We start from the raw sequence: 55,525 nt of genomic DNA, 5'->3' as shown, positions 1-55,525 counted from the left end.
TCGCGCTCCATCCGGAGGCTCTGGCCGTCCCGGATTCCGGGCGGGACCTCGACCGAGAGGGTCGCCTCGTTGCGGATCTGGCCGTCGCCGGTACACGTCGAACAGGTCTCGGAGTAGAGGGTCCCCTCACCCTCACACCGCCGACAGGTCTGGGTCTGCTGAACTCTTCCAAGAGGAGTCTGCTGGACCTGGGTGGTCTGGCCGCGACCCTCGCACTCCGGGCAGGTCTCGGCGTCGGCGCTGTCAGGGTGGCCCGAGCCACCACAGTCGGGACAGGTTTCGGGTCGCGCGACCGTGAACTGCTTTTCGACCCCTTCGTGGGCCTCTTCGAGTTCGATCGCGAGGTCGGTCCGGAGGTCGGGGCCCTGGCGCGGGCCGCTGCGTCCGCCGCCGCCGCCCGCACCGCCACCGAAGAACTGCTCGAAGATGTCGCCGAGACCGCCACCTCCGCCGCCCATGCCTCCCATCCCACCGGCACCGCCCATGCCACCCATGCCGCCCATCCCTCCCATGCCGCCAGCGCCACCCGCACCGCCGCCGTCGAACCCGCCGCGTTTCTCGGCCTGCTCGAAGCGTTCGTGACCCATCTGATCGTAGGCCTGGCGCTTCTGGTCGTCGGTCAGCACCTCCTTTGCCTGCTTTGCCTGCTTGAACTTCTCGTCGGCGTTCGGGTCGTCGGAGACGTCGGGATGGTACTTGGCAGCTTTCTTCCGGTAGGCCTGCTGGATCTCGTCGTCGCTCGCGTCACGGGAGACGCCGAGCACCGAATAGAAGTCCTCGCTCATTGGGTTGGGAACGGGTAATGGATTGAGACACTTGAAAAGAACGGGTTCGGCCGGTGGCACGGACCGGACGGTCGAGCCACCCGAACAGCTATTGCAAGCCGTGTGTTTATAATCACTCAATGAGCACGATTTCCGAACTCTCGATCGGGGCGTCCGCGTTCGCGCTCGGCGAGACTCTCGAAGCGATCCCCGAGGCGACGTTCGACATCGAACGTGTCGTCGCCCACGAGACCGAGCGCGTCATGCCGTTCGTGTGGGCGACCGCCCCCGATCGTGACGCGCTCGAAGCTGCCTTCACCGACGATTCCAGCGTGGCCAACGTCGAGCGCCTCTCGGATCTCGACGACGAGTGGCTCTACCGGATGGAGTGGGTCTCCCAGGTCCAGTTCGTGGTCCACGCCATCACCGAGGAGGGCGCGACGATCCTGAACGCACAGTCGGAGGCCGGGCGCTGGCAGCTCCGTGTCCTGTTTCCCGACCGTGACGCGCTCTCGCGAAGCTACACCTTCTGCAAGGACCACGACCTCGACATCGACATCGAGACGATCTACGAGATGGACAACGAGCGCCACGGCCGGTTCGGGCTAACCGACGACCAGTCCGCGACGTTGACCGCGGCGTTCGAGCACGGGTTCTACGAGGTACCTCGAGGAATCTCGGTCGCTGATCTCGCCGACGAACTCGATATCTCCCACCAGGCGCTCTCCGAGCGGTTCCGCCGTGCGCACGGCACACTCATCGAGAACTCCCTCGTCATCGGTCGCGAGCGCGAGGACGAGTCGCGGGCTGTGCCCGAGATGTAGTCGTCGATCCGTTTCGTCACCACCGAGCCGCGCCGGCGATCGATAGCCCCGAGAGACGACCGTTTTTTATAATCCGACGGATAACGGAGGAGACAATGACAGCCGAACAGTACGACGTCGTGGTCGTCGGAGCCGGGACCGCCGGCGCGTTCGCCGCCGCGACCGCCGCACGAGAGGGGGTCTCGACCGTGATCGTCGAGCGCAAATCCACGGACGATGTCGGCGACATCGCCTGCGGCGACGCGATCAAGGGGACCAGCACGTTCCCCGAAGTGATCGATCTCGACTATCTCCGCGAGGAGGCGTTCACCAACGACCACATCACGAAAGCCCGTTTCGAGAACCCACAGACCGACGAACACATCGACGTCCCGCTCCCGGGCAACGGCGCGGTCGTCGATCGGAAGCGCTACGGCGAGGTGATCATCGAGGAGACTCAACGCGCCGGCGCGGAGCTCCACTGCGACACCATTGTCAAGGACGTCATCCAGAAGAACGGCCGCGTGACCGGCGTCGAGACCGTCCACGAAGGCGACCCGACGACCTACGAGGCCGACGTGGTGATCGACGCCGCGGGCTCACTCTCCCTCCTCCAAGACAAAGTCGATTTCGAGGGAACGACGTTCGACACCAACGTCAACTACTCGCAGTTCTGTTCGGCCTACCGCGAGGTCGTCGAAGTCGACGAACCCGTCGACTGGGACGACTCGCTCGTGTTCAAACCCACCGAGGAGCTCGGCTATCTCTGGTACTTCCCCCGAACCAGCACCGAGATCAACGCCGGACTGGGATTCCAGATGAACAAATCGCCGATGGAGCTGGTCGAGGTGCTGAAAAACGACCTCCGACAGCGCCCGGAGTTCGAGAACGCGACGGTCAAGAGCAAGCTCGGGGCCGCCCTCCCCACCCGTCGGCCGTACGACTCGGCGGTCGCGCCGGGGTTCATGGCGGTCGGCGACGCCGCGGGTCACGTCAACCCCACCACCGGCGGCGGGATTCCAGGGGCGGCGAAGGCCGGCCACTGGGCCGCGAAGAAGGCCGTCGAGGCCGTCTCGTCGGGCGACGTGAGCGAACAGCAGCTCTGGGAGTACAACTACAAGGTGATGCGTGACTTCGGCAAGCGCTTCGCCGCGATGGACGTCTACAACATCTTCGGCGGCGCGAACGACGTCGACGACCTCGTGAGCATCCTGACTTCGATGCCGAGCCAGCAGATCATCGACGCACTCGGCAAGGAGGGCACCGCCTCGATGAGCCTCGGCCTCAAACTCAAGACGATCCTCAAGACCTACGGCCACTGGGAGACGCTCTACGATCTCTACAAGGCCCAGGGCAAGGCCGCCGAGGTCAAAGCGCTCTACGACGACTACCCCTCCTCGCCGACCGAGTTCGACACGTGGCAGGCAACCCGTGATTCGCTGATGGATGAGGTGTACGACCTCACTGGCGCGGATTCCAAGTACTAAGCACCGACTTTTTTACTTTGCTACGAGACGGCGAAGCCGTCTCGGCATGACGAGAGAGCTTCGCTCTCTCGAACCACGTCGGGTGTCCTCGCGCGCCTCCGGCGCGCTGCGGGCACCGCTCTCTGCTCGCGGACCGAAGGCCCGCTCGCACGGTACGAGGGACGCGGAGCGTCCCTCGCTACTCGCAAAAACCTCGACTAAAAACATCCGCTCACTCGCCTACGGCTCGTTCGCGGTAGGGCTGCTGGCGCTTCCCGCGACCGCTCCACACCGCAACCACACAGCACCGCCGAAGCCCTCGGCGCGCTCACTCCGTTCGCTACTCGCTCCCTGCGGTCGCTCACGCCTCGCCCTTCATCCGCCAGGTGCCGCACCGCAACCGCCACCGCCCCGCAACCGCCACCGCCCCGCAACCGCCACCGCCCCGCAACCGCCACCGCCGCCGCACCGCAGCACTCGCCGGCGACAAGCAGACACAAGTACCGCCCGAAGCTACCGGGCGCATGACCGACACGGACGACGCCGTCGAGGCGTTCCTGAGCCAGGCTGACTCGGTGATCGAGGACTACGAGAACGGCTACGTCGACCCCGACGCCGCCCTCTCGACGCTCGAACACCACATCGAGATACTGCGCGAGGAAACCGACTGACCCGACAGGAAACACGAACAGTTATCGGACTCGCCGCCGCGCGTCGAACTATGACGGACTTTTCTGACCGGGTGGATCGGATCGCGATCAGCGGCATCCGCGAGGTGTTCGAGGCGGCGGGCGGCGACGCGATCAATCTCGGAATCGGCCAGCCCGACTTCCCGACGCCCGAGCACGTCCGGGGGGCCGCGGTCGACGCCATCGAGAGCGGCGCGACCGACGGTTACACCTCGAACGCGGGGATCGACGGGCTCTGCGAGGCGATCAGCGAGAAACACGCCCGCGACAACGCCTTCGACGTCGGCCCGGATCAGGTGATCGCGACCGCGGGCGGGAGCGAGGCGCTCCACCTCGCGATGGAAGCCCACGTGAGCGCGGGTGAGGAGGTCATCTTCCCCGACCCCGGCTTCGTCGCCTACGACGCCCTCACGCATCTCGCTGGCGGAGTCCCGAACCCGATCGAACTCCGCGAGGACCTCACGATGAGTCCCGCGGCCGTGGAGGAGGCCATCACCGACGACACTGCAGCGTTCGTCGTCAACAGCCCCGCCAACCCCACTGGAGCAGTCCAGTCGGAGGAGGACATGCGGGAGTTCGCGCGGATCGCCGACGAACACGACGTGCTCTGTATTGCCGACGAGGTGTACGAGCACATCGTCTTCGACGGCAACCACTACTCGCCGATGGACTTCGCCGAGTCGGACAACGTCGTGGTGGTGAACGCCTGCTCGAAAGCGTACTCGATGACGGGCTGGCGGCTCGGCTGGGTCGCGGGCTCCGACCGCCGAATCGACCGAATGCTCCGGGTCCATCAGTACGTTCAGGCCTGTGCGAGCGCGCCCGCCCAGTACGCCGCCGAGGCCGCCCTTTCTGGCCCCCAAGACCGGGTTCACGAGATGGTCGACGCCTTCGAGGAGCGCCGCGACGTGCTGCTCGACGGCCTCGCCGACGCCGGTCTCGACACCCCGACCCCGCAGGGCGCGTTCTACGCCATGCCTGAGGCCCCCGATGGCTGGGTCGACGAGTGCCTCGATCGCGGCGTCGTCGTCGTGCCCGGCGAGGCGTTCGGCGACGGCGGCGACGGCTACGCCCGGATCTCCTACGCCGCCGGTATCGAGGACCTGAAGGACGCACTCGAAATCATGAACGACGCCGCGAGCGCGGTTCGCTGACGTCGCTGACGCCCCTCTGACGAGCGTCGCCGCCCACGAAATATCGTGATCGATGGTGGTCGATACACCACAATATATTCCTTCGTATTCGAGTTATCGTCCGTGTGATTGTTGGTCGAGCGGACCGAACGGCGACGGACCGGAGCGACCGAAACCGACTGCGGGCGGAACGTATCGATCGAACAGCAGTTGCCTGTGGCGGTGACCGATGGGCATAGCCGATCGGCTGGTGAACGCCGAGCGCGAGCACAGCAGCTTCGTCTACGTCATGGCGGGGATCGCCGCGCTCAACGGGTTGCTGTTCGGGTTCGACGTCGGCGTCATTTCGGGGGCGCTGCTGTACATCGACCAGACGTTCACGCTGTCGCCGTTTCTGGAGGGAGTCGTCACCAGCAGCGTTCTCGTGGGGGCGATGATCGGCGCGGCGACCGGGGGGACGTTGGCCGATCGGTTCGGCCGTCGCCGGCTGACGCTCGCGGGCGCGATCGTGTTCTTCGTCGGCTCGTTCGGGATGGCGCTGTCGCCGACGATCGAGTGGCTCATTGCCTGGCGAGTCATCGAGGGTGTCGCTGTCGGCGTCGCGTCGATCGTTGGCCCGCTGTTGATTTCCGAAACCGCTCCCTCCGACATCCGTGGCGCGCTCGGCTTTCTCCAGCAGTTGATGATCACGATCGGGATCTTGCTGGCGTACGTCGTCAACTACGCCTTCGCGCCCGAGTTCCTCGGGATCGTCGGCTGGCGCTGGATGCTGTGGTTCGGGGCGGTGCCGGCGGCGATACTCGCGGCCGGGACGTACTTCCTGCCCGAGAGCCCGCGCTGGCTCATCGAAAACGACCGGATCGACGAGGCGAGAGCTGTACTCTCCCGCGTCCGCGGCACCGACGATATCGACGAGGAAATCGAGCACATCCGCGACGTCAGCGAAACCGAGGCGGAAGGCGATCTCTCGGATCTGCTCGAACCGTGGGTTCGCCCGGCGCTCATCGTCGGCGTCGGCCTCGCGGTTATCCAGCAGGTGAGCGGGATCAACACCATCATCTACTACGCACCGACGATCCTCAGCAACATCGGGTTCGGCGACATCGCCTCGATCGTCGGCACTGTCGGCGTCGGAACGGTCAACGTCCTGTTGACTGTTGTCGCCATCCTCCTCGTGGATCGCGTGGGTCGGCGACCGCTGTTGCTCGTGGGCACTGGCGGGATGACGGTGATGCTCGGGATACTGGGACTCGGCTTCTTCCTGCCGGGGCTGTCGGGCGTCGTCGGCTACGTGACGCTTGGGAGCATGATCGGCTACGTCGGCTTCTATGCGATCAGTCTCGGGCCGGTGTTCTGGCTGCTCATCTCGGAGATCTACCCGCTTCGCATCCGCGGGACCGCGGAGGGTGTCGCCAGCGTCTTCAACTGGGGAGCGAACTTCCTCGTCGCGCTGACCTTCCTCCCGCTGATCAACCGGCTCGGCGAGGGGCCCTCGTTCTGGCTGCTCGGTGGGTTCTGCCTCCTCGCGTTCGTGTTCATCTACTCGCGCGTTCCCGAGACGATGGGTCGCTCGCTCGAAGACATCGAGGCAGACCTCCGCGAGAACGCGATGGTTGGTCCCGATCAGGAACGATCGCCCGACCCCGCGTCCAACGACTGATACGCCGACAGGAGCGCGCTTGTCAGGAATCGACGCGTGTTCGACCACGACCGCTGTGGCGTCGAAACGCCACACTCCGGCCGCACACCTATGTGATGGGGACCCGAACGTGGTTGTATGGCTATCGCACGCCACGAGCAGGGAACACGAGCCGATCTCGCCGCGCTCGCCTCGCAGGTCCACCCGGTTTTCATGCTCCCACCGCTCGCGGCGTCGTGGTTCGGCGCGGCACTCGCTCCCAGTATCTCGCCAGTCGCCAGTATCGTCCACATGACGGCGATGTTCTGTGCGGTCTACACCGCCCACGTCAAGGACGGCTACGTCGATTTCCACGTTCGAGGCGAGGACGACGACCACCCGCTCACGGTGGGGGGCTGTCGGCTGGGGCTCGCGCTCGCGACCGGCGGGTTCGCGGCGTGTCTCGGCTGGCTCTGGATCGTGATCGGGCCCGGTGCGGCGCTCGTCACGTTGCCAGCGTGGTTCGTCGGCTACCTTCACGCGCCCCAGCTCGACATGCATCCCGTGGGCGCGACCGCGGGCTACCCGGTCGGGATCGCGCTCTCGATCCTCGGTGGGTACTACGTGCAAGCGGGCGCGTTCTCGACGACGGCGCTCGCGTTTGCAGCCGTCTTCCTCGTGCTCCTCTCGGGGATCAAAGTCATCGACGACGCGAAGGACCGATCCTACGACCGTTCGATCGACAAACGGACCGTCGCCGTGGTGCTCGGCCGCGAGCGCGCGCGTCGTGTCGCCTACGGCCTCGTGGCGCTCGCGCTCGTGGGCGTGCTCGTGGGCGCAATCGCTGGCGTGTTTCCGCCGAGCACCGGCCTCGCAGTCGTCGCGTTCGCCGTCGTCGCCGCGACGACTCGGCGGCTCGAACCGCGGCGCGCGACCGAGGTGCTGATGCGCGGTTCCTACGTGTTCCTCGGACTCCTCTTTTTCGCCGTGTGGTTCCAGCCGCTCGTGTGACGCACGAACGGTTGGCGAACACCACGCTGCCCGGCCAGCCGATTGCGGTGGCGCGCGGCTGCGCGCCGTTTATCGGCGCGCGACTCGCGTGCGAGGGATGACTGAGCCGAACGGGGTGAGGCGAAGGAATCGGTTGGGGAGGGAGTGGCCCGCGGTTTTCATTTGTCTCGTGCGAGTGTGGACCACTCTGCGATCGCTTTCAGAACCAGCGCAGAGGACCGATCCGAACTATGCAACCACAACACCGAAAGACGCCCCCCACGAACCGGGCGTGGATGACCGACGATCGCTCCAACGACGGTTCGACGGCCGACACGCGGACGACCGACGGTGGCACGGATGAAGCGGCTGAGACGCCGATTGAGGCCGATGTGGTCGATGACGTTGCCGAAGCCGAAAACGTTCCCCGCGAAGGGCTCGTCGGTGCGCTCGTGGTTCTCAACGCCTCGCTGCTCGGGTCGCACTCGACCTACGAACGCGAGTACGAGTACGTGACCGTCGACGGCGTTCGCGGCTACGTCGTCGATGCGGGGGCGTGGGAGACCCTTCGCGAGGAACACGACCTCGACTCGCGGCTCGCGACGGCCGCACAGCACGCCCACACCGAACAGACCGAGCGACTGCTCGCGGCGGCTGACGACGACCGCGCTACCGACGACATCGATGCGGGGATCGTCGTCGGGATCGACACGGCCGAAGTGATGAACTGACGGGCCGGTTCGGCCCACGGACCGGGCATCGTCGCGTCACTTCGCGGTGCTCACGATCTTCACCACGTCGCCCTCCGCGAGTTCGTGGTCGTCGCCGATCTCCCGGTTCGAGCGTGCGTCCACGGCGTGGAGATACCCCTCGCCGATGTCCGAGTGGACTGCGAAGGCGAGGTCGCGCGGCGTCGATCCGCGGGGGACGAGGAAGGCGTCGGGGAGGGTGTTCCCTTGGCCGTCGGTCCACTTCGACTCGTTCTGGACCGGGTAAACAGTAATGTGATCGAGCAGGTCGTACACCGCCTCGTTCAGCGCGCGCTGGATGCCGGTCCCGCCGTACGCCTCGATGACGTCCTCGACGGTTTCGAGTCCCGCACGCTGGCTCGCCGAGAGGCCGTCGCCGACCGCGAACTCGCTATCGCCGGGATCGTAGTCGATCACGCCCGCCTCGGCCCCGCGCCGGAGCGCGCGTTCGCCGTCCGCGGTCGCCGGGATCGCGCGCTCGGCGGCCGCGGCCAGCGAATCGAGGTTGCCCTCGGGCGCGACATCGGCTTTGTTCGCCACGACGACGAGGGGTTTGGTTCGCGCTCGAATCTCGCGGGCGAGCGCGAGGCGGTCGTCGTCGGTCCACTCGCGCGGGTCGTCAGGATAGTCGAGCGCGCGTAGCGTCGCCGCGATCGCCGGCTCGTTCGCGCCCACACCCGAGAGCAGCTCCGCGAGGTGGTCGTCGATCGCGAAGCCGGGCGAGCGCGACCCGCGCTCGACGGTCTCCCAGTTGCGCGCCACGATCCCCGCGAGCCATCGCTCGATCTCGCTCGCGACGAAATCCACGTCTTCGACGGGATCGTGATCGCCGACTTCGACCGGCTCGCCCTCGGCGTTCGTCCCGCCGGAGGCGTCGACCACGTTCAAAATAACGTCGGCGGTCGTGAGTTCGTCGAGGAACTGGTTGCCCAGCCCCCGTCCCTCGTGTGCGCCCGGGACGAGCCCCGCGACATCCAGGAGCTCGACAGAGACGTACCGCTTGCCGTCGCGGCAGTGTTCGTTGCCGCAGCGCTCCTCGCGGTCGAGACAGGGGCAGTCGGTACGCACGTACGAGACCCCGCGATTCGCGTCGATCGTCGTGAAGGGGTAGTTGGCGACGTCGACCTCGGTCATGGTCGCCGCCTCGAAAAAGGTAGATTTGCCGGCGTTCGGCTTGCCGGCGAGCGCGAGCGAGAGCATGGCGCGCCTACTCGGGCGGTGTGAAACTGCCTTTCGGTTCTTCGGATGCCTCCGGATCGCTCGTTCCCGATCCCTCGGAATCGTCCGCCGCCGGTTCCGCGGACTCGCTCGCCTCGGGTTCGGCCTCCCGAATCACCGGCTCCGATGGCTCCTCGTCGGCCGCGTTCGCTTCACCGTGGTCTGTCGCCGCCGATTCGTCTTCGTTCGACGGTTCCGATTCCTCCTCGTCGGCGGTGCGTTCCGTGCTCGCTGTGGGAGCGTCGATCGGTTCGATCGCCTGGATCAGGTCAGTTCGGTCCGCGCCATCAGTCGGCTCGGCCGGTTCGTCGGGCTCGCTCGCCTCCACCTCGGCGTCCGCACCCGGTTCGGTCGACGGCGATCGGTCCTCGGCGGCTTCGGAGGCTCCGGTAGCCGTCTCGGTGTCCGATTCGGGAGCGATTGCGAGCGGGTTTTCTTCGCGGACGATGGTCATCTCGCCGCGAGCGCGCATCGCGCCCTCGACCACCGCACCTTCGTGGAGACGGAGCTGTTCGCACGCGATATCGCCGCGGATCCGGGCGTCGGCGGCGACCTCGACTGCGCCACCACGGGTCGTGACGTCGCCGTGGACCGTCGTTTCGCTCTCGACCACGATCGACTCGCGCGCCCGGAGGCTGCCGAACACTTCACTACGCTCGTCGACCGTGATCGACGCCGCACGGAGGTTGCCGTGGAGGCGACAGTCGGCCCCGACCTCCGCCGGAGTCGAGACCCGCCACGCGTCGTCGGTCACGTCGGCGTTGCGCGGGATCACGAGCGGCTCTGCTTCCTCTTCGTCGAACACCTCCGCGACCACGTCTTCGGCCATGTCCTCCTCGCCGATGTGGAGGAGATGGGTGAGATAGGTGAAGAGGAAGACGAGCGTCGGGACCGGGTTGCGAATCACGATCCAGCCGTTGGCGTCGAACCCCTCCTCGATCGTGACGTCGTCGCCGATGTCGAGATCGCCGGCGACCACGAGCTGGCCGTCGATGGTGACGCGCTCGCCGATGTAGGCGTCCGCGCCCGCGAGCACGTTCCCCCCGATCTCACACCAGGTGTCGAGACGACAGTCAGCCTCGGCCTCGACGTCACCGGCGATCGTGACGCGCTCGCCGGCGATCACGTTCCGGCCGCGGACGCCGAGTGCGATCTCGCTTTGTGCGCCGACGATGACGTCCGTCTCGGTCACGATGGCGTGTTCCTCGACGGTGGTGCCATCGGGGACGACGAGCGCGGCGAGCGGGTCCGAGCGGAGCGACACACCGACGGTTCGGTGGGGGTGCGTAATAAATCCAATCCGTCTGCCGGCCACGGCCGGCCACCGCCCGTCGGGACGAGCGATTTTTACCGGCGAGCGACGAACCTCGGTCATGACTGTTCTATCGTTCGACGATGAGGGTGTCGACGTGAGCTACGAGGGAACGGAGTTCCGGCTCGATCGCGCGCTCGTCGAGGACGCCGTCGACAAACCCTATCCCGAGATCACCGACCACGAAGTGCTCCAGATCGTCGAACCCGACCCGGCGCTGTCGGGGGAACCCCGACGCATCGACGACATCACCGCGTGAGCACCAACTGGCTCTACGTGTCGTTCGTTCGAGGGACGAACCCCCTCACAGCGAGGAGGCAGAGACGTCCTCCGACGATCGCGCTTCGAGCCGGTGGTCAGTCCTCGTCGTCGGTGGTCGAGAGCCCCTCGTCACCACGGTCGAGTGCGCGGGGAGCGTCGACGCGTGCGGAGTAGCCGTCGAACCAGCGGGCGATCCGCTCGATCCGGTCGACGACGTGGGCGGGTTCGCCCGAGCGCGACAGTTCGTGGCCCTCGCGCGGGTAGCGCACCAGCCGGGTGTCGACGCCGTTTTTCTTGAGGAAGAGGTAGAACATCTCGCCGTTGTTGACTGGAACCCGATAATCGTCCTCGGCGTGGATCAGAAGCGTCGGGGTGTCGACCGCATCGACGTGGGCGACGGGCGAGTGCTCCCAGAGGAACGCGGGCTCTTCCCACGGCGTGGTGTCGAAATCCCACTCGACCAGCTTGAACGCGTCCGTCGATCCGTAAAACGAGAGCAGGTCGTACACGCCGCGCTGAGCGACCGCGGCCCGGAATCGATCGGTGTGGCCCACGATCCAACCGGTCATGAACCCGCCGAACGAGCCGCCGGTGACGTAACACTCCTCGCCGTCGATGTCCGCGCGATCCGTGACCTGCTCCACACCGGCGAGAACGTCCGCCATCGTCACTGCCCCCCAGTCGCGCTCGATCGCGGCGGTGAACGCCTGTCCGTACCCCGTCGATCCTCGCGGGTTCGACCAGAACACGGCGTACCCGCGGGCGGCGAGCGTCTGGAACTCGTGCCACATCGTCCCCGCCGCCGTCCACATCGCGTGTGGCCCGCCGTGAATCTGGGTTATCAAGGGATACGGTTCGTCGGCGTCGGACGATCGGTCGGCCTTCTGGTCGGCGATATCGGGCGGTGTCAGCACCCACCCCTCGATCGTCGGCCCGTCGTCGGCCTTGAACCGGACCGGCTCGGGTTCGCCGATGGCGTGATCCGCGAGATACGCCTCGTTCACCCGCGTCAGCCGGGTCGTGTCCGATCCCTCGTGAACGAACACGTCGCCGGGGTGGTCCCATTCGCTCCGGACGAACGCGACCCGCCCACCGCCCGCCGTCACGCCCGTGACGTGACCGTCCGTGACGACCGTTTCGACGTCACCGCTGCCGTCGCCGTTCGCGCGGCGGACGGCGAACGCGCCCTCGTCGGGCGTGACGAAGTAGACGGACTCTGCCTCGCGGCCCCACGTGATCGTCGGCGTCTCGACCGTGCGATCGAGGTTCTCGGTGAGCGTCGCCGTCGTCTCGCTTGCGCGGTCGTACACCAGCAGGTCGGTCTGGCCCATTGCCCCCATTTCGGCCGGCGTGTGGGTGTAGGCGATCCGGTCGTCGTCGGTGACGGCGATGGTCGGCATCCACTCGTTGGTCTGGAACACCGTCTCGACCTCGTCCGTGGCGAGGTCGTGGGCCAACACGTCCACGATCGTGTTGTCGTCGGGATCGTCCGTTCGCTTCGCGGTGACGTAGAGCGTTTCGTCGCTCCACGCCGGCGAACCGTAGTCGTACTCCCCGTCGGTGACGCGTTCGACGTTCCCCTCGAGATCGGCGACGTAGACGTGACTCCGGGTCCCGTCGAAGTAGCGCTCGTCGGCCCGGTACACCAGTCGGTCGAGCACTTTCGGGTCCGGGACGGTGCGTTCGTCGCCGTGCAGGTCACGCTCCTCCTCGCGCTCGTCGACGGTCACCGACTGGACGAACGCGATCCGCTCGCCGTCGCGGTCCCACGAGAGGGCGGAAACGCTACCGGGGACGTCGGTCACCTGTCGGGCCTCGCCGCCGTCCACGGGGACGACCCAGAGCTGTGGCCGGTCGCTGTCGCCTCGTGTCGAGACGAACGCGAGGCGATCGCCCGACGGCGACCAGCGTGGTTCGGCGTCGACGCCGTCCGTGAGGGTGAACTGTCGCGGATCGCCTCCGCCGTCGGCGGGAACGACGTGGATCGTGGCCGCGACGGACTCCTCGTCCTTCGGTACCCGCCGAACGAACGCGACCCGTTCGCCGTCCGGCGAGAGTCGTGGCTCGCTCACTCGCACGATGTCGTGATGGTCGCTTCCCTCGATCGGCTCCATGTCCGCTTCTCGATAGCGACTCTCATGCACGTATCGATTGCCGTCGACCGCTCGACCGGGGCGGATCGCTTGCGACGGGGGGCCGCCCCGTTGCCGAGGTCGACGATAACCGAGCGGAGTCGGTCGGCTGACGGCAGCCCCTGAGCAACGCAGGAACAGGAACGGACAGCGAAACGATCCCCATCGTCGTTTCGCAATGCCGGTCGCCGGAAGAGTGTACTACGGGCGGGTCGATCCCCTCATATGGAGATCAACGGCGATCGACTCCGATCGGACATCGAGACCAACGCCGCGTTCGGCGCGATCGACGCCGAAACGGGCCGCGGACGGACCGTTCTCACCGGGACGCCGCCCAACCGTCGCGGGCGCGAGTACCTCGTCGACCGTCTCGAAGCGGCCGGCCTCGCGGTTTGGGTCGATGCTGTCGGCAACGTCGCCGGGCGGTGGGTTCCCGACGACGTAGCCCCCGACACGCCGGCGGTCGCGACGGGGAGCCACCTCGATTCGGTGCCGCGGGGTGGGATCTTCGACGGACCGCTCGGCGTCTACGCGGCGCTCGAAGCCGTTCGCGCGGTACAGGAGTCCGGTATCGAACCCGCTCGTCCGATCGAGGTCGTCTGCTTCACCGAGGAGGAAGGCCAGCGCTTCGCCGAGGGGCTGCTGGGATCGTCGGTCGCCGCCGGCGAGCGGTCGGTCGAGGCAGCACTGGGCCTTGCCGACGACGACGGCACCACCCTCGATGCGGCCCTGACAGAGATCGGGTTCCGTGGGGAGGGACGCCTCGACGCGCGGGAGTGGGACGCGTGGCTCGAACTCCACGTCGAGCAGAACGATCGGCTCGAAGCGGCGGGCGTTCCGGTCGGGATCGTCACCACCATCACCGGTATCACCCACTGCGAGGTGGTCGTCGAGGGCGAGGCCGACCACGCGGGCGCGACCTCGATGGCCGACCGCGACGACGCCCTCGCAGCGGCCAGCGAATTCGTCCTCGACGTCGAGTCGGCCGCCCGGGAAGCGACGACGGAGGACGACACCGCGGTCGGAACGGTGGGAGGCTTCACGGTCGAGCCGAACGCGACCAACGTCGTTCCCGGCCGAGTCGAGATGGGCCTCGACGTCCGGAGCACCGAGTACGCCACGATGAACGCGATCGTTGAACGTGCTCGGGCGAACCTCGACCGCATCACTCGCGACCGCGACGTTACGACGGAGTTCGAGCGCAGCTTCGATCTCCGCCCCACGCCGATGAGCGAACGGTATCGGGAGGCTACCCACGCAGGGTGCGAGAAGGCGGACATCGAGTCGCTGGCGATGCACTCCGGGGCTGCCCACGACACGATGCACGTCGCGTCCGTGACCGACGCCGGCCTCCTGTTCGCGCCCTCGCGGGATGGAGCCTCACACAGTCCGCGCGAGTGGACCGACTGGGCCGACTGCACGGCGGCGACCCGGGCACTCGCCGAAACCGTGGCCGCCCTCGCCACGTGAACCGCGATTCGAGCGCCGGTTTCGGTTCACCCCGATCGACTATCCCTCCCAGTCGGGATCGTCCCGCGGCGGGCTGAAGACGTCGAGGCCGATCGCCTGGTCCGTGCCGTGGTTCTCCGCACGGTGGGGTTCGTCGCCAGCGAGAACGTACGAGTCGCCCGCGCCGACGATACGCTCCTCGCCGTCGACGGTGAACGTCAGCTCCCCTTCGATCACGTAGCCGACCTGCTCGTGTGGGTGGCTGTGCTCCGGGACGACGGCCCCGGGATCGATCACGAACCGCTGGACGTTCGCCTTCTCGCCACCGGCCAGGCGCTGCAGGTGAGCGCCCTCGACCGCTTCGGTGCTTTCGATATCGGCCGCCGAACGGATCTCCATGGCGTTCTCACCGTAGCCAAGCAGATAAAAGCGCCACCCTCCCAGTAGTCGTTCATGAGGCCCCACGAACGATCACCTTCAGGTATCGCTAGCGGAACATACACCGAACGGAGCGACGGAATTACGATGGAAGGATAGGGCTGCCTGGGTCGGTCTCGGCACGGTCGCTGCGGGCCTCCACTCCTACCGAACCGAGAACCGCAGACCGACGATGACGGTGGCCATCACCGTTACCAGCCTGGTTCTCGTCATCGCTATCGGTGGGTTCGTGGAGACCTCGGACGGCTCGTTGATCGCGCGTGGCTCGGGGCTGCGATCTCTGCGGTCAACGTCGCGCTCGCGGTGACGAACCGGTTCCTGGAAGAGCAGCGCCGAACGAGACCCGTCGATCGCGCGTCCCGCGCGTGATCGAGATTCCGACGGCTGTGGGATTTAAGCCCCAGCAGGCACTCCATCGGATATGAACCAGTATCTCCCCGGTGGGGTCGACCATCCCTCGTGGCGGACCGTTCTCGGGACGTTCGTCGGCTACGGTGCCATCCTCCTCGTGATGACAGTCCTGCTGTTCGCCGTGCCGTATCTCGTCTTCACCGCGATCTAATGGGCTACATCCCCATGTCGGCAGCGGGATCGGGCACCGGAAGATCGTTCGGCGATGCCCCCAGAAGTTCGGCGGCGTGGTCGAGCGCCATGTCGAACCCGTAGTACCGTTCGAGTTCGTCGCTTTCGACTGTCGGTCGCACCTTGAGCATCGCGTATCCTTCGCGGTTCTGGGCGATCGCTGCAGTCTGCCCCTCGGACTCGAACGCGAGCACGCGCTCGGTCTCGGTTTCGGTGTAGCGGGCGGTGATACCGTTCGCCTCGGCGGTCCCGTCGGTCATCGATTCGTGTTCGTCGGGCCACAGCAAAAGCACGTGGGTCCCCGGTCGACGACCGCGGTTCACAAAGCGGTTATCCACGGTGCGATCGTGCGATCTCACGATGACCGTCATCGCACGAGGGGACGATCGTGGCTGACACCGACACGTCGAGGGAGCGAGCCGCGACGGACCGGGACTCGACGAACGAGACGACCCCGCGATCGACGCCTTCGAGCGAGAGAGGGGACGTCACGTTCACGCTCGCGGGCGTCCGTGAGGGGTTCGTCACCGGGTTCCCGGTCGCGACCGGCGTCGCGGGCTACGGCGTCGTCTTCGGCGTGCTCGCCGGCCGTGCCGGGCTGAGCGTCGCGGAGGCCGGGCTGATGAGCGCGACTGTGCTTGCGGGGGCCGCACAGCTCATCGCGGTCGAGCTCTGGGCAGATTCAGTCCCAGCGATCACCGTCGTCGCCACGGTCGGGATCGTCAACCTCCGGTATCTCCTGCTCGGGGCCGCGCTCCGGCCGTGGTTTCGCCACCTCTCGCCGCGTGCAGCCTACGGCAGCGTCTTCTTCACCGCCGACGAGAACTGGGCGCTCACGATCGCGACGCTCCGGGCGGGCAGCCGACGGGGTGCGTTCCTCCTCGGTAGCGGACTGATTCTCTGGGGACTGTGGATCGTCGCGACCGTCGTCGGCGTGACTGCTGGCGATCTCGTTGGCGACCCCGCACAGTACGGGCTCGACTTCGTCGTGATCGCGCTCTTCCTCACGCTCGCCGCCGGACTCTGGGAGGGTCGCGAGTCCGTCCGACCGTGGCTTGCTGCCGCTGGCGTCGCGCTCGCCACGAACGCCGTCCTTCCCGGCGAGTGGTACGTCATCGTCGGTGCGCTCGCCGGTGCTGGGATCGAGATGGTGACTCACGATGGGTAGCGCACTCGCACTCGATCCGGCAGTGCTCACCCTCGTCGCCGGGATGGCGCTCGTCACGTACGCCACCAAGGCCGGCGGGCTCTGGCTGGTGGGTCGCGTCGACCTCTCCGAACGGGCCGAAGCCGGACTCGACGTCCTTCCGGGTGCGGTCGTCGTCGCCTTCGTCGCGCCTGCGCTCGCCAAGGGCGGCGTTCCCGAGTGGATCGCCGCAGCCACCACTGTCGCGGTCGCCCGCAAAACCGGGAACCTGTTGCTGTCGCTCGCGGTCGGCGTCGGGACCGTGCTGGCGGTCAGGCAGGTCGTGTAGCGAGATCCCCAGCGGCGTTTCGGCCGTCAGTCGAGCAGTTGCTGGGCGATCGTGTTTCTGAGCACCTCGCTCGTGCCCTCGTAGATCTCGTTGAGCTTGGCGTCCCGGTAGAAGCGCTCGGCGGGGAAGTCCTTGGTGTAGCCGTAGCCGCCGTGGATCTGGATGCCCTCGTTCGCGACTTCTCTGCTGATCTCGCTGGCGTAGAGCTTCGCCTGGGAGGCTTCCTTTCTGTAGTCCTCGCCACGGATCTTCAGGTCGGCCGCCTGGTGCATCAACAGCCGGGCGGCCTGGAGCTTGGTGTCCATATCCGCGAGCTTGTGCTGGATGGTCTGGAAGTCGCTGATGGGCTGGTCGAACTGTTCGCGGTCCTGCGAATACTGGAGCGCCTCGTCGAGGGCGGCCTGGGCGATCCCCACCCCGCGGGCGGCGATCGTGATCCGACCGCCATTGAGGGTCTTGAGCGCGTGGACGAACCCGCGGCCTTCCTCGCCGAGTCGCCGTTCCTCGGGGATGCGCATTCCGTCGAAGCGCAGCTCCGCGGTCGGACAGCCCTTGTCGCCGAGCTTGTCCTCGGTCCCCTCGACGTGAAAGCCGTCGTCCTCGTCGGGACGGACGACGAACGAGGAGATCCCCTTGTTACCCGCGTCGGGATCGGTTTTCGCGAACAGGGTGACGGTGTCGGCGACCGAGCCATTGGAAATCCAGAGCTTGCCGCCGTCGACCACGTACTCGTCGCCGTCTTTCTCTGCCGTGGTCTCCATCGCGGGCACGTCGCTGCCCGCGCCCGCCTCCGAGAGCGCGAACGCGCCGATGTCTTCCCCTTCCGCGAGCGGCGTCAGGTACTCCTCTTTCTGGGATTCGGAACCGAACTCGTAGAGCATGTTGCCCGCGAGGCTGATGTGGGCGGCGACCACGGTACCGAGCCCGCCCGAACCCCGTGCGATCTCCGAGAGTCCGATCGCATAGGAGTGATAGTCGAGTCCCGCGCCGCCGTACTCCTCGGGGAACGGCATTCCCATGAGTCCCAGCTCCGCCATCTCGTCGACGAGATCGTGCGGGAACTCGTCCTCGTGGTCGATTTCGGCTGCACGGGGTTTGATCTCCTCGTCGACGAACTCCGCGACCATCTCCGCGATCTGTTTCTGCTCGGCCGACCGGCTGAAGTCCATGAACGTTCGTTCGGGCCGTGTTTCTTTACTGTTCCGCCACGGCCGCCGCTTCCCGAACAGTCGTTCGATCCACGGTATCGAGGCAAAACGGACCCACATACCGACCGCTTATCCGCCGTCGTCTCCTTGAGTCGGACACGCATGCTCTCGTTCCTCGACCGAATCCGGGAGGACGTCCGGACGGCGTTCACCAAGGACCCTGCGGCGAAGGACACGATCGAGGTGCTCCTCGCGTATCCGGGGCTCCACGCCATCTGGGCCTACCGGATCGCCAACGCGCTCTGGAAGCGCGACCACCGCCTCGCTGGACGACTCCTCTCCCATATCGCTCGCTTTCTCACCGGCGTCGAGATCCACCCAGGGGCCGAGATCGGCGATCGATTCTTCATCGATCACGGCGCGGGCATCGTGATCGGCGAGACAGCAGAGATCGGTGACGACGCCATGCTCTATCAGGGTGTGACTCTCGGTGGCGACTCGCTGGAGGACAAAAAGCGCCACCCGACCCTCGAAGACGGCGCGACCGTCGGCTCGAATGCGACGGTGTTGGGGCCCATCACCATCGGCGAGGGCGCGAGCGTCGGGGCCGGATCCGTCGTGTTGGAGTCGGTGCCGCCGAACTGCACCGTCGTCGGCAACCCCGCGAAGCTCGTCGGCGAGTGCCAAGAGGACGAATCGATCGAGCTCGGTAGCGGCTTTCCCGACTGAACGCGGCGACGATCGATCACCGGTCGTCCGTCAGGTGACGAGAGGACTACCGGGAGCGCGCCGGCGACCGATCGAGGGTCCCGGACGTGACGCCACCGGCGATCCAGCCTTCGACGGCGAACAGGCAGACCACGAACACGAGTAGTGGCACGAACAGCGTGGTCCCGGTGTAGAGCCACGGGAACCGCTCGATCCCGATCGTGTTGGCCGCGATCACGTCGTTGATCGCCCAGAACGTGCTGTCTGCGACGCGCGGCACGGCTCTGCTCATGCTCGCCCAGAGGACGGCCGCGAGCACGGCACCACCGAGTGCTCCTGCGAGACTGCCGGTACGTGCCCGCGCCCGCCAGCGACCGCCCGACCGGCGGCCGGCGACGTAGCCACAGCCGAACCCGGTAGCGAGCACCGCACCGATCGCGATCGGCCACACCGCTTCGGGCAACGCGACCGTAAGGCCGACCACGACCGCTGCGAGCACCACGCCGATGCCGGACGCGACCGCCGACCACTCGACCATGCGACGTGTAGCGTCGGCTCGCTTTTCAACTCGGCTATCGAATCTCTGCTACCGCAAAGAAAACCGCGTTGCGAATGACGACGACCGTTCAGTCTTCGAGTGCGTCGGCGATCCGTTCGAGCGTCCGGCGGACGTCGTGGACTTCGTCGCGGAGCTGGCGGAGTTCGCGGACCATCTCCTCGTTGCCGCCCTCCTCGCTGGGACCGCCAGGCCCCGCACCGGGACCGCCGCCCATCCCGCCCATGCCGCCGCCGGGACCGCCACCGCCGCCCATCATGCCGCCCATCATCTGGGCGAACGGGTTGCCGCCGCCACCCATGCCGCCGCCGGGACCGCCACCGCCGCCCATCATCTCCTCCATGCGCTCCTCGCGGCTCCGATCGTCGTCACCCTCGCGCTCGCCTTCCTCGGCGCGCTGCTCGCGGATCTCCTCGACGCGATCGCGGAAGGACTGCTCGTCCTCGCTCGCGTCGGGCTCGGTGTCCGTCTCCGTGGTGTCGACGCTTTCGTCGTCAGGTTCGTCGTTCGCCATGCGCCCGAGTTCGCCGGCCCGTCGGAAAAGCGTTCGGTGACCGGTCGCCCCCTCACTGAAACCCGGTGAGGCTGGCCTGGAGCGTCCGGTCGGTCGCGCCGGTCGTGAGTTCGTGGCCAACCAAACTCCGGAGATCGACTGCATAGGTCGTCCCGGCGTGATCGAGCACCAGCACACGACCCTTGACGCCACGCACGGTTCCGGTGAGAAGCGTCTCCGCGACTGGACGCTCGGCGAGATCGAGTTCGTCCTCGAAGGCGAACTCGTCGCGGACCTCGAACGTCGAAAGCAGTTCGTCCCAGGCCTCCACATCCACGATGTCGGCGAGTCCCCGAATTTTGGTCGGCACTCGCACCCGCTCGGTAACACCGTGGTCGTCGGCGATCGCAGTCTCGCGCTTGCGCGCGATCCGGCCGTCCGGGGCGATCTCGACGTGTGCGGCACGGTCGGCCCCCTGCTCGCGCAGCCTCGTGTCGAGTCGCTCTGATCGGGTGACGCCCACCTTGAACACCCGGGGTGCGAACGCCGCGAGGTAGATCGCGTGCTCGTCGTCGGAATCGCGGTTGTTCGCCACGGCCCACGGCACGGTGTGGAGTTCACAGTACGGCGCACGCTCGCGGTCGCACGCGATGTGCGTCTCGCCGTCGATCGTGCCTGCACAGTGACGCTCACCGAGCGTGTAGGTGAGTTTCGTCCCGGGGGCCAGCGCCTCACGGCGCACGTCGCCCGCCACGGCGATCAGGAGGGCTGGCTCGTCCGGCCGGGAATCGTAGCCGACGACCTGCACGCCGTGCGATAGGCAAGCGGTCGGCAAATCACTGCCGTTCCATCTCCGTCACTCCCGTTCCGCACTACCCGCTGCCGTCCGCCCATACGGTTTTGTCGCTCCACACCGAACCCCTGCGCCATGACGCTCACCGGAACGCTCGACACCCGGACGGACGAGGATCGAGTCGCGTTCGTCTTCACCGTCGAAAACGAGGGTAGCGAGCCCGCGACGCTCTCCTTTCGTGACTCCTGCACCGCGGACTTCGCGGTACTCGACGGCGACGACGAGCGCTGGCGGTGGTCACAGGGACGGATGTTCACCCAGGCGCTCCAATCCCAAGAGCTCGCACCCGGTGAGACCGTCACCTACGAGGGCGAATGGGGGAGTCCAGACACGGGCACCCACACCGTCGTAGCGACCCTCGAAGCCGAGAATCACGACTGCGAAGCACGAACCGAGCTTACGATCTGAGTCGATCGGCTCGGCGGCGCGTTTGGGCCCGTTCTATGGCGTTCAGGTCAGCTCCGCGATGAGCTCGCGCGCACCGCGCCGGACCGCTTCGTCGCTCGACAGTTCGGGCGACCACCCGAGCGCGGCGAGCTTCTCGACCGAGAGACGCATCCGGGGAACGTCCCCGGTCCAGCCGCGGTCGCCGCCGGTGTAGGCGTACTCTGGATCGAGCCCCATCTCGTCGGCGACGATGTCCGCGATCCGGGTGACCGAGGTCGTGGTCCGCGTTCCGAGGTTGTAGGTGTTCATCGACTGGTCGGCGTGTTCGACAACGTGCTGGATGGCCTCGACGCAGTCCGTGACGTGGAGGTAGGACTTCTCCTGGCGGCCGTCGCCGAGGATCTCCAACTCACTGGGATCGTCGTCGAGCTTCTCGATGAAATCCGGCACGACGTTGCCGCGCTGGTGTGGCCCGACGATGTTCGCAAAGCGGAACAGCCACACCGTGAAGTCGTGGGAGTGAGCGTACGTCGAGAGGATGCCCTCGTCGGCGAGTTTGCTCGCGCCGTAGATGCTGATGGGTTCGAGCGGGGCGTAATCCTCGGGCGTCGGCATCGGCGCTTCGCCGTACACCGTCGACGAGGAGGTGAAGGCGATGTTCGAGACCCCGACCTCGTGCATGCGTTCGAGGACGTTGTACGTCATCGCGCCGTTCTCCTCGAACAGCTGGCGGGGGTTCGCGTAGTTGGTGTCGGTGTACGCCGCGAAGTGGAACACGCCGTCGAGATCGTCGGTGACGACCCGTGCCACGTCGTCGGGATCGGTCATGTCGGCTTCGACGAATTCGGTCCCATCGGGAACCCGCTCACGATCGCCTTTCGAGAGGTCGTCCGCGACGATCACCTCGTTGTCATCGGCGAGTCGTGCCGCGAGATGCGAGCCCACGAGACCCGCCCCGCCGGTCACGAGCAGCCGTTTGCCGGAACAATCCATATCCCGGATGCCGAGCCACCGAGTATGTGTCTTCCGATCCCGCGAGCGTTCGCCTCGCGACGGTGTCGCGGGATTTATGGCCGCTGCGGTGAAAGAACGACCAATGGAACCATCCCGAGGATCGGTCGCAGATTCTTCGAACGGGACTCGGCCGCCGTCGATGAATCGCCGCCGAGCGCTGCTCGGGGTCGCCGGCCTCGCCACGACCGCGCTCGCCGGCTGTCTCGGTGGCGGTGCGTCGGGAGGCTCCGGGAGTTCGGGCAACGCGAGCGGCCAGAGCGGCGATGCGCTCCCGGCCCCGGTCAAGGGCGACGCCGAGGCGAGCGTGACCGTCGCGGTCTTCGAGGACTTCGCGTGTTCGCACTGCCGGACGTACAACGTCGATGTCCTGCCACAGATCCAGTCCGAGTACATCGACTCCGGCACGATCCGGTACGAACACTGGGACATGCCCGTCGTCAACGACCAGTCGAACTACGCGGCGAACGCCGCCCGCGCGGTGCAGGACCGTACCGACGACGCGGCGTTCTGGCGGTACGCCGGTCTGCTCTTCGAGAATCAGTCGTCACTCGGCGAGGAGCTCTACGGCTCGCTGGCGAACCAGCTCGATCTCGAAGCCGAGCCCGTCCGCACCGCCGCGATGAACCAGTCGTACGAATCGACGGTCATGGGGAATCGCGACCAGGGCGAGCAGCGCGGCGTGACCGGGACGCCGACGGTCTTCGTCAACGACACCGCCGTCTCCGGGTACTCCTTCGACGCGATCAGCTCGGCCATCGAGTCGGCACGATAGCACGCCATGCAGGACGAACCCCCGGTCTGGGTGCTCCGGCTCGGCCATCGACCGGGCCGCGACGAACGGATGAGCACCCACGTCGGTCTGACTGCGCGCGCACTCGGGGCTGATCGGGTGATCTTCGCCGGCAGCGCCGACGGACCAAAAGAGACGGTCTCCGACATCACCGAGCGCTTCGGCGGCCCGTTCGACGTCGAGATACGCGACTCGTACCGACCGTTGCTCCGCGAGTGGGACGGACAGATGGTTCATCTCACGATGTACGGTCTCCCGATCGAGGACTGTGCGCCCGACATCCGGACCGCCCACCGCTCCGCACCGCTACTCGTGGTCGTCGGTGCGGAGAAAGTCGCTGGAGAGGTGTACGACGCCGCCGACTGGAACGTCGGGGTCACCAACCAGCCCCACTCCGAGGTCGCCTCGCTCGCCGTCTTCCTCGATCGACTGTTCGAGGGCCGCGAGCTCGATCGGGAGTGGGAGGACGCCGAGCGAACGGTCGTCCCGCAGGAGCGTGGCAAACGTGTCGTGAATCCGGACGACTCGTCGACCGCCGAGCGGACGGAGCGATCGGAGTAACGCGACGGCTGACCACACTCGAAGAGCGTGATCGTACCGTAATGCGACGCTCAGCTCCCTCGAAGAAGTCGTTCGAAAACGGCGTCTCGACCGTTCGCCACTCCGGCTCACGGCGGTTCCGAAACCGCATATACGGATCGGTGGACGGGAGGGTAGTGTTCAGATACGCAGATTCCATGCGACGGCGAACGATCGTAACCACTCGTCGGCAGTTGCTGCGCCGGCATGACTGAAACAGTTCGAGAACGAGGAGATGCGTCGTTTTCCCTCGCGGAAGACACGTTCGACGGCGTTACGATTTCCGTGTCGTTCGGAGCGGAAGTCGAGGCCGTCGGCGGCGGCAGGCTTCGTGTAGCGGTGTCGCGCCGTCGACGAGAAACGTGGCGTCGTCGACGTGGTGTTTCTCACGAAGTTCGGCGAAGAAGCCATGAGCGAGAGCGTGCTTGCCGACGGCCTCCAGAACCGAGCAGACGCGATGTTCCTCGATCACACCAGTGGCGACGATGCCGACTCCGACGGGAACACCGACGACGATTCAGAGCGTGGGCCGGTCAAAAGCGTCCTCCGGGTGGTCATTTTCGGCCCACTACTCGTCCTCGGAGTCGTGCTTTTACCTGTTGTAATCGTCTTGACCGTGATCGCAGGTCCTCCAAATCAGATCATTGGCATGGCGCTCTCGGTGATCGCCGTTTTCATGAAGTACCTCAGCCGGTTTGCGGTCTCGATCCTCTCACGGGCTCGGGAGTCCGTCACCGACCGCACTGCTGCAACGGTCATCGGTTCACCGATGGCGCTGGCCAGCGCGCTTCGCACCCTTGACGACCGGATCGCCGAAACGCCTTCCGAAGACCTCCGTGAGTCCTCAAGTCTCTCGACGCTTTCGATTCTTCCGCTTGAGCCTGTTGAAGCGACCGTGTTCGTCCCTTCGGAAGTGGATGGGATCAAACAATCGATAAACACGGTACGCTCATCCCGATACATCGTAACACAGCAGTTTCTCGAACCAGTCGTCCGGTGAGTTGAGTTTCAGTCCGCGGAAGCCGAGGTGTTTCTGGAGGTGATGTTTCGAGACACCTCGGTACTTCGCCAACCACTGGCGAAGGAAGCTGTGGCGGTTCTCACACGTGTTTGTGTGGGCGTCACCGATCACGTAGGTGTCGGAGTGGGTGACGGCCAGATGGCCGTCCACTCCCTCTTGTCTTCGATGTCATCGTAGATCGTGTAGCCGTCAGTGCAGAGAATGACGCTTCCGTCGCCGTATTCGGAGATATTCTCATCGGCGTCTTGTAGATCCTTACACACCAGAAATCGAACTCGTCCGTCATCCCGACGGACGAGTGTCAGGACAGGTAGTTTGTCTGACGTGAAGGTTCCGCGCCCCTTTTTGAGAGTCCGCGCTCGCGCGGACTCCCTTCCTCGTCTTCGATTCCTTTCTCTCCAGCAGTCACGTAGACCTCGTCGGCTTCACACACGTCGTAGAGGTCGAATTCGTCGATTTCACCGCTCACATCCTGGACTTTGTGAACGAAGTTGAGGATGGCCTCGTAGTCTCGATCGAGGTCCCGGGCGATCTGAGCGGTCGGCTCAGATCGCATCTCCTTGACGATGTCGAACATCTCTTCGAGGCCGAACCGATGCTGGCCGAAGAGCGTGTGCGTGAGGTCGTTGAAATAGGTCTCGCACGCCTTACACCAGTATTGCTGGGCGTCTTTGCCGGTCGTCCCCCGCTTGACAACAGCATCTTTCTCGCAGTGGACGCACGTCACCGTCTCGCCGAACCGGGCGAGACGGAGACGCTCGAAGCATCGCTCACGCGGTGGGAGGAAGACCCAAGCTGACTCCTCGTCCATCGTTGATCGCCATGTGATTCGCCAGTAGGATCGATGTTACGGTCTGTCGAGATGAGCGTACAACGTTTGGCGGTTGGTGGACCTGCTGGTGAAGATTGCCATCGACGGTGAGAACCGCACGTACGCACCGCGGGTGGATGCCAACCAGTTTCTGACCGTGGCGAAGCAGTACCACGGGCTCGATCCGCCTGACTGAGGCTCGGCCGTCCCCTGTGACCGCCCGTTCGTGAGCGGCAGCTCTATTGGACGCTTATTTGTTTCACGCTTTGAGACACTGATCCTGAAATCACGACCCGATTCCGCTCGGGGCTCATTTTCCACAGCAAGAAACCGGCTGCAACGAACATCCATTCCGTGCATTCAGCACCAACCTAGCCGACATCAGCCTCGAAGGAATCCTCGCTGACGAACCGCTGGTCGCTTCAACCGAGTTCGATCCCGACAGCTACGAGCCCCGAATCCTCCGCGTCCTGTGTGAGGAGAGTCGGTATCCACCGACGGTCGAAACCGCTCGACTGGATATTCGCTGGTTTGCGAGTGGCGACTTCTCGATACACTACGTCGAAACGACGGCCGCAGACCACTGGGAATGTCGATGGAATCGTCACCTGAACCCTCACAATGCACGCCTCCACTTTCATCAACCGCCAGCAGGAGACGAGATCATCGATCTCACATGGACCTCGTTGCATCCGATCGATGTCGTGTCGACAGTTGTTGCTGCAATTGAACAGCGGATCGAACAACACTGGTCAGTAGACTGATCGTGACTTTGTCTACTCTGGACTATCTTCTCCATCATGCCATCGGTATCCCGTGCGTGATTTGTGGGAACTGACGAAATAACAGTGGCACAGGGCCACCAGACGTTACTCTCGTTCGTACTCAACGAGTTCGATCCGCTGTTCGAGGTTTCCGTTCTCGTCATAGAAGGCGACATAGGGTGCGCTGCTGAACGCCTGTTGGGTGCAGGTCTCCTGGGTAAGCGTCTCGTTCACCCGCGACTCGATGACGTAGCAGTCAACGCCGGCATACGAGTCGGTCCCAGTGACCTCAATATGCATCGATCCCTCAGCCGATTGCTGTGAGAACTCGTTGCCGACCTGGAGGTCTTCGCCGCCGCTGAGCATCCCAGCAGTCACCCCTCCGAGTCGGATCGCAGTGAGGTACGCGTAGGCGGGCGAGGTGGCAATCTGTGGTTCGACCTCACCGACCGGTCCGGTGACGGTCGACTCGAAGGATTCCTCGCCAAGGTCGTACTGGAAGCTCACCGTCGCCTGTCCGTTCGAGACCTCTGTGGTTTCAAAGCTCATGCTCCCAGTACCCTCCTCGGCCGACTCGATCTCGAAGACATACCGCCCCGGCTTCGAGAGGTTGAACCACTCTTCTTTACCATCCAGCGCAGTGCTGGCTGAGGAACTGTCCGCACCGCTACTCTTGGAAGGGGTGTCGTCGGCTGCACTGTCATTTGACGAGATAGCATCGGACGACTGGTCGCCTCCATCGTTAGCCTCACTGTCGCCACCATTGGCTGTAGCGGTCATGTCGTCACCTTCGGCATCGTCGTCAGCCCCATCCCCGCTCGGAGTGTTGGCCTCAGCGACGCCATCGCCCGCATTGTCGTTCCCGCTGTCGCCGCCGAGACCGCTGATGCCGGCACAGCCCGCAAGGACCACCGCGAAGGCCAGTACTAGGGTCGTAAGCACCCGTGCATTCCGGGGTGTTCGTCCGTCAATCCCCTGTCCGTTTGCTTTGTCGTGTTGCATTGTCGTCTATCCGTAGTTAGACCGCTCCGAGGGCGAACGACTCGATGATCCGCACGGCGACCGCTTCGAGCCGATCGTCGTCGTTCCAGTCCACCCCGAGGGTGTAGCCAGTCGTGCCGTCGAGAACGAAGAGATACGCGAGCTGCCAGCGCTGGTCGCACATCCCGTTCCGATAGGCGTACTCGACCGCCCGGCCGGTTTCGCCGCTTTCGAGCGCGATGTCCCGACGGTCAAGTGCCTCGACAGCCCGGACGTGTTCGTCGGCCGCGAGACCGTCGATAAAAGCTGCGACGTACTCCCCGAGCGTGAGATCGAGTCCCTCATCGACGTATACTACTGCTCCCGCCGAGCCAACTCGGGCACCGAACGACGCCCCGCCTGGTGCCTCCGGCTCGACCGTCCAGTCTACGGGATGAGTGACCTGATAGCCGTACTCGTCGTCGGTGTACGTCTTGAACGTTAGTTCCCCGTCCGATCCGTCTTCGTCCGCACCGCCGTCACTGTCGATTCCATCTCCGCTGTTGTCGGATCGACCGTTGCCGGAACGTTGAGCGGCGTTCGCGCGCATCGCTCTCGTGGCGATGGTCCGACGCGCTCGCCCGTTGTATGGTCGTTCGGTTGTATCCGTCATTTCTCCTCCTGGTTCGTGGTCGTTCATCTCTTCTCAGACCAACTTATCGGCGATGCCCGCCGCCACCGGAAGGCGGGGTGTCTCACCCTGGTAGGCCTTGACCAGCAGGTAGACCCACGCGGCGAACCCACCGACGGCAACAACGAGCCACACAAGTCCGAGGATCAGCGAGAACAGACTCCCGACGAGGAACATGCCCGAACTGCTGCCGAACGATGCTACCGATACAACCGTCCCAAAGAAGGTGAGGGCGATGTACGTCACAATGAGCAGACCGTTGAACGCCATGCTCTGAGCGGCGTGCCACCGCACGAATCGGTCATCCTTCTCGATCAGGAAGAAGATCAGTCCCGACACGATGCCGAACAGGTATGATAGTGCCCCCGCGACGTTGCTGTCTAGTCCCGATTCGCTCTCCGCAGCCGGTGCCGCGGGCTCTTGTTCGATGTCGATATCTTGTGTGCTGCTTGCCATTGGTTTTCTCCGTGTTTCGTTTGCTGTCTTTCGTTCGTCCGCACAAACGGCGGCGGGTTCGTCCGCTCACAACTATGGAAAGGAGTGACACCAGATTATAGTCACCGAGTAGATTTGTCTCAACACCTGAAACCGTCTCACGGCCTGAGACAGTTTTGTTTGGTGAGTTTCCCTCGCTGCTCTCGTGACTCGTGCTGGAGCCGTCTACGGCGAGCAATAGTAGCGCTCGAAGAATCGGCCCATCGACGATTTGGTCTGATTCGTGAGTTTAGAGAATCGATGAACGGTCGGGCCCGATCTCGCATCATACAGGAACTAGTAGCTTTCACTTGTATCACACAGTCATCCAGTAGTTATAGGTAGTTAGACACACGAGTATGGTAGAAGGATTCAGTGCGATGAGAACCGATTCAGTACAGTCCGGCTAGGAGACGGGAGCCCCTGATGACTCTTTTAGCGGTTGTGTATGTTGCGCTGCTCGCCCTCTCAGCTGCGATCACTGGCGGGCTAGCGGTCTACGCGTGGCGTCGCCAGGACGAACCCGGAGCAGTCCCGTTTGCCGGGTTGATGGCAGCTACGTCCGTCTGGACGGTCTGTGCGGCCGCGACACTACTGGCGCGCGACCCAGGGGTACATCTACTCATCGAGCAAGGACAGTGGGCCGCGACCGTATTCGTCCCGGTCTTCTGGGTGCTGTTTGCCCTGACGTACACCGGTCACGACGAACTCGTCTCGGGACGAACTGTGCTGTTGCTATCGATAATTCCGGTGGTGTCACTCGCACTGGGACTGACGAACCCGTTACACGGTCTCGTCTGGACGGACACCCGCGTCTACGTCGCCAGCGGCGTCGCAATCGCTACCAGACTGCCCGGTGATTGGTACGGGGTGTTTGTGATCTACGCTTACGCGCTCATCGGCACCGGAACATTGTTGATACTCAGATTAGTGTTCGTCTCCGATTACCTCTTTACTGATCAGGCAGTCCTACTGGTCGTCGGAACGATCGTTCCACTGGTCGGCAACGCGGTATCTGTGACCGAAGTGACGCCGTTGCCGGGAATCGATGTCACACCGTTTGCGTTCACCGTCACGGGTCTCACGTTTGGATACGCACTGTTTCGTCGTCGGTTGTTCGAGTTGGTGCCTGCGACCCGCCGGTTGGGACGCGATACCGCCATCGCCACCCTCGACGACGGTATACTCATTCTCGACAGCAACTATCACGTCATCTATCTCAATCCCGAAGCCGCCGATATCCTCGACTGTAATCCCCGAGAAGTACTCAGTGCACCGGCAGCAAACCTCATTGACACTTCCGTCATCGAGTTCGATGTGCCGGATGCGCTCGCTGAACTCCATATCGATGGGCGATTCTACGAGGCGCGGTCATCTACGATCACGGACCGGCGTGACCGCGAAATCGGACACACGCTCGTCCTCCACGACATCACCGCGCGCAAGCGCCGCGAGCACCGCCTTCGAAAACAGCGTGACGAGCTCGCACAGCTCGATCACCTCAACGAGGCCATCCGTGACAGTACTCAAGCGTTCGTGAGTGCTACCAGCAGGAACGCCATTGAGACCGTCGTTTGTGACCGACTGACTGCCTCGTCCCTGTACACCGAAGCGAGTATGGTCGTCGACCCAACCGATGAAATCGTTGCCGGTGATGGCGGTGAGAAAATCGAGGGTACTGACACACCGATAGTGATTCCCACAACGGGATCCACTTCAGAGTCCGTTCCGTCGGGTTCCGAGGCACTGCCCGACATTCTCGATACCGAACACGGCTCGTGGGCGGTTGTCCCATTGAGATACGGCCAATCGATCTACGGTACGCTCGTTCTCTACACGACGCGCTCCGACGCGTTCGAGTCACGAGAGCTCACGGTTCTCGGCCAGTTCGGCGATACGATTAGTCAAGCCATCAATGCCGTCGAGAACCAACGGCTGCTGCTCGCCGACACTGTGACCGAACTCACGTTTCGGTGCCCCGACGCCGCGCTCGCGGAAGTCACGAGGAAAGCCGGCTGTCGTCTCTCTCTCAAAGGACTCGTGCCCACGAGTGATAGTGAAATGCTCCTCTACTACCACGCCATGGATGGCTCCGCACAACACGCTGTGGACACCGCGTCAGGGATCGACGGAATCGACGGTACCCGGGTAGTCGATGACGCAGACGACATGGTCGAGTTCACACTGACGGATCGGTCGGCACTACTGGCACTCTCGGAAGGCGGAGCGAACGTCCGTACTGCGGAGGCCGACGAGGGAGAGTATCGGGTGGTCGCCGAGGTCGCTCCAAAGAAGGATATTCGGGCACTCACGGAGCACATCCGCGAATACTGTCCGAGAGCGACGCTGGCCGCAAAACGTGACCTCGACCGCCCGGTAGAGACGGATCAACAGGATGCGCTCCCTGACGATACTCTTGACGAACTCACCGACCGTCAGCGAGAAGTGCTGGAGGCTGCCTATCGCGCTGGATACTTCCGGTGGCCCCGCGATCGGACTGCGGAGGAAGTCGCCGAATCGATCACTGTTAGTTCACCGACTCTCCACAAACATCTCCGGCGCGCAGAAGAACAGCTACTGGATAGCCTGTTCGACCAGAACGACGACACCGATCGACCACGAAAACGGGAGAGTGAGTGAACGCAATCGCCGACTCGCCCGTTGGGCAGATACGCTCCGTGGGCATATATGATACTGAAACGCGAGACGTGGCTTCTTCCGAGAAAAGCACGGTCAGGAACCCTCTATCGACGTCGGTTTATGATACCTAGCCTCCGGCTATACCCTCCGGAGTGCGCTCCAATCGCATGGAGAACGATACCATGGCAACAACCGAAAGAACAGTGTTACAAACGAATACTGAATCGGCAGAAGAGAAAGCAGCCCAAAATTCTTCACGCACCACCTCACGGGCGTCCCATAACACGATGGCGGAGAATTCAGTGATGGACACAACTGCGTTCATCACGCTCGTCAGGCGCGCGCCAGCGCTCGCCGCGCTGCGCGAGCAGCCACTGGATCGTCGTGACCTCGAAACGTGCCTCAACGTGTCGAAACCGACCGTCCACCGGCTCACGCGGACACTGAGTGAAATGGGTCTCGTCGAGAGATCGAACGGAGTGTTCGCGCTCACGGGATTGGGAAAAGCGGTCGCCGACATGGTCGCCGAATTCACGCGGAACGTCGAGACGGCCTACCGGCTCACTCCCCTCCTGGAGACCATCCAAGACCGATATCTCGTCTTCGATGTCGCAGCATTCGCAGACGCGACTGTGACGACTGCCGAGCCGAGCGACCCCTATCGTCCAGTGCAGCGGTACTACTCACTCATCGAGGAAACGAGGGTCCTGCGTGGATTCGACACCACGACACTCTCACCACAGCACATCGATGCGGTACACAGGCGGGTTTGTGACGGTATGGAGACGGAACTCGTCTATCCACCGGCCGTCGCCGCTCATCTTCTATCGGCACATCCAGAACAGATGGCAGAGATGGTCGAGAGCGGTTCTCTCGATGTTCGCGTTCATGCTGACATCTCGCACGGACTTGCCCTCTTCGATGAACGGGTCGGGATCGGGAGTTACTGTCAGACTACTGGCGCGCTACAGGCATTTATCGACACCGACGAGCCCGCCGCGTACGAGTGGGCCGAAACGATATACGACGCCTATTGGACAGAGGCCGAACGGTTCGAGATGCACCCCAGTCCTTCTCTGCGGCCCGTCTAAATCGCTCGACTGCATGGGATACGCTATGGAGAACACACACGATGAACGAGATCGAACAGATGGAGACGGCCAATGGCGGTGTGGAAGCGACGGCGAAGATGGGTTGGAGGGTTGACAGCGGTGAGAACTCGGTTCCCGAGGGAAGAGATATTTCCGACAGCAATGTGAGATACAGGAGCCAAACGGCCACAATAGTGCCGAGCACGGAACAGTCGTCGGTCGACGAATCCACTCACGAAAGCGATACAGAACGGATAGCAGCGACTGTCACCAATCACCATCTCTGGACAGGAATGACGCCCTACGAGAACGTGGATGGAAAGTTTGTATTCACGTTTGATCGCCCCATGACCTGGCACGTCACAACTGTCATCAACGACACGAGCGTTGTGACAGTCGAGTTAGCCCCGTCAACAGAGGGAGTGGGCACACACTCACACGTACTGCGGATCAGACAAACACTCCAGCCGATAGAGGCCGAGAGGCTCGAACGATACCAGCATGACACGTATCGAAATCAGCCGAAAGGAAAGACGATCGACCCACTCCAGTTCAGCGGACGAACGGTGGCCGTCAGTGTCGACACCGGGGAGCAGTCCCACCAGTGGACGGTCGTCCTCCCCACCGATAGTGGCTCCTACCTGGTCCAGCTCACCACGAGCCACACTGACGACACTACGGATCAGATTGACGACGAATCTCTCGGCTGTATCGGGGAGTTGCGGAAACTCGGGATACAGGTCCTGTACAGCTTCCGGCCGAAGGGTGCCGAAATAGTGGTCCAATAGACGAATAGCGCACCGGTAACCGGCAGTACAGCGTCAGTCAGACCGACTAAATGTGGCCTCCAGCCGGCCGATAGCGGTTTCGCTTAGTGGAGGGCCAGGATCTGTCAGCGGCGATTCCCACTACATAGAGGGATACGTATCTCCGTCCGTCCATACGAACGTGACGAATCACGGCCACCACGCTAGCGGGATCAGAGGAAATCGCTGACGCTGACCCCCTGGCCGGTACTGGCACTTTCGCCGCCCCCGCCACTCTGGTCGGGATTGGCCTCCTCGTAGGGCTGGAGGATCACGAATCCGTCCCGCTCGGCGAACTCGAGTTGGAAGGTCTCGCCCGACGTGCGCCCGAGGAAGCTCTTGATGTTCAGGTCGCGATTCGCGCTCGGCGAAACGTTGGCGCTCCACGCCACGGTCGCGTGGGGATCGGTCCGGACCGGCGTCGGCACGACGAGTGGGTTGCCGTGGGTTGTGATGGCGATATGTCCAGGTCCCTTGAGGTAGACGTTGAACTGCCCGCCGGAGGAGGTTCCGGCGATCGAATTCATCATCTTGATGTCCCAGGTGACGCTCTCCTCGAACGCGAGGACGTCGTTGCCGTTCACACTGATTTCGTCGTCAGCATCAAGTTCGAGAATTTGGACTTCTTTGCCCGCGTCAGCGAGGTAGAGGTGACCGTTGCCTTCGGCCCGCATCATCACGCCGCCCTCGCCAGACACTTTCTTTTTTAGCATCCCTTTCAGTCCACCGGAGGACTTGCGTTCGAAGGAAATATCGCCGGTGTAGCCGATCATCGATCCTGCCTTGCCCATCACGCTCCCGTCGATAGCAATATCGAGGAGTTTCGAGCTTTCGAGTTCGAACGCCTCTGCAGTTTCCTGTGGGCCGTGCGAGTCCACAAATTTGTCGAGATCCATTGGTGTGTTTCTCCCGAGCCACTCGGAGTAGCTCTGCTCGAAGGAATATCCGTGTCGAATTGTACTCACCGCGCGAAATCGTTTCAGCACCTGAGACGATTTTGGACACCGTGACAGTTCTGCTCGATGAATATAATCCGGTACCATCCGTTCTCGAAATTGTTGACGGACTCCTCGAGCGTGTTCACAGAAAGCGTCACATGCGAGGTTGCAGGGCGTTGGAATTGTGTCCAGCAAAGCCAAGCCCTGCAAAACGTAGCTTCAGTCGACGACTTCTGGAATGTCGCGGCGATCGAGACAGTAGCGCTGTTCGAGTACCTTGAGTTCGAGTTTCTGCTGGAATACGACGTGTTCGCTCCCTGCGATTGGGGGGCGAACACGAGTTCATGAGCCACCAGAACTCTTCCGAGGCTTTCTCCACTGCTACTACGAGGACGTCTACGGCACTCGTCCTTTCGCACGAGAACTCTAGAAGCCGCTGGTCTGGTTGAGCTGTGGCTTCGATCGACCGCCGTCGCGAGACGCGGTCGATCGCTTCCTCACCGAGCTTGAACACGTTGGTGACGATGCTTTCGGTCATCTTGTCGAGCGGGCCGCCGTCCGGGGCCTGCTCGACTCTATCTACAGAATCGATTCGACTCATGCCGAAGCGATTCCGTGGAACGACGATTCAACCGCTGAGGAGCACTACTACGGCTTCGGCTGTACGATTGTCTCGACAGGAACAAAGGTTCCTATCGCAGCGGAGTTCACATAGCTGATCTCAGCCTCAAGTCTGTTTGGGAACTGTCACGACAGGAGCACCGGAAGTATGCGTTTCGTCGGCGAGATTGTGGCCCCACGAGGCTAGCCGTGACAGCGCTCGCCAGCACCGCCGACACTCCTGCTATCGTGATCCCTCAGGCGGGGGTTGTGGGTGAGCAAGCCCAACCAGAGGCTAACCGTGCCGTTCCCGCCGGGTGTGTTTTTGGTGCGCACAACCGTAGACGTTTCGCAGCGTGACGTAGGCGGACTGACGCGGCGAGCGCGCCGGAACGTACGTTTCGTGAGCGGTGGGCCTCTCAACCAGAACTCCTCGGTGCCACAGAGGACAGTGCCTGCCGGCGACGTCCTGAGTCCCGCCGCGAGCAGGTAGAGTACTACTGCGCCGTTACCCGGTACGGCATCTACAAGGGACGCGAGGCGAACGTCGCCGACGACATCACGTTCAACGTAGGGACTCTTATCGATCCTCAGCGACAAGTCGAACTCCTCAGCGTACAATGTGCGTGAGGAGGACCATAGAGGCGAGCCGAGCCCAGAGGACATCGACGCTTTGCTCGAATTCCTCCGACAGCAACAGTCCTGACCGATTTGACGTCGGATTATAGACCACGCTTGCCAACCACCAATCCCGAGCGAATAGGCTGTCCCTACCCAGGGACCAGCAGAGGATGCCTGGACTGTATGCTCCTCAGCGAGGTTGATCACATCGTAGACGTGGATGCCGGTCTTGGACCAGAGCACTCGATCAGTCGTGAGGTCGATGTCCTCGCTCGTGCAGTCGAGGGTCTCGGAAACCGCGAAGACCAGATTCTCCATATCGGCCTGCCGAATCTTGTCGAGTTTCTCATCGAGGTATTCGGGCGTCCAGAGTCCCACGATCTCGAGGATCTCCGTACGTTCGTCGGTCTTGGTCTGGTGAGTGATACAGGGGACGATGAACTCTTGGGAGATCTCGTAGGCGAAGTCGTTGTTCGCGGTGAAGACGATGGCACGGTCGTCGTAGTGGCGCTTGAGTAACGTATCTAGTGTGTCGAGTTTCTTCGCGGCGGTGCGCGCGAGTTCCTCGGCACGTTGCTTGGCGATCAGTGCGCGGCGGCCGTCCGAATCGTAGGAAGTGTGCGCCAGGAACTCCTGGTAGCCCTCGGCCTTCCAGAGGTCGAAGTCATGCGTGTCGACGTACTCGCGATAGATGCCGTACTCCTCGTCGTACTGGGAGCGTTCGTCGTCGGTCAGTTCGACCTGCATGTGAATGGTTTCGTACTCGCTGAGATACTCGCCGGCGAGCTCGTCGACCTCTTCCTCATAGACGACGGGACCGATGAGACCGGTGTCTTCGAGGAGTTCGTGAGCGTCGTCGGCGCGCTCATAGGTGGCGGTGAGCCCGAGACGGTAGGGCGCGATGGTCATTTCGGGGATCTGTCGATAGGTCGGGGCCGGCAGGTGGTGAATTTCGTCTGCGATCAGCAGGCCGAACTGGTCGCCGTACTCGTCGATGTAGCGATACGCGCTGTCGTAGGTCGTCACTGTGATGGGCCTGATCTCGTGGGTGCCGCCACCGAGCACGCCGACTGCCTGTTCGGGCCCGTCCCCTCCCTTGTGGGGTAGTTGGTCGCCGAAGGCGTTGGTGAGCGTCGCGTGCCACTGGTTCATCAGGTCGATCGTCGGCGCGACCACGAGAGTGGCGACACCGGCATCTGAAATGGCCTGGATGCCCAGAAACGTCTTCCCACTGCCAGTCAGGAGCACGACGCTGCCGCGACGATCATTGGTTCGCCACGCATCGAGCGCGGCCTGCTGGTACTCGCGCGGCTCGATCTGGAGTGCCGGATCGAGCGCGAGTTCGGGGTATGCTCAAGCCGTGTCCTCGACCGCAATAGTGGCCGACTGGATTGTCCCTTGGTGGGCTGATTCCTGTCCAGCGGAGGGGGAGTCCTCGTCATTCCATGCGTCGGCCCATTCGAGCACGTTGCGATACCGATACGCGGGCGCGCGGTACTCCTCGACTCGGTCGTCCCATTCCGCGTACGGAACGTCCTCACTGGCCTCTCGGAGCAGGAGCGTGCCCCCGTCGAACTCGACCCGCATCTGTGGATTATCCCGGTCCCCGGCGAACACGACCACGCTGGGGAAGTGCCCGCATTAGAGGTCGCGAGGCTGGACGGTCTTGCGGTCGTTGTCCTCGGCACGCTGGGCGGCGTCGTCGAGCAGGTCCGACACCTCGTTGTCGAGGGCGTCGTAGAAATCTGACGAGACGTTCTGGTCTGCGAGGTGCTCCTTCACCGCCGCTTTGACGATCAGGTCTGCCATACCCGATTTTCTGGCTGGCTGGTACTTATAGCCTGTCGAAGCGGTCTGGAAGTGACAAATACGGCGTTTTAGACCTCCCTCACCGAGTGATGTCGTACTGGGCAATCTCGGTGGACTCACACACCGGGCACGACTCTGCATCAGGATCCACGTTCGAGCCACACTGACGGCACTCCACGACGAGTTCCCGGTCCGACTGGCCCAGCACGCGTTTCACCGTCTCGAGCATGATCATGGAAAGGAGGGGGATAGCGTGTGACGCGCTCTGATCGGAGGGCTGTCGAGAGGACCGCCCTCGCTCTCAGGGAGGCATCCCACCATTATAGAGGCTTACCAACCGGAGTGGAAGTGCGATCTGCCGAGAGATACTCGCTACCCCTCGTTCCCAACCAATCAGTCGTCGGTCGGCGTGATGTGAATTCGGTCGTCAACGTAGTAGATGTGGCCGCGACTCTGGAGCACATCAAGAGCGTACTCAGCGTCACTTTCGATGAAGCGATCGTCAGCCACGAGGAGTGATCTGGCCTGCTCCTTCGAGAGGCCCTCGTCACTGCTCTCCTCAACCGCCTCACGAAGCACTTCGAGCGCGTTCTCGGCGAACGGCGGAAGCCGCCGTTCCCAGTTCATACGTGATGTTGTGACTCGAACTGCATGAATCTACGTCAGACTCTGGATATCGACGGTGATCCACTCACTCGCTATCTCCGAGCGTCTCCTCCGCCAACGGGTCATCGAACCCCGAACTCTCGTCCGACTCGTGGTTGTCGTCATGAACACGGGCGAACGCCACGTTCTCGCGTGCGTTCTCGATCTCGACGGTGACTTCATCGTCGGGCCGAGTACCAGGCACGATCACGACGTACCCACGATCGATTTTCGCAATTCCGTCGCCTTGATCGCCCAGTGATTCGATGGTGACCTCACGCACGTCGCCTGGCTCTACCGGTGGTTCCTGCTGGGTGGGGCTATTCGAATCCGACTTCGGTGACGTCGAAGCACCATCCGGTTGCTGTCGAGTCTCGGCATCATCCGAACGGGGCGTCCCCGAGACGATCGCCACTCGGTAGGTCTCACCGGAATTGATCGTTCCCTGCTCAAGTTCGGAGCGTGGGATCTCGATCCTGTACGAGCCGCCCTGCTGATCGATCGACGTGCTGAAGAGACACTCCAGCCGGTCCGGAATCTCGACCATTACGCCATCACCGCATGGATCGGTCTCGTCTGGAGCTGTTCGCCGTAAGCCAGCCTCGATGTCGGTCGACGACCGTGAACGCTGATTCCACTCATCGGGGGATTCAGGCCTCGACAGCGACGTACTGGTCTTCCCATTCGCGGCGGGTCTCGATCTCACGCTGGCCGCGCTCGGTAAGACCATACGAGTTCGTCCGGTCGTCGACGCTGCCTTTCTCGACGAGGCCCACCTCCGCCAGGTCATCCAGGTTCGGATACAGTCGCCCGTGGTTGATCTCGCCCGAATAGTGCCTGTCGAGTTCCTCCTTGATCGCCAACCCGTACGGAGGCGAGCCATCATCTAGCCCCGCAATCACGTACAGTATATCCCGCTGAAACGCAGTCAGGTCGGCCATCATAGTAACCCAATGTATCAGAGCGGCGGCTTATTTGCTCCGATTTTTCGCGTCGTCTCTTCGATCAGTGCAGGCGATCAAGGGACCCGAGGCGTTCGCGTTGCATGATCTCGCCCGCGAACCGCTGAAGAGTGGTAACAAGCTCTGCCTCGGTTTCGTACGTCTCGACTCGCAAGTCCCACCGGTCCCTCGCTGACCGAATCATCGCACTCGTCACGTCGTCTTCATGAACGAAGACCAACCGTTCGCCATGCGTTTCCGCGAGCGTTTCGAGGATGCTTCCAGCCTCTTCTCCAACCCCGAAATTGTGCCCAAGAAATGGCAGTACGAACGCGGTCGTGTTGCTGCATCGTGTGTACTCGATGCTTTGGGTTACTGCATCCACGTCGTCAGTGTCTACTCCGACGTCAAGCGCGAGAAATGCGTTCACGCCGGGGTCCGTTCGAAGTTCGCCCTGTATCCGCCGCAAGAGTGCCTGCGCCGCGTTGATCTCGTTCTTGTTCTGAAAGAGTCGGCGTAATGGTCCAGGGAGATCCTCGATATCGATTTCACGGCGTTCCTCCTCGCTGAGGACGTAGTTGAGGTTGAACGACTTGTACGGTCCCATCAAATAGAACAGAAAGCGGTCGTATTTCACGGTGCCCAGCCGCTCGGCGATCAACTCGTGCGTGATCTCGACAGTCATTAGGAGTTTTACTCCGGACATAGTATATAAAAGACAGCATTTTCCAGAGAACTTGGCTTGACAAAGGCTAAAAGCTTCCCACCCGTATCCCGGAAACAGGATGTCAATAGATCAAGCGCGTGCCGTCTGTGGGGATTTCCCAGACGACCCCGAAGATCTCCTGCCGGAAGACAGCGTCCTCGATCTCGACGAGTACCTCGAAATGCACGCCACCATCGGGCACCGTACCCGATACGAAGTCCTCTATCGGCTCGTCCACGGCGGGGAGATGAGTCCCAAAGAACTCGAAGAGGCGATTAGCATCGACGACAGCACGCTTCACTACCATCTCAACAAGCTCGTCGATGTCGGCCTCATTGAGAAGCGTCAGCGCACAGAGCGGGGACAGGAAGGTCTGTACACGTATTATCGGGCGACCGTGTTCGGCGAGGTCACGCTCACCGACGGCGTGGATGAACTGATCCGGGGCGAGCAAGCGTTCGAAGACATGTACGACAGTTCAATGGAGCCCGATGCCTAACTGAAATCGGGAAAGTATATTCCTCATACATGATTATCTCAAAATATAGACTGCTGGTCTAAATTCCGACGAGGACTGTGTGTCGAATCGGCCTAGCTGACTTCTATTGGTAATGATATGTACACCGTCTGGATCGACGGGCTTGCAGAATTCCGGCTTTGGGAGCGGATCCGTAGTCTACTGGTTTTAGCCGAATGCGCCAAATTCTTCGCTTCTCATCAACTTAGCGACACTTTTGGGATTCTGAAACGCCATGAGAAGAGCGAACTCTCGAGCGTCTGTCTTTGCAATCTCGTTTGTTTCAAGTTGCTCGGCAAGTACATTCAGAAACTTAGCTTCTTGACTGGCTATCTCGTCTCGAAGCTGAATCTCGAGACGGTTGTCGCGTTCATCGCCGACGTTGTTTCGTCGGACAAAGTACGGATATTCCTCTAACTGTGGGCTAGATACAGTTGATTTATTCAACAGATATTGCTCTGATACGGGTTGTTCGGACGAATCGTCTGTTTGTGATGTTTGCTTTTCTGCTGGGGACGACGCGAACTGTTCAGGGGAAGTCGACTCTTGTCCTTCATTTGACTCAGATTGAGTATCCCCTGTCCTGGAAACCTCCTCGTCCTCTTCAGTATCACCGTCGCTATTACCGAAGTCAAGGTTACCAGACCCGGATTTGAAGTTACTCATGTGGTTGTCGCCTCCACTGTATCGACATCCCGTTGGTCGAGAGTCACACTTTCGTGATCTTGAATGTCGAGTTTTAGGGCACTGCTAGATTGAGGCTGAACTGAGCGGAGTTCTTCGAGACAAGTGGAACCATGCTCGAAGAACTCCAAGTGGAGGTCACGAACTGCTCGAATGTGCCGTTTTTGGACGCAGATCGGACGAGCACGCCAGCCTGGCTGATCAGGCTGGCGTGCGCTGCTCACGCCGCTGCAGCGTCGCTGGCGGAGTGTCGCGACCTCTGTGAGTGGTTCGGCGTCAGTCGAACCCGAGCCACCATTCACCACTGGTACCAATCCTACGCCGACCACTACGATCAGGACTTCAGGGCCGACCCGGATCGTATCGCCGTCGACGAGAAGCAGATCCAGATGTCTCGGCGTTCTGCGGGTGGGCCGTCCGCGAGGGCCACCTCGCCGAGAACGTCGCCCAGCGCCGCAACGCGACCGAACCCATTCCAGACGACGGCGGTCACAAGAGTGGAGACCAACAGGCGTGGTCCGCCGAGGATCGCCAACAGCTCACCGCGTTCGTCGACGAGCAAGCACACGCGGCGATCGACGACATCGGCGAGAATCGAGAGGCGGCGATCAAGGCCTGTCGCGACCGCGCGCTGGTGTATCTCCTGTCGTATTCCGGCGTACGGGGTGCGGAGATACTGCGAGATCGGAGCGACGAGCGACGCCAGGGGCTCTGCTGGGAGGACGTCAACCTCGAGGATCGCTACGCGACAGTGTTCGCCAAAAAGCAGCGTCTCGACGGTCGGGGTCTTCCCGAGCCAGTACTCCATCCACTACAGATGTACGAGAAGGTCCTCGACGCGCCAAGCGAAAATTGGCCGGTGTTCCTCTCGTTCCATCGTCCGACGCTTTCAAGACGGATCACAGACATGCGGACCGCCCGCGCGTACACCGACGCGGGGATCGGAGACTTCCAAACGGATCACTCGCAGATTGAGATCTGCACTGAATTCGATATCACGCCACCGTCGATGACGACCGGCGCGGGGCGACACGTCCTCAAGCGGCTCTGTGACCAGGCTGGTATCGAGCTCGGTGACGACCACGACTATCTGATGCCGCATGGCGCTCGACGCGGTGCCGGTGAGGTCCTCGTCCGCACCTCAGGCCACGCGGCCGCCGCTCGCGCTCTCGATAACTCTGTGGAAGTCATTCGCGAACACTACTCTCATATTGAAGCTGGTGAGCTCGCCAACCAGATGACCAGTGCCTTCGAAGAGGCTGATCAGAACGCAGACCAGTGCAGAACGAGTGAATTCTCATGTGAATTGCGTGGCGGAGCTGGTGGAAGCTGAAACGGGACGAAACGGGAGTGTGAGGGGACCAAGGCGGAGCTTCAACCTCACAAGGGTCGTCTGAAACCCGCAGACGAGCTGAGTATCGTCCCACGGAAGGGTGCTTCAACCTCACAAGGGTCGTCTGAAACTCTCTACGTGGCCTTCAAGCTGCTCAATCAGTTCTGAAGCATGAATCCAGCCCGCGAGGTCAGCCGAACAGCTGCTTGAACTTCGCTGCGGCGGCGGGAAATCGGGTGTCGTCGCTATCGAGTCGATGTTTGTCAAGATCCTCAAAATAGACGTGCCAAGCGACATCGTTCGCGTGGATCCAGTCGTGCATCTGTTCGATGAAGTACGGGTTGTCCCCGCCACCGTAGCCTGAATCAGCACGGGACCAGAGCCCCCACTCTGGGATGGCAAGGGCCTTGTCGTGGTCATCGGCCCAGTCACGGAACCAATCGAGATAGTCTTCCAACACCTGCCACGTCTGCTCCCAGTCGGTCTGGGTCGGCTCGGAGCTTTCGTTGTAGTGGGTCCAGCTCCGGTCGTAGATATCGAGCCCGACAGTGTCGACGTAGCCGTCCCCAGGCCAGGTCCGTTCGGCGTAGCCGTCGACATCGGCGATATCGTAGTTCGGGTTCCAGACGATGTCGAACTGCTGGCCGTCGACCGAACGAAGCGTGTCGACGACCTCGCGCCAGAATTCGACGAACCACTGGCACTCTTGGTTGGTCTGGGGATGGATAGTGTGCGAGAGATTGAACTCGTCCTCGATACGAACATAGGCGTCTTCGTGGCCCTCGGCGACCAGCGTCTCGCCGAGCGAGCGAATCGCGTCGTTCGCCGCCCCGCTCGCGCCCGCTTCGAGCGATGCGAGATTTCTGATTATCAGGTCCCAACAGAGACGCCGATCGGGGTTCTCCTCAAGCCACGCCGTCCAGGGATCGATCTTCCAGGCCGGGAGGTCGTGGTAGTGCCCCTCCTGTTTGATGAACTGGTCCGAGACGAGGACTTTCCGGCCGAGCCAGTCCTCGTAGTCTTCGGTGGGATCCTCCCCGACGTTTTGGGAGAGCCACGCCCCGAACTGTGGGATATCGTCATTCCTGGTGTCGCCGCCGTTTGTGCCCTTGATCGGTCCGTTCTCTCCGAACACGTAGCCGATAATCTCGTCGGTGTGGGAAGTCTCCGTGTCCTGGCTCCGTTCCTCCTCGAGGTACAGGTCGACCGATGAGGCATCGAGGCTTCGACGTCGAAGCCCCACCGTATCGTGACCGTTCATACTCTGTACCGAGGCCACGAACCCGGGGTCCGGATATTCCGTCGAGAGGGACGGCGAAACCCAGCCGTTGCTCGCAATGACGGTTCCGGTCTCGAAACGATCGCCGGAGCCGCCGACAGCGATGTACCCGATGGTTTCGTCGGTGTGGCTCCCGTTCGCTTCCGCCTCCTGAACCTCGACGTCAAATCCTCCTGCAGAGACGTCTCGAAGACGGGTGACCACTGGGTCGTCCCCCTCGAAGGTCTGTGAAGTGGCGAGAACGACCGGCGGTTGTTCGAACGACGAGCTGAAGGACACCGATCGAGGATGGTCATCGGCGTCGACCGTTCCCGCCCGGATCGTCGTACCATCCGCTTCGTGTGCCCCACTCTCGACCACGAGATAGCTCACCGTCTCCTCGGTGTGTATCTCATCGAGATGCTCCCATTCTTCGATCCGCCAGTCGACGCCGTCGCCGGTGACGTTCTGGAGGCGGACATGACCAGACTCGCCGCCATTCCGTGAGAGCGGACCCATCACCACGACTGGATCCTCGTAGGTCTCCTCGAAGCTGAGTCGGTGCCACTCCCCCGACGTGGATTGTCGGCGTGAGGTAGTTCCGAGTTCACCGACCGCGGCTGACTGTGCAGCCGCTGGTCGGGACGCAAATTCGAGGAACGGTGCCGTACCGCCGAGGAGCGCGAGTCGCCCGAGCACCCACCGTCGACTGGGACGTACGTCCATGTAGGTCTCCTCTTTGCCAACTATATAAAATCACCGTTGGAATCGGTCAAATAATCGATAAGCATATGACCAATATCCGCATGTCTTTTTTAATTTTCAGCTTGGGGATTACTATTTCGAAATAGTAAATTTCTCGGTGCGGTGAATATCCGCCGTCGTCGCCCGGTCGATGGGTTTCAGCACGCCGATCCGTGAGGTCTCCAGATTGTTCGACGGACGGAGTCGAGCCGAGTTATCGCGAGCACTGTTGGCGGGGAAAGTCATTTGTATTCGTCTTTTGATGTATGTGTATGAATAGCTTGAAATCGGAGTTTGGGTGGACGACGTGAACCCACCCCGGACTCGGAAACTGTGATGAAGATACCCCTCAGCGGACTAACAGTGCTGGTCACTGGCGGCGGTGGCTTCATCGGCAGTCATCTTGTGGATGCGCTGGTGGCGGAGAACGAGGTACGGGTACTCGATGATTTCTCTAGCGGTCGGCGATCACAGCTCCCGGCAAACTTGTCGGTTATCGAAGGGGACGTTCGCGACTCGGATGTCCGCAAGGCGGCGTTTGACGATGTCGATATCGTTTTTCACGAAGCAGCGATTGTGAGCGTCGAGCAGTCGGTCGAGATGCCGATGGAGAGTCACGCCATCAACGTCGATGCGACCCTCTCGGTGCTGGAGGAGGCCCGTCGAACGAACGCCCGGGTCGTCTTCGCCTCCAGCGCCGCCATCTACGGGACACCCGAGACGCTTCCCATCCCGGAGACGGTCGCCAAACGGCCGAGTTCACCGTACGGGCTGGAGAAGCTCTCTGCGGACCACTACTGTCAGCTGTACCACGACCTCTATGGGCTCGAAACGGTCGCACTTCGCTATTTCAACGTGTACGGTCCTCGACAGCGAAAGGGACCCTACAGCGGCGTGATCACGAAATTCTTCGCTCAGGCACGTTCGGGCGGTCCGATCACCGTGCAGGGAACCGGCGAGCAGACCCGCGACTTCGTCCACGTTCGTGACGTCGTGCGCGCGAACCTGCTCGCGGCGATGACCGACCGCGTGGGGGAGGCGTTCAACATCGGGACCGGCCGGTCGACGACCATCGCCCAGCTCGCCGAGCACGTCCGCGAGACGGTCGATCCGGACATCAAGATCGAACACACCGACCCACGCCCGGGAGATGTTCGAGACAGCCTCGCCGACGTTTCGAAGGCCAACGAGGCACTCGATTACGAACCCGCGGTCGAGCTGTCCGAAGGCATCGAATCGGTTTTTGACTGGATCCGGCACTGAGCCGGGGCGAAACCTATGAAGTTCGTTCGGCGGGCGATGCTGAGGTAGCGTACCTCCGGTCATTCAGTGCCGTCGATAGGATTATTGCGACCGGAATCCACGAACACGACAACCCAATGAACGGCCATCGACACAACTCCAAGGGATCTCGACGGTCAGTCGATGTCCGTCACGAACGATCGGGAGTCCCGGAAGGACGAACACGGACGGTCCCATACTACGGACCGAACCGAGGCCATACCAGGGCCCGGCGATGAGCCCGACGAACGCCCTCTCGTTCGACCTCGAACACTGGTTCACCGCCACCCTGCTTCGCGAGGAGACCACCGACCCGGTGGTCCATGTCGAACGTTCGACCGAGATCGTTCTTGACCTGCTCGACCGTCACGACGTAACGGCGACGTTCTACGTCGTGGGAGAGGTCGCCGAGGCCTACCCCGACCTCATCGCCCGGATCGCGACAGCGGGCCACGAGATAGGGTCGCATGGTCACACCCACCGACCGCTGTTCGAACTCACACCCGAAATCTTTCGCGAGGAACTCGACCACAGCAGCGACGCCCTCGAAGCGGCGGTGAACGAGCGCCCACGCGGGTTTCGAGCCCCCAACTTCTCTGTGACGCCACGGACCGAGTGGGCGTTCGAGACGCTCACCGACGCCGGCTTCGAGTACGATTCGAGCGTGTTCCCGGTCAAGACACCGATGTACGGGGTTCGAGGGGCTCCCCTGCGCCCGTACGCGGTGAACCTTGACGCGCCGTTCGCGGCGGGAGGACCACCGCGACCGGATGCGCTCACGGAGGTCCCCCTAGCGGTCTTTCATCCGCACGTTCGCCTCCCGATCGCCGGTGGGTTCTACGCCCGAGTGCTGCCCGCTCGCGTCGTAAAGTGGGGTATCAAAACCTTCAACGCCAGCGGGACTCCGGCGACGCTCTACTTCCATCCATGGGAGTTCAATCCGGCCGTCGCCGACGAGCTCGGTGACGTTTCCCCGCACGCCCGATTCATCAGCAGCCACGGCATCGACACGCTCGCCGCGAAACTCGACTCGCTCCTCGAAGCGGTCGAGTTCGGCCCCGTCGAGGACGTCATCGACGAGGCAACGACCTGCTCGACGGAACGAGGTGTCACGCCGAGTGAGGGGGTCGGACAATGAGGGAGCGCCTGAAGAAGGTTGGACTCGCTGGGTTCGGCGTCTGCACCGGCCTGCTCGGCTGGCAGTTCGTCGGCTATCCCCTGACAATGGGACTGCTCGCGAGAGCGAAGGGAGCGACCGACGAGCCACCTGACACGGACAACATGAGCCCGTCAGATACACCCTTCATCACGGTCATCGTTCCGTCCTACAACGAATCGAGTGTGGTCGCGAAGCGGGTGGAAAACCTCCGGAAACAGATCTATCCGAACGACCGGTACGAGGTCCTGTTCGTCGACTCGGGGTCGACCGACGGGACGGCCGACGTGCTTCGGGACGCGCTCGACGACCTTGGCCCAGACGACCCACCGATGCGGCTGGTTGAGGAGGGCGAACGGAGCGGCAAGGCGTCGGCCATCAATCACGGGGTCGACCAGGGGCACGGCGAGGTCGTGCTCGTGACCGACGCGAACTCGGTGTTCGCCCCGGCGACCATCGCCCGGGTCGCCCCCCACTTCTCGAACCCCACGACCGGTGCGGTCGCCGGCCGGCTCGGGGTACTCGATACCGGATCGTCGCTGACCGCCTCGAACCAGTTCTATCGCGACCTCGAACACATGAAGGCGCTCGGCGGGGCGCTGCTTGGCTCGGTCTCACAGTTCGACGGGGAATTGAGCGCGTGGCGGGCGGGTATCGTTCGAGCCGACGAGACCAGCCTCTCCGAGGATCTCGACCTCTCGATACGCATCCACGAGGCCGGCTACCGGATCACCTACGAACCGCGAGCGCTGGTCTACGAATCCGAACCCGACACGGTGGCCGAACAGATCGCTTCGAACAAACGCCGCCTCATCGGCACGATACAGTCGCTCATACGCCACTGGCGGTATCTGGTCGTTCCGGGCGACTGGTACCGCGCGCTCGTCTTCCCGTCCCGGAAAGCACTCCCGATGTTCTCGCCGTTCCTCTGTCTCGGCAGCGCCGTCTGTTTCGTCGTCACGCTAGCGGTAGCCCCACTCGCGGCCCTCGCCGCCGCGCTGTTAGTCGGGATCGCTGGAATCGGCACGTTCGGTGCGCTCCTGGCCGTCCGTGACGACTTACTCGCTGATACCCTCCCAACGGCGGCGTCGAATGACGAACCGGACGAAGCGGATGGGGGATCGGGAACCGAAGAGAACGGTGGCGTTCGGTGGCTTCTCGGGATCGCCCGCTATGTGGCCGTGATAGAGTATACGATCTTGCTCGCGTGGTGGGACTACCTGACCGGCGATTACTCGGTCCGATGGCGGAAATCGGCGTCCGACCGGGAATAAGCCGTCGAAATCACCTACATCCGGTCGTAGAACGGGTGCAGGTTCATCGCGTGGAACAGCACCGAGAGCATCACCATCGCGAGACCGACGACACCGAGGACGGTCGCGGCGGCGATGGTGAGCATGGAGGGTTCGTCCAGCAGGAGTTGCTGGATGCCCACGGTCCCGACGAGAGTTCCGGCTATGACGCCGATGGTACCCGGGAGACCGAGCAACAGAAGCGGATGCGTCCGTTCGAGAAACCGCCCGATGTTTCGTATGAGGTCGGTACCGTGTGAGAGAGCCCCCTGTGTGCTCGCGTCCTCGACGTCGTATCTGATGGTGATGCCGACCTCCGCGAAGTCGAACCCCTCGGCATTGGCGTGGTACATGATATCCGTGCTCGCCCACATCCCATCGCCGATGTCCCGGGCGGCCGCGAGCGACGCGATCGCTTCGCTAGAGTAGGCTCGGAGCCCGCTCTGGGTATCCCGGACCCAGCGCCGCGGGGCGAGTCGTCCAAGGCTCAGGTTCGTGAGGAGGTTCACGACGCCGAGCCCGATCGAACGGACGAAGGGAAGCCGTGTCATCGAACCGGGGGCGTATCGGCTGCCGATGACGATGTCGGCGTCGGCGTGTTCTTGGGTCTGGACCAGCTTTGGAACGTCCGCCGGGTCGTGCTGGCCGTCGGCGTCGAGCGTCACGAGATGGGCCGCCCCGCGCTGGTCCGCCTCCTGAAAGATGGTCTTGAGCGCACCACCGTAGCCACGGTTTCGTTCGTGGACCACGACCGTCGCGCCCGCCGCGCGTGCGCGCTCGGCAGTCGCGTCGGCGCTGCCGTCGTCGACGACCAGAACCTGGTCGGCGAACGATGTGGCATCCTCGACCACCGCGCCGATGGCCCCTTCCGCGTTGTATGCGGGGATACCGACGAGCACGTGTGTGATTTCTGGGGACGCGGACCACGTTTCGGGGATAGCGGTCGTCTCGAATCCGTCGCTGGCGAACGCGGCGAGCGTCCGCTCGTAGTCGATCCGGGAACTCTCGGGAAGCTGGAAGACGATCCCGGGATAGCCCGCATCACGGGCGGCCTGGGACAGGGACCGTTCGAGTAACGCCACGTTTCCGCGTGCTGACGCCGAGGGTTCGACGATCTTCGCTCCGAGTCGCCGTGAGAGACGGATCACCTCGGATTCGCCATCCCCTCCGTAGATGACGAACACCGCGAACCCATGCTCCCTCGCCCGGAGAATCGTTCCGAGAATGGCGTCGGCGTTTGCCTCGTGGGCGATGATCCCGATCACCGGCTTCGACCGCGAAAACGCGGCCGACTGGTCGGTGATCCGGTCGCTCACGTCGAGGTCATCGAAGCGACTTCCGAGACCTTCGACGACCCATCCCTCGATGCTTGTGGGGTCGGTAACCGCGGGGTGATGAGCCGGTTCCCGGAGCACCAGCGGCACGCGCTCGTCGTTCGAAGAGCGCCACAGCACGACCGGCGATGACGGTGCGGATTCGGGCGTGACCGGAACGCTGTCGACGATTTCGACGTTCGGAAGGTCACCCAATTCGGCTTCGACGGGCGACGCCGGGTCCTGAGGGTCGGCGAGAACGTAGGTGAGCGCGACGGTCTCCTCGGGTGAAACCAATATGGCTCCGTCGAGACGTCCATCGGAGAGCGCAGACCAACCCGATTCGTCGTCCGTCGTCCGGGTCGCCAGCACGTAGCCATCCGGCATCGGGTCGGTGAACCGTACGAGCGAAATGGTGTCACTTGTGTTTGTGATCTGAAGACTCACACCGAGCCGTGACAATCCCTTGGTCACCGGTAGCTTGGTCAGCAATGTGTGACTGCTTTCGATCGAACGTTGATTCGTCATATGACACTTCTTTGTTAACTTACAGTTGTGTTCAATTCTGTAGAACGCCTTCTCTGGGAATAAGGATAATCTCTAGGTGTATAGTATATCTTCTCCGCTGTCGGGAATGAGTCTCCGGGAAACGGAACTCCCGCGAGTGCACGGCGATCGAGCCGATTCAGGGGAAGGACTTGCCGACGGGAAGGTTTTGTCGCTCGCTGACGAACGCCGATATGTGCGACGTCGTATTCGATTCGTGGCTGCGCTGCTGGGATGGCTACTGGTATTGGTCCTCGCCGCAGCGGTCACCGGTGAGTTCCGGATCGATCTGCTGGTTGTCGGGGGCGTGCTCGGGCTGTTCGTGCTGATCGAACTCGTCACGCCGACGACCATCACCCCCCGATGGCAGCGTCGGCTCTATCCGATACTGACCGTGGCGGTCGTGCTCTTCGTGGGCGTCGTCGGCCTTCAGATCTACAGCCTCATCACGTGACGGTCTCGAACTGGCTCACGCCCACACCGAAAACGACGATTGAACGACGTCGAGGGCCGACTCGCTCACCGATGGTCGTCGTCTATCCCGTTCAGCGAGCGAATCACGTCCCGAGGCCGGAGACCGAGGGACAGGCGTGAATCGCGTAAGCTTCGTCGCAGAGGGTCGCAACCGCAGGCTACCCGGCCGACAGCCCGGCTGGATATTCAACCATGGCGTTCACTTTCACTCCGTTCGTCTACGCCGAGGAGGATGTCATCGTCCCCAGAAACAGATGATGACGTACCGCCCGTCGGCTTCTCGGCGGACTGATTCGAGACCAACCGCGGTTTCGAGCCCGGCAGCGAGTCCGGCTGCGAGGAACGCCGCCACGGGATGATCGAACGAAGTCGGCGGACCGTAGTAGCTCCGCTCGACCGTGACTACTACACGGTCTTCCGTCGATTCGACTTGGCCGTTCGCCCGTTCGACGAGTTCGAACTCCTCGACGAGGACGTCGAGAAGCTGGTCGATAAGTGACGGTGCATCGGCGGCCAGCGCTTCGCCGTGCTGTTCGCGAAATTCTGTGAGGAGTTCGTCGCCAGTCGTCGGCAGAACGAGCTCACGAGTGTCCTTTGTTTCATGCACCCCGATCACGGGCGTCTCGCAGTCATCGAGAAAATCGTCGTTTTGGGGTACCAAGAGACGCACTTGTCCGTCACTAGTCGGAAGGTACACCCGCCGGTCCGAGAGCTCGAGTGTTGTCACGAACAGTGGGCCGACCTCCGCGAGCGGCGCGTACGTCCGCCAGCCGAGCGACGCCGGGACGAACCGCTCGGGGATGAGGATATAACAGAGGACAGCCCCGAACAACCCGATCCCGAAGAGGGCGAACAGAACCTCCCGACCGTTCTCAACGGTGATGCCAGCGACACCCATCACGACGCCGAGGGTCGCGAACGCGACGACCGCTATTCGGTACCGACGCCGATGCCACTCGTGCGATCGGGGTCCGAAGCCACCAGGCGACCCGGTCGGGGGATCAAGAGGCTGTGTCACGGACTCGGTGGACGTCCCGTCGTCGGAGTCAAACTCGTCAGCCATCAGTGTTCACGATGGCCCTCGGCGGTTCGCCGACGATATCGACCTCATCGGATGCTGGGTTCTCCATCCCTCAGTAACTACTAAACGGTTCTCACATAACTCCCCGCCCCGTTTTGAACCGAGACGGGGAGTTCGACCGTCACGGGGGTCGTGGGCGAGTAAACGTCAGGTCTATGGCACCACCCACCGAGGACAGACTGTGAACGACCGTCTTCGACAATGGCTTGCCACGGCTCGCGTCGGGTTCGCGTCCGACCTCGTCGGAGTCGTGTGCGTGGTCGTCGCGACGGTCGTGGCGGTGGCAGTTCCGGGCATTCGGGAGACGCTGCTTCGCGTCCCGCTAGCGTTCGCGCTCGTCCTGTTCTTACCGGGCTACGCGCTCGTCGGCGCGCTGTTTCCGGAGCGGCATACCGACCGGAACGACGACGATGCACAGCCGTTCGGGGAAGGTCTCAGACTTTCCGAGCGAGTGGTTCTCTCCGCTGCGTTGAGCATCGCGGTTGTGATCCTCGTCGGGTTCGGTCTAGTACTCTCTCCGATCGGGTTCACCCGCGCGGCGGTGTTGTTCGTCCTCTCGGGGGTATCCGTTGGCGCGGCGGTGATCGCGGCGATTCGCCGCGGACAACTGCAGGCAGAACACCGATATCGAAACCCGTTCGAGATCGCGAGAACGGCGAGGGGAACATCCACCGAGACGACCGCCGGCACGGCGCTCTCGGTGCTCCTCGTCGTTAGCATCGTCGCCGTCGGTGGTATCGTGACCTACGACGCCGTGACGCCGCCCCGAACACACTCAACCGACTTCTTCTTGCTCACGCCGAACGGCAGCGGCCCGCCGACGAACACGAATTACCCCACGACACTGACCCAGGGCGAGGGACAGCCACTGGTTGTGGGCGTTCGAAATCGAGAGGGGCAGCCGGTCAACTATGCGGTTGTCGTCGCCCTACAACGGGTCGCCAAGACGAACGGAAACCTCACGACGCCCGAGCAAGTACAGCTCGACCGGTTCACGCTTCGGGCCGGTTCGAACGAGACCGTTCGCGAGCGCCGAACGGTCGTACCGACCGTGGCTGGATCGAACCTCCGGCTCACGTTCATGCTCTACCGTGACCAGCCACCCGCCCAGCCTACGACCGAAAACGCCTATCGTGAGGTCCATCTGTTCGTCAACGTCACGGAACAGGCGGGAAGCCACGCTGAACTCGGCCATACCGGAACGGAAATCGAATTGCCAACCGCACAATGACAGCAACGACTACCGGACTGGTGTCGGTTATCATCCCGACGTACTACCGGAACGAACAGCTCCTGAAAGCGATCGAAAGCGTCGATCTCCAGACGTACGATCCGGTCGAGACCATCGTCGTCGACGGCTCGGGAACCGAACACGCCCGATCGGTCGTCGAACCGCTCGGCGGGGTGACGTATATCCCACAGGCGATCGACGAGGGGCCACACGCCGCACGGTCGCTCGGCATCGAGCACGCCACCGGCGAATACATCCAGCTCCTCGATGACGACGATACGCTCCTCCCGGAGAAGTTCGAAAAGCAAGTCGAGTACCTGACCGCCCATCCCGACATCGGCGTCGTCTACAGTGGCCTCCGAAAGGAGTTCGGCGACGTTCGGACGCCGGACCCGGACGTCCAGGGCGACGTTCTCGATGAGGCCCTAACGTTCGGAATGTCGTCGTGTTACAACACGACGATGCTAATCCGCCGGGCGGTCATCGACGCCATCATGCCGCTCACGAACCGCCACGGTGCGGACGACGTGGGAATGAAGATCGAACTCGCCCGGATCGCACGGTTCGGCTTCGTGGACGAACCCCTGATCAGGATGGGCGAGCAGGAGTACAACCTCGGGTCGAGCTGGGACGCCGTCGACGGTAAGAAAGAACTCCTCGAACGATACGACGAGTTGTATGCCGAGACCTCACCCGCAGTCCGGGCCAGGGCCGTCGCGCACATCTACGCCAACATCGGCCGACGCTCGCTCGACGACGACGCCTGGTCGCCGAAGGCGATACGGGCGTTCGCATATGCGATTCGAACCGCACCCGGATTCGAAGCCAAATATGCCGTCGAACTCTTGATGTCGTTCGGCGGTCGCGCGACGTACGTGCCCGCGTCGAGGGTCTGGCGGTTCTGCATGAAGTACCAGTGACGCGCGACCCGAAATCGTAAACTATCGTCTGTACACCCCCAGGAGCCACCTCACGAACGAGGGTATCGTTGGTGGCGACGGACGAAGCGATGGTGACTCACAACACGTTCTCGAAGTATTCGATAGTGGTTTCGAGGCCGTTCTTGAGGCCGACGTGTGGGGACCAGCCGAGCTCGGTTTCGGCCTTGGTGATATCCGGTTTTCGAACCATCGGGTCCTGTGGCGGGAGGGGTTCGTAGGTGATCTGGCTGTCGCTATTCGTCATCTCGAGGACCGTCTCGGCGAGCGCTTGGATAGTTCGTTCGTTCGGATTGCCGAGGTTGACCGGGTCCTGTACGTCGGAGTCCAGTAACCCGATGAAGCCATCGATAAGGTCCGAGACGTAACAAAAGCTCCTCGTCTGTGTTCCGTCACCGTACACCGTCATATCCGTGCCAGTCAAGGCTTGTCGGACGAACGACGGGATGACGCGCCCGTCGTCCGGTCGCATCCGTGGCCCGTAGGTGTTGAAGATCCGTGCGATACGGGTATCGAGCCCGTGTTCTTCCCGATAGGCACGGATCAGAGATTCACCGTACCGTTTCGACTCGTCGTAACATGAACGTGGCCCGTAGGGATCGACGTTCCCCCGGTAACTCTCCGGCTGGGGGTTCACTTCCGGATCCCCGTACACTTCGCTGGTCGACGCGAAGAAGTACGTCGCGTCCTTTTCCATCGCAAGTCCGAGGGTTTTGTGGGTTCCCAGCGCCCCCACCTTCAGGGTTTTAATCGGATTTCGTTGATAGAATCGAGGCGAGGCGAGGCTCGCGAGGTGGATCACTGTATCCAACTCGCCGCTGACGTGGATGAACTCCGTGACGTCGTGTTCGACCAAGCGGAAGTTGTCGTGGTAGAATATCTCTTCGAGGTTCTCGTTGCGACCCGTCACGAAGGTGTCCATCGCGAGCACCTCGTGGCCTTGACCGAGGAGCGTCGCACAGAGGTGCGAACCGATGAATCCCGCACCGCCGGTCACGAGAATCCTACTCATCGGTCCATTCTTCCAATAATCGCTCCACCGCACGATGTGTCGCACCGGTCTCGTGCTTCATCGCGAGCCGAATGTTCGCCTCTAGCCAGCTGGGAATGTCCCCGATGTCGTACCGCCGACCGGCCGACTCGGTACCCCGTACTGCCGGCAGCTCGTTGATGGCATCGGTGAGCTGGAGCTCGCCGCCGACGCCGGGTTCCGTTGCTTCGAGCTGGTCGAAGATGGCTGGTTGGAGTACGTATCGGCCCGTGATCGCGAGGTTCGATGGTGCCGTTTCTCGTGCGGGTTTTTCGACGAGCTCGGAAACGGGAAAGCATGGCTGGGTAGACGAGGGGTCCTCGACGTCCACGACCCCGTACGACGGGACCTTCTCCCACGGTACCCGCTCGAGCGCGAGGACCGATTGGTCGTACTCCTCCGCGTACTCGATCAGTTGTCTCGTACAAGGAACGTCGCTTTCGACGATAGTATCTCCCAACAGAAGCGCGAACGGCTCGTCGCCGACGTGTTTTCGTGCATAGAGAACGGCATCACCGAGCCCGTTGCGTTCTTTCTGCCGGACGTAGTGGATGTCCGCTAGATTCGAAACCTTTCGGACGCGATCGAGGATCTCGTCCTTGCCCGCCTTCCGGAGCTCGCTTTCGAGTTCGTAGGACTTATCGAAGTGGTGTTGGATGGACTCCTTCCCTCGGCCGGTAATGATGAGGATGTCATCGATACCCGACCGCACGGCCTCCTCGACGACGTACTGGATCGTCGGCTTGTTCAGAACGGGCATCATCTCTTTGGGCTGTGCTTTCGTCACCGGGAGAAAGCGAGTGCCGAACCCTGCTGCAGGAATGACTGCTTTTGAGACCTCCATACCCCTTCCTCGCCGCCGGTTGATTTAATATATTTTGACAGAATCATGGTAGATGTTCTCAATAGAATAGATGACACAGTGATGTCGGCCTCAGCGGTACGTAGCTTCAGTAGTTCACAAAGCGGGTTAGGTGAGTGGGCTGCTCGGTCGGTTGATGCAGCCAAACCAAGCAGCCAATGAACTCACCGAAGAGCAGGTGCTTAACTTTCTCGTCAACACTCTGGACGAGGAGATCGATATCGAACTCAGCGAAAACGCCGATATCGACTCCGAGGATATCTGGGACGTCCTCGTCGGCGCAACAGCCGACGAGGACTCGGTCAGTCACCTCTGCGAGATCTCAGAGGAGTCGCCCCACGGCAACACGATCCTCCACCATCTCCGGACGAAGTTCGAGCTCGGAGAGCTCGAACGAGTCGGCAAGACACTCATCCAGCAAGATATCCTCGAATTGCTCCCCGATCGGCCGGTGGAGGTCGCCGCTGACCTCCACCTCCGTCCGTACTACGGCGAGGAGTACGACTCCAAGGAGGAACTCTACGAGTCACTCGCCAAAGCCGGAACGACGACTTTCCACGGCTATGCCACTCTCTACGCGCGAGTGCGCAACAAACGCTACACGCTGGCGGTGCGCCGTCTCACCGACGGCGACACCGCCAGCTCGATCCTCGCGGAACT

The 55,525-nt window shown here is 62.8% G+C and carries 53 protein-coding genes and 6 pseudogenes (1 of these 59 cut by a window edge); 30 read left to right on the top strand and 29 right to left on the bottom strand.

Annotated features, from left to right (window positions below):
• Positions 1-785 carry the 5' portion of a molecular chaperone DnaJ gene (gene dnaJ / locus PHA81_RS12160; RefSeq protein WP_273836964.1) on the bottom strand. Its footprint begins 409 nt before the window's first position, so 785 of the gene's 1,194 nt are visible here — the first part of the coding sequence; the start codon lies at positions 783-785; its stop codon lies beyond the left edge, outside the window.
• A gap of 119 nt (positions 786-904) precedes the next feature.
• On the opposite strand from dnaJ, the gene PHA81_RS12155 reads away from it, so the two are divergent.
• The 7 genes from PHA81_RS12155 to PHA81_RS12125 all read left to right on the top strand — a co-directional run bounded on the left by PHA81_RS12155 (position 905) and on the right by PHA81_RS12125 (position 8,194).
• Positions 905-1,588: a bacterio-opsin activator domain-containing protein gene (locus PHA81_RS12155; RefSeq protein ID WP_005043042.1), complete on the top strand. Its 684-nt coding sequence runs from the start codon at positions 905-907 to the stop codon at positions 1,586-1,588.
• A gap of 95 nt (positions 1,589-1,683) precedes the next feature.
• Entirely contained in the window at positions 1,684-3,054 is a 1,371-nt protein-coding gene (locus PHA81_RS12150; protein WP_273836963.1) for a geranylgeranyl reductase family protein, read from the top strand.
• 503 nt (positions 3,055-3,557) lie between these two features.
• A complete protein-coding gene (locus tag PHA81_RS12145) occupies positions 3,558-3,704 on the top strand; it encodes a hypothetical protein (protein WP_005043040.1) in 147 nt (48 codons plus the stop codon).
• Between the two features lie 50 nt (positions 3,705-3,754).
• Positions 3,755-4,876, top strand: coding sequence for a pyridoxal phosphate-dependent aminotransferase (locus tag PHA81_RS12140; protein WP_005043039.1), 1,122 nt, complete (start codon positions 3,755-3,757; stop codon positions 4,874-4,876).
• Between the two features lie 208 nt (positions 4,877-5,084).
• Complete coding sequence (locus PHA81_RS12135; protein ID WP_005043038.1) at positions 5,085-6,515, top strand: sugar porter family MFS transporter; 1,431 nt, start codon at positions 5,085-5,087, stop codon at positions 6,513-6,515.
• Positions 6,516-6,632: 117 nt separating this feature from the next.
• A complete protein-coding gene (locus PHA81_RS12130; RefSeq protein WP_273836962.1) occupies positions 6,633-7,484 on the top strand; it encodes a UbiA family prenyltransferase in 852 nt (283 codons plus the stop codon).
• 230 nt (positions 7,485-7,714) lie between these two features.
• Positions 7,715-8,194 (top strand): hypothetical protein, encoded by a 480-nt coding sequence (locus tag PHA81_RS12125; RefSeq protein WP_152424472.1) that lies wholly within the window; start codon positions 7,715-7,717, stop codon positions 8,192-8,194.
• 36 nt (positions 8,195-8,230) lie between these two features.
• Here the strand turns inward: PHA81_RS12125 and PHA81_RS12120 are convergent, their stop codons facing one another.
• Positions 8,231-9,412: a redox-regulated ATPase YchF gene (locus PHA81_RS12120; RefSeq protein WP_005043034.1), complete on the bottom strand. Its 1,182-nt coding sequence runs from the start codon at positions 9,410-9,412 to the stop codon at positions 8,231-8,233.
• A gap of 7 nt (positions 9,413-9,419) precedes the next feature.
• Positions 9,420-10,694: a polymer-forming cytoskeletal protein gene (locus PHA81_RS12115; protein WP_005043030.1), complete on the bottom strand. Its 1,275-nt coding sequence runs from the start codon at positions 10,692-10,694 to the stop codon at positions 9,420-9,422.
• Positions 10,695-10,803: 109 nt separating this feature from the next.
• Here PHA81_RS12115 and PHA81_RS12110 point away from each other — a divergent pair, with 109 nt between their 5' ends.
• Positions 10,804-11,001, top strand: a complete 198-nt coding sequence (locus PHA81_RS12110; RefSeq protein ID WP_005043027.1) for a DUF5800 family protein — start codon at positions 10,804-10,806, stop codon at positions 10,999-11,001.
• Positions 11,002-11,098: 97 nt separating this feature from the next.
• On the opposite strand, the gene PHA81_RS12105 is transcribed toward PHA81_RS12110, so the two are convergent.
• Positions 11,099-13,117 (bottom strand): S9 family peptidase, encoded by a 2,019-nt coding sequence (locus tag PHA81_RS12105; RefSeq protein WP_005043025.1) that lies wholly within the window; start codon positions 13,115-13,117, stop codon positions 11,099-11,101.
• Between the two features lie 243 nt (positions 13,118-13,360).
• On the opposite strand from PHA81_RS12105, the gene PHA81_RS12100 reads away from it, so the two are divergent.
• The gene (locus tag PHA81_RS12100; RefSeq protein WP_005043022.1) at positions 13,361-14,605 is read left to right on the top strand and encodes a Zn-dependent hydrolase; all 1,245 of its coding nucleotides are present in this window, start codon (positions 13,361-13,363) and stop codon (positions 14,603-14,605) included.
• 39 nt (positions 14,606-14,644) lie between these two features.
• On the opposite strand, the gene PHA81_RS12095 is transcribed toward PHA81_RS12100, so the two are convergent.
• Positions 14,645-14,983 (bottom strand): cupin domain-containing protein, encoded by a 339-nt coding sequence (locus PHA81_RS12095; protein ID WP_273836961.1) that lies wholly within the window; start codon positions 14,981-14,983, stop codon positions 14,645-14,647.
• A gap of 460 nt (positions 14,984-15,443) precedes the next feature.
• Here PHA81_RS12095 and PHA81_RS12090 point away from each other — a divergent pair, with 460 nt between their 5' ends.
• Complete coding sequence (locus tag PHA81_RS12090) at positions 15,444-15,584, top strand: hypothetical protein (RefSeq protein ID WP_005043019.1); 141 nt, start codon at positions 15,444-15,446, stop codon at positions 15,582-15,584.
• Between the two features lie 4 nt (positions 15,585-15,588).
• Here PHA81_RS12090 and PHA81_RS12085 read toward each other — a convergent pair whose 3' ends face one another.
• On the bottom strand, positions 15,589-15,864 hold the full coding sequence (locus PHA81_RS12085) for a hypothetical protein (protein WP_005043016.1): 276 nt from the start codon (positions 15,862-15,864) through the stop codon (positions 15,589-15,591).
• 128 nt (positions 15,865-15,992) lie between these two features.
• Between PHA81_RS12085 and PHA81_RS12080 the strand changes: the two genes are divergently transcribed.
• Positions 15,993-16,772, top strand: a complete 780-nt coding sequence (locus PHA81_RS12080) for an AzlC family ABC transporter permease (RefSeq protein WP_273836960.1) — start codon at positions 15,993-15,995, stop codon at positions 16,770-16,772.
• Entirely contained in the window at positions 16,765-17,079 is a 315-nt protein-coding gene (locus tag PHA81_RS12075; protein ID WP_005043011.1) for an AzlD domain-containing protein, read from the top strand. Before PHA81_RS12080 ends, PHA81_RS12075 begins: the two co-directional genes overlap by 8 nt.
• Positions 17,080-17,105: 26 nt before the next feature.
• Here PHA81_RS12075 and PHA81_RS12070 read toward each other — a convergent pair whose 3' ends face one another.
• Positions 17,106-18,248 carry an acyl-CoA dehydrogenase gene (locus PHA81_RS12070; RefSeq protein ID WP_005043008.1) on the bottom strand — a complete coding sequence of 381 codons (1,143 nt, stop codon included), beginning with the start codon at positions 18,246-18,248 and terminating at the stop codon, positions 17,106-17,108.
• Positions 18,249-18,389: 141 nt separating this feature from the next.
• Here PHA81_RS12070 and cysE point away from each other — a divergent pair, with 141 nt between their 5' ends.
• Positions 18,390-18,956 (top strand): serine O-acetyltransferase, encoded by a 567-nt coding sequence (cysE, locus tag PHA81_RS12065; protein ID WP_005043006.1) that lies wholly within the window; start codon positions 18,390-18,392, stop codon positions 18,954-18,956.
• 46 nt (positions 18,957-19,002) lie between these two features.
• Here the strand turns inward: cysE and PHA81_RS12060 are convergent, their stop codons facing one another.
• From PHA81_RS12060 to PHA81_RS12050, 3 genes are all read right to left on the bottom strand, one after another.
• Complete coding sequence (locus PHA81_RS12060; protein ID WP_273836959.1) at positions 19,003-19,473, bottom strand: hypothetical protein; 471 nt, start codon at positions 19,471-19,473, stop codon at positions 19,003-19,005.
• 88 nt (positions 19,474-19,561) lie between these two features.
• The gene (locus PHA81_RS12055) at positions 19,562-20,005 is read right to left on the bottom strand and encodes a hypothetical protein (RefSeq protein WP_005043003.1); all 444 of its coding nucleotides are present in this window, start codon (positions 20,003-20,005) and stop codon (positions 19,562-19,564) included.
• A 52-nt stretch (positions 20,006-20,057) separates the two neighbouring features.
• Entirely contained in the window at positions 20,058-20,792 is a 735-nt protein-coding gene (locus PHA81_RS12050) for a DUF2797 domain-containing protein (RefSeq protein WP_005043000.1), read from the bottom strand.
• A gap of 120 nt (positions 20,793-20,912) precedes the next feature.
• On the opposite strand from PHA81_RS12050, the gene PHA81_RS12045 reads away from it, so the two are divergent.
• Positions 20,913-21,245, top strand: a complete 333-nt coding sequence (locus PHA81_RS12045) for a BsuPI-related putative proteinase inhibitor (RefSeq protein ID WP_005042998.1) — start codon at positions 20,913-20,915, stop codon at positions 21,243-21,245.
• Positions 21,246-21,287: 42 nt separating this feature from the next.
• Here the strand turns inward: PHA81_RS12045 and PHA81_RS12040 are convergent, their stop codons facing one another.
• Complete coding sequence (locus PHA81_RS12040; RefSeq protein WP_005042996.1) at positions 21,288-22,217, bottom strand: NAD-dependent epimerase/dehydratase family protein; 930 nt, start codon at positions 22,215-22,217, stop codon at positions 21,288-21,290.
• Positions 22,218-22,377: 160 nt separating this feature from the next.
• On the opposite strand from PHA81_RS12040, the gene PHA81_RS12035 reads away from it, so the two are divergent.
• Together PHA81_RS12035 and PHA81_RS12030 are read left to right on the top strand one after the other, a co-directional pair.
• Positions 22,378-23,010 (top strand): thioredoxin, encoded by a 633-nt coding sequence (locus tag PHA81_RS12035; RefSeq protein ID WP_005042994.1) that lies wholly within the window; start codon positions 22,378-22,380, stop codon positions 23,008-23,010.
• A gap of 6 nt (positions 23,011-23,016) precedes the next feature.
• Entirely contained in the window at positions 23,017-23,589 is a 573-nt protein-coding gene (locus tag PHA81_RS12030) for a tRNA (cytidine(56)-2'-O)-methyltransferase (RefSeq protein WP_005042993.1), read from the top strand.
• 159 nt (positions 23,590-23,748) lie between these two features.
• On the opposite strand, the pseudogene PHA81_RS12025 reads toward PHA81_RS12030, so the two are convergent.
• Positions 23,749-24,025 (bottom strand): annotated as a pseudogene (locus PHA81_RS12025) (IS6 family transposase); the annotation flags it as partial.
• Between PHA81_RS12025 and PHA81_RS12020 the strand changes: the two are divergent.
• Positions 24,017-24,607, top strand: coding sequence for a hypothetical protein (locus PHA81_RS12020; RefSeq protein ID WP_005042987.1), 591 nt, complete (start codon positions 24,017-24,019; stop codon positions 24,605-24,607). The pseudogene PHA81_RS12025 and the gene PHA81_RS12020 overlap by 9 nt on opposite strands.
• On the opposite strand, the pseudogene PHA81_RS12015 reads toward PHA81_RS12020, so the two are convergent.
• The 4 genes and pseudogenes from PHA81_RS12015 to PHA81_RS12000 form a co-directional block, all read right to left on the bottom strand.
• A pseudogene (locus PHA81_RS12015) lies at positions 24,557-25,439 on the bottom strand (IS1595 family transposase). The gene PHA81_RS12020 and the pseudogene PHA81_RS12015 overlap by 51 nt on opposite strands.
• Positions 25,440-26,308: 869 nt before the next feature.
• Positions 26,309-27,205 carry a hypothetical protein gene (locus tag PHA81_RS12010; RefSeq protein ID WP_193790513.1) on the bottom strand — a complete coding sequence of 299 codons (897 nt, stop codon included), beginning with the start codon at positions 27,203-27,205 and terminating at the stop codon, positions 26,309-26,311.
• A 16-nt stretch (positions 27,206-27,221) separates the two neighbouring features.
• A complete protein-coding gene (locus tag PHA81_RS12005; protein ID WP_241430323.1) occupies positions 27,222-27,836 on the bottom strand; it encodes a hypothetical protein in 615 nt (204 codons plus the stop codon).
• A 33-nt stretch (positions 27,837-27,869) separates the two neighbouring features.
• A complete protein-coding gene (locus PHA81_RS12000; RefSeq protein WP_005042978.1) occupies positions 27,870-28,310 on the bottom strand; it encodes a DUF4870 domain-containing protein in 441 nt (146 codons plus the stop codon).
• Between the two features lie 444 nt (positions 28,311-28,754).
• Between PHA81_RS12000 and PHA81_RS11995 the strand changes: the two genes are divergently transcribed.
• The 3 genes from PHA81_RS11995 (at position 28,755) to PHA81_RS11985 (ending at position 32,847) form a co-directional block, all read left to right on the top strand.
• Positions 28,755-30,968 carry a histidine kinase N-terminal 7TM domain-containing protein gene (locus tag PHA81_RS11995; RefSeq protein WP_273836958.1) on the top strand — a complete coding sequence of 738 codons (2,214 nt, stop codon included), beginning with the start codon at positions 28,755-28,757 and terminating at the stop codon, positions 30,966-30,968.
• Positions 30,969-31,273: 305 nt separating this feature from the next.
• A complete protein-coding gene (locus tag PHA81_RS11990) occupies positions 31,274-32,059 on the top strand; it encodes a MarR family transcriptional regulator (protein WP_273836957.1) in 786 nt (261 codons plus the stop codon).
• A 41-nt stretch (positions 32,060-32,100) separates the two neighbouring features.
• On the top strand, positions 32,101-32,847 hold the full coding sequence (locus PHA81_RS11985) for a hypothetical protein (RefSeq protein WP_273836956.1): 747 nt from the start codon (positions 32,101-32,103) through the stop codon (positions 32,845-32,847).
• 191 nt (positions 32,848-33,038) lie between these two features.
• Here PHA81_RS11985 and PHA81_RS11980 read toward each other — a convergent pair whose 3' ends face one another.
• Positions 33,039-33,761, bottom strand: a complete 723-nt coding sequence (locus tag PHA81_RS11980) for an AIM24 family protein (RefSeq protein WP_273836955.1) — start codon at positions 33,759-33,761, stop codon at positions 33,039-33,041.
• A 246-nt stretch (positions 33,762-34,007) separates the two neighbouring features.
• Here PHA81_RS11980 and PHA81_RS11975 point away from each other — a divergent pair.
• Positions 34,008-34,515: pseudogene (locus tag PHA81_RS11975) on the top strand (IS5/IS1182 family transposase); the annotation flags it as partial.
• Between the two features lie 692 nt (positions 34,516-35,207).
• On the opposite strand, the pseudogene PHA81_RS11970 reads toward PHA81_RS11975, so the two are convergent.
• From PHA81_RS11970 to PHA81_RS11945, 6 genes and pseudogenes are all read right to left on the bottom strand, one after another.
• Positions 35,208-36,611 (bottom strand): annotated as a pseudogene (locus PHA81_RS11970) (DEAD/DEAH box helicase family protein); the annotation flags it as partial.
• 54 nt (positions 36,612-36,665) lie between these two features.
• Entirely contained in the window at positions 36,666-36,833 is a 168-nt protein-coding gene (locus PHA81_RS11965; RefSeq protein WP_005042949.1) for a hypothetical protein, read from the bottom strand.
• 393 nt (positions 36,834-37,226) lie between these two features.
• Positions 37,227-37,460 (bottom strand): hypothetical protein, encoded by a 234-nt coding sequence (locus tag PHA81_RS11960; protein ID WP_005042946.1) that lies wholly within the window; start codon positions 37,458-37,460, stop codon positions 37,227-37,229.
• A 64-nt stretch (positions 37,461-37,524) separates the two neighbouring features.
• Entirely contained in the window at positions 37,525-38,025 is a 501-nt protein-coding gene (locus PHA81_RS11955; RefSeq protein WP_005042945.1) for a TRAM domain-containing protein, read from the bottom strand.
• Between the two features lie 103 nt (positions 38,026-38,128).
• Entirely contained in the window at positions 38,129-38,419 is a 291-nt protein-coding gene (locus PHA81_RS11950; RefSeq protein ID WP_005042943.1) for a PadR family transcriptional regulator, read from the bottom strand.
• A 64-nt stretch (positions 38,420-38,483) separates the two neighbouring features.
• Positions 38,484-39,104 (bottom strand): hypothetical protein, encoded by a 621-nt coding sequence (locus PHA81_RS11945; protein WP_005042942.1) that lies wholly within the window; start codon positions 39,102-39,104, stop codon positions 38,484-38,486.
• 100 nt (positions 39,105-39,204) lie between these two features.
• Here PHA81_RS11945 and PHA81_RS11940 point away from each other — a divergent pair, with 100 nt between their 5' ends.
• Positions 39,205-39,624, top strand: coding sequence for a winged helix-turn-helix domain-containing protein (locus PHA81_RS11940; protein ID WP_005042941.1), 420 nt, complete (start codon positions 39,205-39,207; stop codon positions 39,622-39,624).
• 186 nt (positions 39,625-39,810) lie between these two features.
• Here PHA81_RS11940 and PHA81_RS11935 read toward each other — a convergent pair whose 3' ends face one another.
• Positions 39,811-40,308, bottom strand: coding sequence for an acyl-CoA dehydrogenase (locus PHA81_RS11935; protein ID WP_080510289.1), 498 nt, complete (start codon positions 40,306-40,308; stop codon positions 39,811-39,813).
• A gap of 409 nt (positions 40,309-40,717) precedes the next feature.
• On the opposite strand from PHA81_RS11935, the pseudogene PHA81_RS11930 reads away from it, so the two are divergent.
• A pseudogene (locus tag PHA81_RS11930) lies at positions 40,718-41,659 on the top strand (integrase); the annotation flags it as partial.
• 190 nt (positions 41,660-41,849) lie between these two features.
• Here the strand turns inward: PHA81_RS11930 and PHA81_RS11925 are convergent.
• Entirely contained in the window at positions 41,850-43,643 is a 1,794-nt protein-coding gene (locus PHA81_RS11925; protein WP_152424469.1) for a hypothetical protein, read from the bottom strand.
• A gap of 354 nt (positions 43,644-43,997) precedes the next feature.
• Here PHA81_RS11925 and PHA81_RS11920 point away from each other — a divergent pair, with 354 nt between their 5' ends.
• The 3 genes from PHA81_RS11920 to PHA81_RS11910 all read left to right on the top strand — a co-directional run bounded on the left by PHA81_RS11920 (position 43,998) and on the right by PHA81_RS11910 (position 47,372).
• Positions 43,998-44,924 carry an NAD-dependent epimerase/dehydratase family protein gene (locus PHA81_RS11920; protein ID WP_080510288.1) on the top strand — a complete coding sequence of 309 codons (927 nt, stop codon included), beginning with the start codon at positions 43,998-44,000 and terminating at the stop codon, positions 44,922-44,924.
• Between the two features lie 253 nt (positions 44,925-45,177).
• Positions 45,178-46,080, top strand: a complete 903-nt coding sequence (locus PHA81_RS11915) for a polysaccharide deacetylase family protein (RefSeq protein WP_005042933.1) — start codon at positions 45,178-45,180, stop codon at positions 46,078-46,080.
• Positions 46,077-47,372: a glycosyltransferase gene (locus PHA81_RS11910; RefSeq protein ID WP_005042932.1), complete on the top strand. Its 1,296-nt coding sequence runs from the start codon at positions 46,077-46,079 to the stop codon at positions 47,370-47,372. The genes PHA81_RS11915 and PHA81_RS11910 overlap by 4 nt, the downstream gene beginning before the upstream one ends.
• A gap of 14 nt (positions 47,373-47,386) precedes the next feature.
• Here PHA81_RS11910 and PHA81_RS11905 read toward each other — a convergent pair whose 3' ends face one another.
• Positions 47,387-49,090, bottom strand: coding sequence for a glycosyltransferase family 2 protein (locus tag PHA81_RS11905; protein WP_161606952.1), 1,704 nt, complete (start codon positions 49,088-49,090; stop codon positions 47,387-47,389).
• 355 nt (positions 49,091-49,445) lie between these two features.
• On the opposite strand from PHA81_RS11905, the gene PHA81_RS11900 reads away from it, so the two are divergent.
• Positions 49,446-49,703, top strand: a complete 258-nt coding sequence (locus tag PHA81_RS11900; RefSeq protein WP_152424468.1) for a hypothetical protein — start codon at positions 49,446-49,448, stop codon at positions 49,701-49,703.
• 255 nt (positions 49,704-49,958) lie between these two features.
• On the opposite strand, the gene PHA81_RS11895 is transcribed toward PHA81_RS11900, so the two are convergent.
• The gene (locus PHA81_RS11895; protein WP_005042929.1) at positions 49,959-50,786 is read right to left on the bottom strand and encodes a hypothetical protein; all 828 of its coding nucleotides are present in this window, start codon (positions 50,784-50,786) and stop codon (positions 49,959-49,961) included.
• Positions 50,787-50,985: 199 nt separating this feature from the next.
• On the opposite strand from PHA81_RS11895, the gene PHA81_RS11890 reads away from it, so the two are divergent.
• Positions 50,986-52,035 (top strand): DUF1616 domain-containing protein, encoded by a 1,050-nt coding sequence (locus PHA81_RS11890; RefSeq protein ID WP_005042928.1) that lies wholly within the window; start codon positions 50,986-50,988, stop codon positions 52,033-52,035.
• Positions 52,032-52,955, top strand: coding sequence for a glycosyltransferase family 2 protein (locus tag PHA81_RS11885; protein WP_273836954.1), 924 nt, complete (start codon positions 52,032-52,034; stop codon positions 52,953-52,955). Before PHA81_RS11890 ends, PHA81_RS11885 begins: the two co-directional genes overlap by 4 nt.
• 97 nt (positions 52,956-53,052) lie before the next feature.
• Here PHA81_RS11885 and PHA81_RS11880 read toward each other — a convergent pair whose 3' ends face one another.
• Together PHA81_RS11880 and galU are read right to left on the bottom strand one after the other, a co-directional pair.
• Entirely contained in the window at positions 53,053-53,985 is a 933-nt protein-coding gene (locus PHA81_RS11880; protein ID WP_049910024.1) for a UDP-glucuronic acid decarboxylase family protein, read from the bottom strand.
• Positions 53,978-54,847, bottom strand: coding sequence for a UTP--glucose-1-phosphate uridylyltransferase GalU (galU, locus tag PHA81_RS11875; RefSeq protein ID WP_080510286.1), 870 nt, complete (start codon positions 54,845-54,847; stop codon positions 53,978-53,980). Before galU ends, PHA81_RS11880 begins: the two co-directional genes overlap by 8 nt.
• A gap of 154 nt (positions 54,848-55,001) precedes the next feature.
• Between galU and PHA81_RS11870 the strand changes: the two are divergent.
• Positions 55,002-55,525, top strand: a pseudogene (locus tag PHA81_RS11870) (ISH3 family transposase); the annotation flags it as partial.

The sequence above is a fragment of the Halococcus sp. PRR34 genome, assembly GCF_028617175.1.
Taxonomy (GTDB): Archaea; Halobacteriota; Halobacteria; order Halobacteriales; family Halococcaceae; genus Halococcus; species Halococcus salifodinae.
The sequence above is the reverse complement of the archived record's forward strand: the minus strand, read 5'-3'. Positions and strand labels throughout refer to the sequence as shown.

What these genes read in the sequence shown, in the direction of transcription:
- PHA81_RS12155 (WP_005043042.1), top strand. Translation starts at nt 905, where the DNA reads ATGAGCACGATTTCCGAACTCTCGATCGGGGCGTCCGCGTTCGCGCTC.
- PHA81_RS12150 (WP_273836963.1), top strand. Translation starts at nt 1,684, where the DNA reads ATGACAGCCGAACAGTACGACGTCGTGGTCGTCGGAGCCGGGACCGCC.
- PHA81_RS12145 (WP_005043040.1), top strand. Translation starts at nt 3,558, where the DNA reads ATGACCGACACGGACGACGCCGTCGAGGCGTTCCTGAGCCAGGCTGAC.
- PHA81_RS12140 (WP_005043039.1), top strand. Translation starts at nt 3,755, where the DNA reads ATGACGGACTTTTCTGACCGGGTGGATCGGATCGCGATCAGCGGCATC.
- PHA81_RS12135 (WP_005043038.1), top strand. Translation starts at nt 5,085, where the DNA reads ATGGGCATAGCCGATCGGCTGGTGAACGCCGAGCGCGAGCACAGCAGC.
- PHA81_RS12130 (WP_273836962.1), top strand. Translation starts at nt 6,633, where the DNA reads ATGGCTATCGCACGCCACGAGCAGGGAACACGAGCCGATCTCGCCGCG.
- PHA81_RS12125 (WP_152424472.1), top strand. Translation starts at nt 7,715, where the DNA reads ATGCAACCACAACACCGAAAGACGCCCCCCACGAACCGGGCGTGGATG.
- PHA81_RS12120 (WP_005043034.1), bottom strand. Translation starts at nt 9,412, where the DNA reads ATGCTCTCGCTCGCGCTCGCCGGCAAGCCGAACGCCGGCAAATCTACC.
- PHA81_RS12110 (WP_005043027.1), top strand. Translation starts at nt 10,804, where the DNA reads ATGACTGTTCTATCGTTCGACGATGAGGGTGTCGACGTGAGCTACGAG.
- PHA81_RS12105 (WP_005043025.1), bottom strand. Translation starts at nt 13,117, where the DNA reads ATGGAGCCGATCGAGGGAAGCGACCATCACGACATCGTGCGAGTGAGC.
- PHA81_RS12100 (WP_005043022.1), top strand. Translation starts at nt 13,361, where the DNA reads ATGGAGATCAACGGCGATCGACTCCGATCGGACATCGAGACCAACGCC.
- PHA81_RS12095 (WP_273836961.1), bottom strand. Translation starts at nt 14,983, where the DNA reads ATGGAGATCCGTTCGGCGGCCGATATCGAAAGCACCGAAGCGGTCGAG.
- PHA81_RS12090 (WP_005043019.1), top strand. Translation starts at nt 15,444, where the DNA reads ATGAACCAGTATCTCCCCGGTGGGGTCGACCATCCCTCGTGGCGGACC.
- PHA81_RS12085 (WP_005043016.1), bottom strand. Translation starts at nt 15,864, where the DNA reads ATGACCGACGGGACCGCCGAGGCGAACGGTATCACCGCCCGCTACACC.
- PHA81_RS12075 (WP_005043011.1), top strand. Translation starts at nt 16,765, where the DNA reads ATGGGTAGCGCACTCGCACTCGATCCGGCAGTGCTCACCCTCGTCGCC.
- PHA81_RS12070 (WP_005043008.1), bottom strand. Translation starts at nt 18,248, where the DNA reads ATGGACTTCAGCCGGTCGGCCGAGCAGAAACAGATCGCGGAGATGGTC.
- cysE (WP_005043006.1), top strand. Translation starts at nt 18,390, where the DNA reads ATGCTCTCGTTCCTCGACCGAATCCGGGAGGACGTCCGGACGGCGTTC.
- PHA81_RS12060 (WP_273836959.1), bottom strand. Translation starts at nt 19,473, where the DNA reads ATGGTCGAGTGGTCGGCGGTCGCGTCCGGCATCGGCGTGGTGCTCGCA.
- PHA81_RS12055 (WP_005043003.1), bottom strand. Translation starts at nt 20,005, where the DNA reads ATGGCGAACGACGAACCTGACGACGAAAGCGTCGACACCACGGAGACG.
- PHA81_RS12045 (WP_005042998.1), top strand. Translation starts at nt 20,913, where the DNA reads ATGACGCTCACCGGAACGCTCGACACCCGGACGGACGAGGATCGAGTC.
- PHA81_RS12040 (WP_005042996.1), bottom strand. Translation starts at nt 22,217, where the DNA reads ATGGATTGTTCCGGCAAACGGCTGCTCGTGACCGGCGGGGCGGGTCTC.
- PHA81_RS12035 (WP_005042994.1), top strand. Translation starts at nt 22,378, where the DNA reads ATGAATCGCCGCCGAGCGCTGCTCGGGGTCGCCGGCCTCGCCACGACC.
- PHA81_RS12030 (WP_005042993.1), top strand. Translation starts at nt 23,017, where the DNA reads ATGCAGGACGAACCCCCGGTCTGGGTGCTCCGGCTCGGCCATCGACCG.
- PHA81_RS12020 (WP_005042987.1), top strand. Translation starts at nt 24,017, where the DNA reads ATGAGCGAGAGCGTGCTTGCCGACGGCCTCCAGAACCGAGCAGACGCG.
- PHA81_RS12010 (WP_193790513.1), bottom strand. Translation starts at nt 27,205, where the DNA reads ATGCAACACGACAAAGCAAACGGACAGGGGATTGACGGACGAACACCC.
- PHA81_RS12005 (WP_241430323.1), bottom strand. Translation starts at nt 27,836, where the DNA reads ATGACGGATACAACCGAACGACCATACAACGGGCGAGCGCGTCGGACC.
- PHA81_RS12000 (WP_005042978.1), bottom strand. Translation starts at nt 28,310, where the DNA reads ATGGCAAGCAGCACACAAGATATCGACATCGAACAAGAGCCCGCGGCA.
- PHA81_RS11995 (WP_273836958.1), top strand. Translation starts at nt 28,755, where the DNA reads ATGACTCTTTTAGCGGTTGTGTATGTTGCGCTGCTCGCCCTCTCAGCT.
- PHA81_RS11990 (WP_273836957.1), top strand. Translation starts at nt 31,274, where the DNA reads ATGGACACAACTGCGTTCATCACGCTCGTCAGGCGCGCGCCAGCGCTC.
- PHA81_RS11985 (WP_273836956.1), top strand. Translation starts at nt 32,101, where the DNA reads ATGAACGAGATCGAACAGATGGAGACGGCCAATGGCGGTGTGGAAGCG.
- PHA81_RS11980 (WP_273836955.1), bottom strand. Translation starts at nt 33,761, where the DNA reads ATGGATCTCGACAAATTTGTGGACTCGCACGGCCCACAGGAAACTGCA.
- PHA81_RS11965 (WP_005042949.1), bottom strand. Translation starts at nt 36,833, where the DNA reads ATGGCAGACCTGATCGTCAAAGCGGCGGTGAAGGAGCACCTCGCAGAC.
- PHA81_RS11960 (WP_005042946.1), bottom strand. Translation starts at nt 37,460, where the DNA reads ATGAACTGGGAACGGCGGCTTCCGCCGTTCGCCGAGAACGCGCTCGAA.
- PHA81_RS11955 (WP_005042945.1), bottom strand. Translation starts at nt 38,025, where the DNA reads ATGGTCGAGATTCCGGACCGGCTGGAGTGTCTCTTCAGCACGTCGATC.
- PHA81_RS11950 (WP_005042943.1), bottom strand. Translation starts at nt 38,419, where the DNA reads ATGGCCGACCTGACTGCGTTTCAGCGGGATATACTGTACGTGATTGCG.
- PHA81_RS11945 (WP_005042942.1), bottom strand. Translation starts at nt 39,104, where the DNA reads ATGACTGTCGAGATCACGCACGAGTTGATCGCCGAGCGGCTGGGCACC.
- PHA81_RS11940 (WP_005042941.1), top strand. Translation starts at nt 39,205, where the DNA reads ATGTCAATAGATCAAGCGCGTGCCGTCTGTGGGGATTTCCCAGACGAC.
- PHA81_RS11935 (WP_080510289.1), bottom strand. Translation starts at nt 40,308, where the DNA reads ATGAGTAACTTCAAATCCGGGTCTGGTAACCTTGACTTCGGTAATAGC.
- PHA81_RS11925 (WP_152424469.1), bottom strand. Translation starts at nt 43,643, where the DNA reads ATGGACGTACGTCCCAGTCGACGGTGGGTGCTCGGGCGACTCGCGCTC.
- PHA81_RS11920 (WP_080510288.1), top strand. Translation starts at nt 43,998, where the DNA reads ATGAAGATACCCCTCAGCGGACTAACAGTGCTGGTCACTGGCGGCGGT.
- PHA81_RS11915 (WP_005042933.1), top strand. Translation starts at nt 45,178, where the DNA reads ATGAGCCCGACGAACGCCCTCTCGTTCGACCTCGAACACTGGTTCACC.
- PHA81_RS11910 (WP_005042932.1), top strand. Translation starts at nt 46,077, where the DNA reads ATGAGGGAGCGCCTGAAGAAGGTTGGACTCGCTGGGTTCGGCGTCTGC.
- PHA81_RS11905 (WP_161606952.1), bottom strand. Translation starts at nt 49,090, where the DNA reads ATGCCGGATGGCTACGTGCTGGCGACCCGGACGACGGACGACGAATCG.
- PHA81_RS11895 (WP_005042929.1), bottom strand. Translation starts at nt 50,786, where the DNA reads ATGGCTGACGAGTTTGACTCCGACGACGGGACGTCCACCGAGTCCGTG.
- PHA81_RS11885 (WP_273836954.1), top strand. Translation starts at nt 52,032, where the DNA reads ATGACAGCAACGACTACCGGACTGGTGTCGGTTATCATCCCGACGTAC.
- PHA81_RS11880 (WP_049910024.1), bottom strand. Translation starts at nt 53,985, where the DNA reads ATGAGTAGGATTCTCGTGACCGGCGGTGCGGGATTCATCGGTTCGCAC.
- galU (WP_080510286.1), bottom strand. Translation starts at nt 54,847, where the DNA reads ATGGAGGTCTCAAAAGCAGTCATTCCTGCAGCAGGGTTCGGCACTCGC.